Origin of the sequence: Collimonas humicola (assembly GCF_018304945.1) — a bacterium.
Classification (GTDB): domain Bacteria; phylum Pseudomonadota; class Gammaproteobacteria; order Burkholderiales; family Burkholderiaceae_D; genus Collimonas; species Collimonas humicola.
This window is the reverse complement of record NZ_JAGQEE010000001.1, coordinates 115344-172284: the sequence shown is the minus strand read 5'-3', so window position 1 is coordinate 172284 and position 56941 is coordinate 115344. Positions and strand designations below refer to the sequence as shown.

55 protein-coding genes (2 of these 55 only partly in view) are annotated in these 56941 nt (G+C 59.9%); 20 read left to right on the top strand and 35 right to left on the bottom strand.

Annotation, left to right across the window (positions count from 1 at the left end):
- Positions 1-107: the end of a hypothetical protein gene (locus tag KHU30_RS00825; RefSeq protein ID WP_211440762.1), read on the top strand. Its footprint begins 877 nt before the window's first position; 107 of the gene's 984 nt are visible here — the last part of the coding sequence; its start codon lies beyond the left edge, outside the window; the stop codon is at positions 105-107.
- Between the two features lie 337 nt (positions 108-444).
- Here the strand turns inward: KHU30_RS00825 and KHU30_RS00820 are convergent, their stop codons facing one another.
- Entirely contained in the window at positions 445-987 is a 543-nt protein-coding gene (locus KHU30_RS00820; RefSeq protein WP_061946072.1) for an FKBP-type peptidyl-prolyl cis-trans isomerase, read from the bottom strand.
- A gap of 155 nt (positions 988-1142) precedes the next feature.
- On the opposite strand from KHU30_RS00820, the gene KHU30_RS00815 reads away from it, so the two are divergent.
- Complete coding sequence (locus KHU30_RS00815) at positions 1143-2264, top strand: cupin domain-containing protein (RefSeq protein ID WP_211440761.1); 1122 nt, start codon at positions 1143-1145, stop codon at positions 2262-2264.
- Between the two features lie 603 nt (positions 2265-2867).
- Positions 2868-3191 (top strand): hypothetical protein, encoded by a 324-nt coding sequence (locus KHU30_RS00810; protein WP_211440760.1) that lies wholly within the window; start codon positions 2868-2870, stop codon positions 3189-3191.
- A gap of 104 nt (positions 3192-3295) precedes the next feature.
- Here KHU30_RS00810 and KHU30_RS00805 read toward each other — a convergent pair whose 3' ends face one another.
- The 9 genes from KHU30_RS00805 to KHU30_RS00765 form a co-directional block, all read right to left on the bottom strand.
- On the bottom strand, positions 3296-4069 hold the full coding sequence (locus tag KHU30_RS00805; protein ID WP_211440759.1) for an MBL fold metallo-hydrolase: 774 nt from the start codon (positions 4067-4069) through the stop codon (positions 3296-3298).
- Positions 4070-4130: 61 nt separating this feature from the next.
- Positions 4131-5306 (bottom strand): outer membrane protein assembly factor BamC, encoded by a 1176-nt coding sequence (bamC, locus tag KHU30_RS00800; RefSeq protein WP_211440758.1) that lies wholly within the window; start codon positions 5304-5306, stop codon positions 4131-4133.
- A 93-nt stretch (positions 5307-5399) separates the two neighbouring features.
- Positions 5400-6278: a 4-hydroxy-tetrahydrodipicolinate synthase gene (gene dapA / locus KHU30_RS00795; RefSeq protein WP_211440757.1), complete on the bottom strand. Its 879-nt coding sequence runs from the start codon at positions 6276-6278 to the stop codon at positions 5400-5402.
- Positions 6279-6408: 130 nt separating this feature from the next.
- Positions 6409-6999: a class I SAM-dependent methyltransferase gene (locus tag KHU30_RS00790; RefSeq protein WP_211440756.1), complete on the bottom strand. Its 591-nt coding sequence runs from the start codon at positions 6997-6999 to the stop codon at positions 6409-6411.
- A 7-nt stretch (positions 7000-7006) separates the two neighbouring features.
- The gene (locus KHU30_RS00785; RefSeq protein ID WP_211440755.1) at positions 7007-8209 is read right to left on the bottom strand and encodes a tryptophan--tRNA ligase; all 1203 of its coding nucleotides are present in this window, start codon (positions 8207-8209) and stop codon (positions 7007-7009) included.
- An 11-nt stretch (positions 8210-8220) separates the two neighbouring features.
- On the bottom strand, positions 8221-8895 hold the full coding sequence (locus KHU30_RS00780; protein ID WP_211442144.1) for a site-2 protease family protein: 675 nt from the start codon (positions 8893-8895) through the stop codon (positions 8221-8223).
- A gap of 135 nt (positions 8896-9030) precedes the next feature.
- Complete coding sequence (locus KHU30_RS00775) at positions 9031-9654, bottom strand: L-threonylcarbamoyladenylate synthase (RefSeq protein ID WP_211440754.1); 624 nt, start codon at positions 9652-9654, stop codon at positions 9031-9033.
- A gap of 67 nt (positions 9655-9721) precedes the next feature.
- Entirely contained in the window at positions 9722-10606 is an 885-nt protein-coding gene (gene htpX, locus KHU30_RS00770) for a protease HtpX (protein ID WP_098497892.1), read from the bottom strand.
- Positions 10607-10873: 267 nt separating this feature from the next.
- Entirely contained in the window at positions 10874-11473 is a 600-nt protein-coding gene (locus KHU30_RS00765) for a glutathione S-transferase (protein WP_230427140.1), read from the bottom strand.
- 177 nt (positions 11474-11650) lie between these two features.
- On the opposite strand from KHU30_RS00765, the gene KHU30_RS00760 reads away from it, so the two are divergent.
- A complete protein-coding gene (locus tag KHU30_RS00760; RefSeq protein ID WP_211440753.1) occupies positions 11651-12715 on the top strand; it encodes an acyltransferase family protein in 1065 nt (354 codons plus the stop codon).
- A 3-nt stretch (positions 12716-12718) separates the two neighbouring features.
- On the opposite strand, the gene KHU30_RS00755 is transcribed toward KHU30_RS00760, so the two are convergent.
- The 10 genes from KHU30_RS00755 to KHU30_RS00710 form a co-directional block, all read right to left on the bottom strand.
- Complete coding sequence (locus KHU30_RS00755) at positions 12719-13033, bottom strand: cytochrome C oxidase subunit IV family protein (RefSeq protein ID WP_211440752.1); 315 nt, start codon at positions 13031-13033, stop codon at positions 12719-12721.
- A gap of 8 nt (positions 13034-13041) precedes the next feature.
- Positions 13042-13758, bottom strand: a complete 717-nt coding sequence (locus KHU30_RS00750) for a heme-copper oxidase subunit III family protein (protein WP_211440751.1) — start codon at positions 13756-13758, stop codon at positions 13042-13044.
- Between the two features lie 10 nt (positions 13759-13768).
- On the bottom strand, positions 13769-14410 hold the full coding sequence (locus KHU30_RS00745; RefSeq protein ID WP_211440750.1) for a cytochrome c oxidase subunit 3: 642 nt from the start codon (positions 14408-14410) through the stop codon (positions 13769-13771).
- Complete coding sequence (locus KHU30_RS00740) at positions 14407-16206, bottom strand: cytochrome c oxidase subunit I (protein WP_230427139.1); 1800 nt, start codon at positions 16204-16206, stop codon at positions 14407-14409. Before KHU30_RS00740 ends, KHU30_RS00745 begins: the two co-directional genes overlap by 4 nt.
- 26 nt (positions 16207-16232) lie before the next feature.
- The gene (locus KHU30_RS00735; protein ID WP_211440749.1) at positions 16233-17402 is read right to left on the bottom strand and encodes a cytochrome c oxidase subunit II; all 1170 of its coding nucleotides are present in this window, start codon (positions 17400-17402) and stop codon (positions 16233-16235) included.
- 203 nt (positions 17403-17605) lie between these two features.
- A complete protein-coding gene (locus tag KHU30_RS00730) occupies positions 17606-18106 on the bottom strand; it encodes a hypothetical protein (RefSeq protein WP_211440748.1) in 501 nt (166 codons plus the stop codon).
- 182 nt (positions 18107-18288) lie between these two features.
- The gene (locus KHU30_RS00725) at positions 18289-19119 is read right to left on the bottom strand and encodes a 3',5'-nucleoside bisphosphate phosphatase (protein WP_211442141.1); all 831 of its coding nucleotides are present in this window, start codon (positions 19117-19119) and stop codon (positions 18289-18291) included.
- A 127-nt stretch (positions 19120-19246) separates the two neighbouring features.
- Positions 19247-20143, bottom strand: coding sequence for an alpha/beta fold hydrolase (locus KHU30_RS00720; protein WP_230427138.1), 897 nt, complete (start codon positions 20141-20143; stop codon positions 19247-19249).
- A gap of 43 nt (positions 20144-20186) precedes the next feature.
- A complete protein-coding gene (locus tag KHU30_RS00715; RefSeq protein ID WP_211440747.1) occupies positions 20187-21212 on the bottom strand; it encodes a patatin-like phospholipase family protein in 1026 nt (341 codons plus the stop codon).
- 70 nt (positions 21213-21282) lie between these two features.
- Positions 21283-21447: a hypothetical protein gene (locus KHU30_RS00710; RefSeq protein WP_211440746.1), complete on the bottom strand. Its 165-nt coding sequence runs from the start codon at positions 21445-21447 to the stop codon at positions 21283-21285.
- 149 nt (positions 21448-21596) lie between these two features.
- Here KHU30_RS00710 and eat point away from each other — a divergent pair, with 149 nt between their 5' ends.
- From eat to KHU30_RS00680, 6 genes are all read left to right on the top strand, one after another.
- On the top strand, positions 21597-22967 hold the full coding sequence (eat, locus tag KHU30_RS00705) for an ethanolamine permease (protein ID WP_211440745.1): 1371 nt from the start codon (positions 21597-21599) through the stop codon (positions 22965-22967).
- A gap of 63 nt (positions 22968-23030) precedes the next feature.
- Positions 23031-24404: an ethanolamine ammonia-lyase subunit EutB gene (locus tag KHU30_RS00700; RefSeq protein ID WP_211442139.1), complete on the top strand. Its 1374-nt coding sequence runs from the start codon at positions 23031-23033 to the stop codon at positions 24402-24404.
- Between the two features lie 9 nt (positions 24405-24413).
- Complete coding sequence (eutC, locus tag KHU30_RS00695; protein WP_211440744.1) at positions 24414-25241, top strand: ethanolamine ammonia-lyase subunit EutC; 828 nt, start codon at positions 24414-24416, stop codon at positions 25239-25241.
- A gap of 275 nt (positions 25242-25516) precedes the next feature.
- Positions 25517-27751, top strand: a complete 2235-nt coding sequence (locus tag KHU30_RS00690) for a TonB-dependent receptor (protein WP_211440743.1) — start codon at positions 25517-25519, stop codon at positions 27749-27751.
- Between the two features lie 25 nt (positions 27752-27776).
- Positions 27777-28463 carry a Fe2+-dependent dioxygenase gene (locus tag KHU30_RS00685; protein WP_211440742.1) on the top strand — a complete coding sequence of 229 codons (687 nt, stop codon included), beginning with the start codon at positions 27777-27779 and terminating at the stop codon, positions 28461-28463.
- Positions 28464-28650: 187 nt separating this feature from the next.
- The gene (locus KHU30_RS00680; RefSeq protein WP_211440741.1) at positions 28651-29277 is read left to right on the top strand and encodes a 2OG-Fe(II) oxygenase; all 627 of its coding nucleotides are present in this window, start codon (positions 28651-28653) and stop codon (positions 29275-29277) included.
- 11 nt (positions 29278-29288) lie between these two features.
- On the opposite strand, the gene KHU30_RS00675 is transcribed toward KHU30_RS00680, so the two are convergent.
- Together KHU30_RS00675 and KHU30_RS00670 are read right to left on the bottom strand one after the other, a co-directional pair.
- The gene (locus tag KHU30_RS00675) at positions 29289-29654 is read right to left on the bottom strand and encodes a glyoxalase superfamily protein (RefSeq protein ID WP_211440740.1); all 366 of its coding nucleotides are present in this window, start codon (positions 29652-29654) and stop codon (positions 29289-29291) included.
- A gap of 65 nt (positions 29655-29719) precedes the next feature.
- Positions 29720-30517: a DUF5829 family protein gene (locus tag KHU30_RS00670; protein ID WP_211440739.1), complete on the bottom strand. Its 798-nt coding sequence runs from the start codon at positions 30515-30517 to the stop codon at positions 29720-29722.
- Between the two features lie 566 nt (positions 30518-31083).
- Between KHU30_RS00670 and KHU30_RS00665 the strand changes: the two genes are divergently transcribed.
- Positions 31084-31827 carry a slipin family protein gene (locus tag KHU30_RS00665; protein WP_230411279.1) on the top strand — a complete coding sequence of 248 codons (744 nt, stop codon included), beginning with the start codon at positions 31084-31086 and terminating at the stop codon, positions 31825-31827.
- A 118-nt stretch (positions 31828-31945) separates the two neighbouring features.
- Positions 31946-32440 carry a DinB family protein gene (locus tag KHU30_RS00660; protein ID WP_211440737.1) on the top strand — a complete coding sequence of 165 codons (495 nt, stop codon included), beginning with the start codon at positions 31946-31948 and terminating at the stop codon, positions 32438-32440.
- Positions 32441-32459: 19 nt separating this feature from the next.
- Here the strand turns inward: KHU30_RS00660 and KHU30_RS00655 are convergent, their stop codons facing one another.
- Positions 32460-33341, bottom strand: coding sequence for an alpha/beta fold hydrolase (locus KHU30_RS00655; RefSeq protein WP_211440736.1), 882 nt, complete (start codon positions 33339-33341; stop codon positions 32460-32462).
- A 346-nt stretch (positions 33342-33687) separates the two neighbouring features.
- On the opposite strand from KHU30_RS00655, the gene KHU30_RS00650 reads away from it, so the two are divergent.
- From KHU30_RS00650 to KHU30_RS00640, 3 genes are all read left to right on the top strand, one after another.
- Positions 33688-35418, top strand: a complete 1731-nt coding sequence (locus KHU30_RS00650) for a CocE/NonD family hydrolase (RefSeq protein WP_211440735.1) — start codon at positions 33688-33690, stop codon at positions 35416-35418.
- A gap of 205 nt (positions 35419-35623) precedes the next feature.
- Positions 35624-36151: a Csu type fimbrial protein gene (locus KHU30_RS00645; RefSeq protein WP_211440734.1), complete on the top strand. Its 528-nt coding sequence runs from the start codon at positions 35624-35626 to the stop codon at positions 36149-36151.
- A gap of 40 nt (positions 36152-36191) precedes the next feature.
- The gene (locus KHU30_RS00640; RefSeq protein WP_211440733.1) at positions 36192-36623 is read left to right on the top strand and encodes a hypothetical protein; all 432 of its coding nucleotides are present in this window, start codon (positions 36192-36194) and stop codon (positions 36621-36623) included.
- A 60-nt stretch (positions 36624-36683) separates the two neighbouring features.
- Here KHU30_RS00640 and KHU30_RS00635 read toward each other — a convergent pair whose 3' ends face one another.
- Positions 36684-38063, bottom strand: a complete 1380-nt coding sequence (locus tag KHU30_RS00635; protein ID WP_211440732.1) for an alpha/beta hydrolase family protein — start codon at positions 38061-38063, stop codon at positions 36684-36686.
- An 83-nt stretch (positions 38064-38146) separates the two neighbouring features.
- On the bottom strand, positions 38147-38824 hold the full coding sequence (locus KHU30_RS00630) for an FMN-dependent NADH-azoreductase (RefSeq protein ID WP_211440731.1): 678 nt from the start codon (positions 38822-38824) through the stop codon (positions 38147-38149).
- 125 nt (positions 38825-38949) lie between these two features.
- Here KHU30_RS00630 and gcvA point away from each other — a divergent pair, with 125 nt between their 5' ends.
- Positions 38950-39861 carry a transcriptional regulator GcvA gene (gene gcvA, locus KHU30_RS00625; protein ID WP_211440730.1) on the top strand — a complete coding sequence of 304 codons (912 nt, stop codon included), beginning with the start codon at positions 38950-38952 and terminating at the stop codon, positions 39859-39861.
- A 23-nt stretch (positions 39862-39884) separates the two neighbouring features.
- Here gcvA and KHU30_RS00620 read toward each other — a convergent pair whose 3' ends face one another.
- The 3 genes from KHU30_RS00620 to KHU30_RS00610 all read right to left on the bottom strand — a co-directional run bounded on the left by KHU30_RS00620 (position 39885) and on the right by KHU30_RS00610 (position 42980).
- Entirely contained in the window at positions 39885-41087 is a 1203-nt protein-coding gene (locus tag KHU30_RS00620; RefSeq protein WP_211440729.1) for an MFS transporter, read from the bottom strand.
- A gap of 51 nt (positions 41088-41138) precedes the next feature.
- A complete protein-coding gene (locus KHU30_RS00615; protein WP_211440728.1) occupies positions 41139-41780 on the bottom strand; it encodes a TetR/AcrR family transcriptional regulator in 642 nt (213 codons plus the stop codon).
- 126 nt (positions 41781-41906) lie between these two features.
- Positions 41907-42980, bottom strand: a complete 1074-nt coding sequence (locus KHU30_RS00610; protein WP_211440727.1) for a serine hydrolase domain-containing protein — start codon at positions 42978-42980, stop codon at positions 41907-41909.
- A gap of 249 nt (positions 42981-43229) precedes the next feature.
- Between KHU30_RS00610 and KHU30_RS00605 the strand changes: the two genes are divergently transcribed.
- The 3 genes from KHU30_RS00605 to KHU30_RS00595 all read left to right on the top strand — a co-directional run bounded on the left by KHU30_RS00605 (position 43230) and on the right by KHU30_RS00595 (position 46111).
- Positions 43230-43835: a pyridoxamine 5'-phosphate oxidase family protein gene (locus KHU30_RS00605; RefSeq protein ID WP_211440726.1), complete on the top strand. Its 606-nt coding sequence runs from the start codon at positions 43230-43232 to the stop codon at positions 43833-43835.
- A 42-nt stretch (positions 43836-43877) separates the two neighbouring features.
- Positions 43878-45371 carry a S41 family peptidase gene (locus tag KHU30_RS00600; protein WP_230427137.1) on the top strand — a complete coding sequence of 498 codons (1494 nt, stop codon included), beginning with the start codon at positions 43878-43880 and terminating at the stop codon, positions 45369-45371.
- Positions 45372-45433: 62 nt separating this feature from the next.
- Positions 45434-46111, top strand: coding sequence for an HAD-IA family hydrolase (locus tag KHU30_RS00595; RefSeq protein WP_211440724.1), 678 nt, complete (start codon positions 45434-45436; stop codon positions 46109-46111).
- 133 nt (positions 46112-46244) lie between these two features.
- On the opposite strand, the gene KHU30_RS00590 is transcribed toward KHU30_RS00595, so the two are convergent.
- The 3 genes from KHU30_RS00590 to KHU30_RS00580 all read right to left on the bottom strand — a co-directional run bounded on the left by KHU30_RS00590 (position 46245) and on the right by KHU30_RS00580 (position 47800).
- Entirely contained in the window at positions 46245-46673 is a 429-nt protein-coding gene (locus KHU30_RS00590) for a hypothetical protein (RefSeq protein ID WP_211440723.1), read from the bottom strand.
- Between the two features lie 57 nt (positions 46674-46730).
- On the bottom strand, positions 46731-47408 hold the full coding sequence (locus tag KHU30_RS00585; protein WP_211440722.1) for an alanyl-tRNA editing protein: 678 nt from the start codon (positions 47406-47408) through the stop codon (positions 46731-46733).
- Between the two features lie 200 nt (positions 47409-47608).
- Positions 47609-47800: a hypothetical protein gene (locus KHU30_RS00580; RefSeq protein WP_211440721.1), complete on the bottom strand. Its 192-nt coding sequence runs from the start codon at positions 47798-47800 to the stop codon at positions 47609-47611.
- A 301-nt stretch (positions 47801-48101) separates the two neighbouring features.
- Between KHU30_RS00580 and KHU30_RS00575 the strand changes: the two genes are divergently transcribed.
- Positions 48102-51113: a transglycosylase domain-containing protein gene (locus tag KHU30_RS00575; protein ID WP_211440720.1), complete on the top strand. Its 3012-nt coding sequence runs from the start codon at positions 48102-48104 to the stop codon at positions 51111-51113.
- Positions 51114-51306: 193 nt separating this feature from the next.
- Here the strand turns inward: KHU30_RS00575 and KHU30_RS00570 are convergent, their stop codons facing one another.
- From KHU30_RS00570 to KHU30_RS25615, 4 genes are all read right to left on the bottom strand, one after another.
- On the bottom strand, positions 51307-51621 hold the full coding sequence (locus KHU30_RS00570; protein WP_211440719.1) for a hypothetical protein: 315 nt from the start codon (positions 51619-51621) through the stop codon (positions 51307-51309).
- A gap of 606 nt (positions 51622-52227) precedes the next feature.
- Positions 52228-52668 carry a four-helix bundle copper-binding protein gene (locus tag KHU30_RS00565; RefSeq protein WP_211440718.1) on the bottom strand — a complete coding sequence of 147 codons (441 nt, stop codon included), beginning with the start codon at positions 52666-52668 and terminating at the stop codon, positions 52228-52230.
- Between the two features lie 128 nt (positions 52669-52796).
- Positions 52797-53276, bottom strand: a complete 480-nt coding sequence (locus tag KHU30_RS00560; protein ID WP_211440717.1) for a transposase — start codon at positions 53274-53276, stop codon at positions 52797-52799.
- A gap of 329 nt (positions 53277-53605) precedes the next feature.
- Positions 53606-56941, bottom strand: partial view of a YadA-like family protein gene (locus KHU30_RS25615; protein WP_407928030.1) — the 3' portion only. 573 nt of this gene lie beyond the right edge of the window; 3336 of the gene's 3909 nt are visible here — the last part of the coding sequence; its start codon lies off the right edge, out of view; its stop codon occupies positions 53606-53608.

Sequence of the window (56941 nt, the reverse complement as noted above, 5' to 3'; positions counted from 1 at the left end):
ACCTGGAAGTCAGCGGCAGCTGGCTGAAAGTCAATTTCGACCCGGCCAACCCCAAGCTGTTCGATCTTGGCAAGAACGCCGATCAGGCAAGGCTGACGCGCCGCTAAGTACTCCCCCGCCCGAGCAGCTGCGCTCTAAGGACGCGCCTGAGTTTCGCATTGGTTAATAGAATAGCTATTTTGGGGACGCGCTCTTTTGCGGAGATGGCTGTTTGGCATCTGGCCGATGTCTTTACATGGCTGGCATGGAAAGGCGGCTATCAATTGGAAAAGAATGGTTGCGGTGGCAAAGGCGGCCAAGCAGATCAATCTGGCCAGGGAGGCTGGCCAGCTGACTCTGGAAATGCGGCGCGAAGTGCAAGCCTTGTTCGCCTAGGCCCCGGATAACAGGCCCCGGCATTTCCTGGGAAGGGCATCGCATGGGCGGCAGCAACCGCCCTGCGATTTAGTGGATAGGATGACTGCGGAAATGATCGTCCGCGCCATCTTCGTCCTGGTCGTCGTGATGATGGCCGTGTGCGCCGTGGACATGCTGATGCGCGATTTCTTCTTCTGTCGCGGCGCGGACTTCCGTCACGTTCAGATCGAAACGCAAGGCGATGCCGGCCAGCGGGTGATTACCGTCGAGCACGACCTTGTCGTCGGCAATATCCGTCACCGTGAAAATCAGGGCTTGCTCTTCCTCATCTTCATTGTCTGGCGTGCCTTCAAATTGCATGCCGACTTCGAGCGGTGTCGGCAAACGGTTGCGCGGCTCTATCTTGACCAGGTTCGAATCGTATTCGCCAAAGGCGTCGTCCGGCTCGACCTGCAGCTCGGTGTGATAGCCGGTTTCCTTGCCATCCAGTGCTTCTTCGATTTTCGGCAACGTGTTTTCATAGCCGCCGTGCAAATACACCATCGGCTCGCTGCTTTCTTCGATCAGATTGCCTTGGGCATCTGACAATTTGTAGCGTACAGTCACTACCGTATTTTTGGCAATCTTCATGATCATTCCTTTCATTTAACATGCGTTGGGATTATACCCGCCGGAATGGCTCAGCCTTGCCGGGAACGCAAAATTTACTCGCTCAAAATGCCGGTAATGCACGGAATCCATAGTCCTGCCTAATTTTACGGCATGCAACCCGATATAATACGCGCATGAAAAATTCCACACTCCTGGGCGGAATGACGCCCGCACAATTCCTGCGCGACTACTGGCATAAAAAGCCGCTGCTGATTCGTCAAGCCTTGCCCGGCTTCAAACCGCTGCTGTCGCCGGAGGCGCTGTTTGAACTGGCCCGGCGCGATGACGTCGAATCGCGGCTGGTCACGCATTTCAAACAGCAATGGCAAGTCAGCAACGGCCCGGTCACCGATTTGCCGACGGCCGCGCAGAACGACTGGACCTTGCTGGTGCAAGGCGTCAACCTGCATGACGACAACGCCGACGCCCTGCTGCGCCAGTTCCGCTTCATTCCCGACGCCCGCCTGGACGATCTGATGATCAGCTACGCCACCGACACCGGCGGCGTCGGTCCGCACTTCGATTCTTACGACGTCTTCCTGCTGCAGGCGCATGGCCAGCGCCGTTGGAAAATCGGCGCCACCCAGGACCTGACCCTGGTGGAAGGCAGCGCCTTGAAGATCCTCAAGAATTTCAAGCCCGAAGACGAGTTCGTGCTCGAACCCGGCGACATGCTCTACTTGCCGCCGCAATATGCGCACGACGGCGTCGCCATCGGCGAATGCATGACCTATTCGATCGGCTTCCGCGCACCGCCGTTCCAGGAACTGGGCGAAGCCTTCCTGCAGTTCATGGCCGACTCGATCGACCTGCCCGGCCGCTATGCCGATCCGCAGCTGGAAGCCAGCAAGCATCCGGCGGAAATCAGCGTCAGCATGCTGACGCAGATTGCGGACGAGCTGAATAAAGTGCGCTTCACCGATGACGACATCGCCATCTTCGTCGGCCAGTACCTGTCGGAGCCAAAGGCCAGCGTATTCTTCGACTCGCCGGCCAAACCCTTGACGCTGGCGCGCTTTACCGCCTCACTCGGCAAGCGCGGCGTAGCGCTGTCGCGCAAGACCCAGATGCTGTACCGCGGCAAGCACGTATTCATCAATGGCGAATCGTTTTCCATCGGCCGTGCCGACAAGGCGTCACTGACGTTGCTGGCCGATGAGCGCCGCCTGGATAGCGCAGCAGCCGCAAAAGTATCGACCGACGTGCTGGAAGCGCTGTATACCTGGTACGAAGACGGTTGGGTTACGCTGGGCTGATTGTGGCGGGATGTTTTTGGAATAGTGAATTTTCCGGGAACATCCGCTTTCCGTCCCGAAAAAGTAAGGTGGCGATTTTATTATCTGCTTACGATATTTGAATATCTGCCAAAGGCTGAAACACGTGCTGCATAAAAACCGCGCATAAAGCAAATAGAAATTCGTTAAATGTAATTAATAATAAAACAAACCTCGAATTAATATTTACCACCGGTTTGCTTAAATATTATTCACGATTGACAGTATTTAACAAATTCGAAGCCAATCCGACAGTCAACAGCACCTGCCATCGCACTGCTCCAACGGCAATTGTTTTGCACTTTTTAACAGTAATTCTGATGGCCGTCAGTACTCCCGCATCGTTCATAAAATTGAAGCGGCTTCCATAAGATAGAAAAGCGCTGTTGCGTTGATACAAATTCTTACCAAATAGCAAACCGTCAATGTCATATTTAACAAATTCCGGCTATAATCCTGAGCTGGAAAGTTTTTGTTGCATCGCGATGCGCAGTCCCGGCAAAGCACTGCGAAAACATCCTGTAGAGCGATAATTACCGGTAATTATTCATCGCAAAAATTTTGATTACTACTGAAGGAACATTCATGAAAAAAACACTGTTGATCGCATCCCTGTTGGCTCTGACTCTGGCTGCTTGCGGCAAAAAAGACGAAGCTCCTGCTGCTGACGCTTCGGCTCCAGCACCAATGGCTGCTCCAGCACCTGCTGCTGCTGACGCTGCTGCTTCCGCTGCATCCGACGCTGCTGCTGCTGCAACTGCCGCTGGTTCCGCTGCTGCTGACGCTGCAACTGCTGCCGGTACTGCCGCTGCTGCTGCTGGCTCCGCTGCTGCTGATGCTGCTCACACAGCTGTTGACGCTGCTGCTGACGCTGCTAAAGCTGCTGCCGCACCTGCTGCTTCCAAGTAATCATTGGTTGCGTAGAAAAAGCCGACCTCTGGTCGGCTTTTTTATTGCCTGCGCTTCTGCGCCAGGCCACCCTTCTCACCTTCTCCTCCCGCATCTGCGGCAGCTCAAATCTCGATCCAGTTGAAACCTTCCTCCTGGCAGGCGATCGTGATCTCCACCAGTTCATTGTGACGCGCGTCGGACAACGCCGCGTAGGCCAGCTCCGGCAAATTATTGCGAGCACTCAGATGCGCACCCACCACCTTGCGCAATCTCGACTGGTCCAAAGCCTTCAGAATCTCACACGCCGCCTGGTTCGACAAATGGCCGTACTCGCCGCCGATACGACGCTTGAGCGACGGCGGATAGGCCGAGTTGCGCAGCATCTCCCGATCATGGTTACACTCCAGCACCAGCGCATCGCTGCCGCCCAAGGCTTGCACCAGGTGATCGGTCAGCTTGCCGGCATCGGTCAGCACGCCCAGCTTATGCTTGCCGTCGGTGGCGACGTACTGCACCGGCTCGCGTGCGTCATGCGGGACTGTATAGGGAGTTAATTGCAGATCGCCGATGGCGAGGATTTCGCCGTCGCGGCAAAAGCCGACCGTCACGCCGGAGCAGTCCTGGCGCAGCGCCTGGAAGGTGCCGTAGGTAAGCCAGACCGGCAAGCGATGACGGCGGGCGAACTTAAAAACGCCGCCGATGTGGTCCTGATGTTCGTGGGTGACGACAATTGCAGAGAGGGAGGCGCCATCCAGGCCCAGGCGGGCCAGACGCCTTTCGGTTTCGCGTATGCCGAAACCGCAGTCGAGCATCACATTGGTCGTGCCGCTAGCGGAAGCGGCCGATATCAGCAGCGCGTTGCCTTCACTACCACTACCCAAGCTTGCGAATTTCAAGGATAGATCCCATAGCTCAAGAAACGCACTGCAGCCTTACTGCAGTGCCAGACGAACGAATTTATTTCAGCTGCTCATTCAGCAATGCCAGGATCTTGTCGGAAGTTTTCGACAGTTCAGGCTTGCCATCCTTGTTCAGCACAGTGACTTGGCTGCCGGTGTCCGAACCCTTGACTGCGATGCGGTAGCTGGCTGCATTTTTCGCCTTGTCGCTGTCGGAGCTGCTGAATATCTTGGCGAAGAAACCCTTGTCCGATTTCTTGTCCTTGGCATCCGCATCCTGATCAACATAGCGCACGAAGTACACGCCTTGCGTACGGTCACGGTCTTCCACGGTAAAGCCGACACGGTCCAGCGCCAGGCCGACGCGGCGCCATGCGCGGTCGAAGCCTTCATCTACCTGGACGAAGTCGCCGGCGGCATTCTTGACCAGCTTGGAACGCGCCTGCAGCGACGGCGTATTGGCCACGGCAGCCTTGGCCTTCACTTCATCGGCGCCCAGGCGGCCCATCAGGCGCGACAGGAATTCTGCTTCCAGCTGCGGATCGGCGGGACGCGCGGTCCAGATGCTGGATTCTTTTTGCGCACCGGACAAGACTTCTTCGGCGCCGCGGTGGCTGATGTAGATTTCGGTGGTGCCGTTCGGACCACGCTCCAGACGGGTGCGGAACTTGTCGCGCTCACCTGTCGAATACAGCGAATCGAATACCTTGCCCAGGGTGTTGCGGACGAAATCCTGCGGGATCTTGGCGCGGTTTTCAGCCCAGTCGGTTTCCATCACGCCGGTTTCCGGATTTTCGATATTGATCAGGAAACCTGAATCCTGCCAGAAATCCTTGACCTTGGGCCACAGGTTTTCAGGCGTTGAACTGACCACCAGCCAGCGCTGCGAACCATCGCGCTCGATGTGCATGTCGGGCGCTGCATTCGGCGCGACCGCCGCTGCCGCTGCCGCCGGACGCGCACCTTGCTCCAGGTTGTAGCCGGAGGCAGTGGCTGTACCTGCATTCGTCTCGGGAATGGCATAACGATTTTCACGCTGCAGCTGGGTCAGGTCGGGCGGGATGTCCAGCTTCGGCGCCGTTACCTTGCCTGCGCTTTTGTAATCGATGCGATCCGGCTCAAGCACCGAATTGATCGAAGAGCATCCTGCCAGACCGGCCAGCGCCAAAGCGATAACAATGCCACGTTGTGGGAGACTGAATTGAGTCGATGGAATGTTCTTGCGAATAGTCATGTGGATACAGGATCAAAAAGACGAAGGAAATTTTAGGGTAGCGTTTCGCACATCATGAAACTCTACCCTAGGGAAAACGCCTGTCAGCGCCGCTTATTGTAATACACCCGCTTCACGCAACGCCGCGCGGACGGTTTCATGATACTCGGCTGCCAGCGGCACCAGCGGCAGACGGATGCCGTCCGCCATCATGCCCATCTCGGTGAGCGCCCATTTCACGGGCAAGGGATTCGGCTCCACAAACAGCTTGTTATGCAAAGGCAAAAGCTTGTTGTTCAATTTGACCGCTTTCGCCACGTTTCCGTTCATTGCCGCCACGCACAGCAGGTGCATGTCGCGCGGCGCGACGTTCGCGGTCACGGAAATATTGCCCTTGCCGCCGCAGAACATGAGCGCCATCGCGGTGGCGTCGTCGCCGGAATAGACGGCAAATTCAGGCGGCGCCAGGCGAATCAGGTCGGAGCCGCGGCCGATATTGCCGGTAGCGTCCTTGACGCCGATGATTCCCGGCACCTGCGCCAGGCGCAAGATGGTTTCGTTGCTCATATCGGCAACGGTGCGGCCAGGGACGTTGTACAGGATGACAGGCAGATCGACCGACTCCGCGATCTTCTTGAAATGCTGGTACATGCCCTCTTGGGTCGGCCGGTTGTAGTAAGGCACGACCTGCAGCGATGCATCGGCGCCGGCTTCCTTGGCGAAGCGGGTCAGCTGGATCGCTTCCGCAGTGGAATTGCCGCCGCTGCCGGCGATGATGGGAATACGCTTGGCGGCGTGATCGACCGCCAGCTTGATCAGGGCGCAATGCTCTTCAACCGTGACGGTCGGCGACTCGCCTGAAGTGCCGACGATGACGATCGCATCGGTGCCTTCGGCAATGTGCCAGTCAATCAGTTTGCGCAAACCCGGCAAGTCGAGACTGCCGTCGGTATGCATGGGAGTAACGATTGCAACAATGCTGCCCTTGATCATGATCGTGAATGCGAAAAAATAAAAGACTGATTGTAGCGGATCGCAGTGGCTGTGGGGCATTTCCGCTTGTAAAACAAGGTACAAATACAATTACCTTGAAGCAACTCTGCCAGCGACGCCAACCATGTTTTCAGGCGATGCGCCGCGCAGACGCTACGCCGCCAGGCTGCTTGATGGCGCACAGCCGCTGCACCATGGCCGCCTTCGGCTGCTCCACGTAGCCGTCCTCGAAGGCCAGCACATGCCAGCGGCTGGCGCTGTCAGCCGCCAGCAAGGCCAGCAATTCGCCCGGCTGCAGCAGGAAATCGGGATTGGAAGGCTTGCCAAAGTGTTCATTACCGGCTGCAAATGTTTCGTAGAGCAAAACACCTTGGGCCGCGATGCTGTCCAGGATCAGTGGGAACAAGGGGCGATGCAGGTAATTGGTGACCACGACGCCGCTAAACCGATGAGGCCGGAACAGCTGCGCCAGCGCCTCGGCATCGCCGTTTTCCAGCTCGACCTGACGGGTGGCGACGCCAACCGCATCTATTTCAGCCAGCGCAGCCGGATCGCGGTCGACCGCCAGCACGCTGAGGTTCTGACTCAAGCTGGCCAGCCACAAGGCGTGGCGGCCCCTGCCGCAAGCCAGGTCCAATACTGCGCCGGCCGGTATCAGGCGGCCGAAGCGGCTGATCCAGGGCGAGACAGGATTCGATGCAGGACTGGTCGCAGCGGTCATAGGAGAATTAGCTATAGCCCAGGCCCATGGCTTCGCGCACGTCGCGCATCGTGTCCTGCGCCAGCTTGCGTGCGTGGTCGCAGCCATCCGCCACGATCGCCCGCACCAGCGACGGATCGTCAAGATATTGCTGGGCCCGCTCGTGCATCGGCTCCTGCTCGCGGATGATGGCGTCGATCACCGGCTGCTTGCATTCAAGGCAGCCAATGCCGGCGCTGCGGCAGCCCTTGGCGGCCCATTCGCGGGTGGCGTCGTCGGAATAGACGACGTGGAACTGCCATACCGGGCATTTGTCCGGGTCGCCAGGATCGGTGCGGCGTACCCGCGCCGGGTCGGTCGGCATGGTGCGCACTTTCTTGCTGACCACGTCCTTGTCCTCGCGCAAGGCGATGGCGTTGCCATAACTCTTGGACATCTTCTGCCCATCCAGCCCCGGCAGGCGCGACGCCTCGGTCAACAGCGCCTGCGGCTCCGACAGGATCAGCTTGCGGCTGCCTTCAAGGAAACCGAACAGGCGCTCGCGGTCTATCATGGACAGGTTCTGGGCATCGTCCAGCATGGCCTTGGCCTGTTCCAGCGCGTTCTCGCTGCCTTGCTGCTGGAACTGGGTGCGCAGCTCGTTGTACAGCTTGGCGCGCTTGCTGCCGAGCTTCTTGACCGCTTCCTGGGCCTTTTCCTCAAAGCCCTTTTCCTTGCCGTACAGATGATTGAAGCGGCGCGCGATTTCGCGCATCATTTCGATGTGCGGCACCTGGTCGTCGCCCACCGGCACCTGGCTGGCGCGATAGATCAGGACGTCGGCCGCCTGCAGCAGCGGATAGCCGAGGAAACCGTAGGTGGCCAAATCGCGGTCGGCCAGTTTTTCCTGCTGGTCCTTGTAGGTCGGCACCCGCTCCAGCCAGCCCAGCGGCGTGGCCATCGACAGCAGCAGATGCAACTCGGCGTGTTCCGGCACCTTGGACTGGATGAACAAGGTCGCCTGCGACGGGTCGACGCCGGCGGCGAGCCAGTCGATCAGCATGTCCCAGACGCTGGTTTCGATCACGCTAGGGTCGTCGTAATGCGTGGTCAGCGCATGCCAGTCGGCGACGAAAAACAGGCAGGGCAATTCGGATTGCAGCCTTACCCAGTTTTTCAGCGCGCCGTGATAATGGCCAAGATGCAAGGCGCCGGTCGGGCGCATGCCAGAGACAACACGATCAGGATACATGGTTGATTTAGTTATCGTAATAAAAAGGAAAGTGGCAAGGTAATGAATTGCAGCACGTCCAGCGCAAATGAGCGAACCGGACTGACCCAAAAGTACAGCAACGGCACACCGCCAATTTTAATGAAAAGGAATGCCAGCACAACAAAGAAACCGTAGGGTTCGATTTTCGCAAACTGATAGGCATACTTGGTCGGCAGCAAACTCGTCAGGATGCGGCCGCCATCCAGCGGTGGAATCGGAAACAGATTAAAGGCAAACAACGCCAGATTAACCAGGATACCGGCCCTGGCCATCAGCACAAAAAATTCTTGCGCTCCGAAAGATTGCCCCAGCACCTGGTACAGCACAAGCCAGATCAGCGCCATGAACAGATTCGCCGCAGGCCCGGCCAGCGCCACCCAAGCCGAATCGCGTCTGGGCTTGCGCAACTGGCCGAAATTGATCGGTACCGGCTTGGCGTAACCGAACAGGAAGGCGCCACCGGTCGACAAATACAACGCTATTGGAATCAGTATGGTCCCGAACGGATCGATGTGCTTGATCGGATTGAGGCTCATGCGGCCCAGCATGTAGGCGGTGGGATCGCCGAAATACTTGGCGGCGTAGGCATGCGCGGCTTCGTGCAGCGTAATGGCGAACAACATGGGCAGCGCATACACTGCGACGGTTTGGATTAGATCATTCATGGGCGGGATTCTATCAGAGCAGCGTTGCCATCCGGTGCGGGGAACCGTAAAAGATCGGCGCTCGGGATGGCTTGGATCATAGGGAATTACAAAAAGACAATATGGACGCCGCAAGCGGCGCCCTCGCGGCCGGGGTCAGAATCCAAACAAGCCGGCGTCGCCGCGTCCCTGGCGTATCAGTTGCGGCTCGTCGCCGCTGAGGTCGATCACGGTGGTCGGCTCCAGGCTGCAGGCGCCGCCGTCGATCACCAGTTCGATCTGCTTCTCCAGCTGGTCGCGCACTTCTTCCGGATCGGTCAAAGCCTGGTCCGCTCCCGGCAAGATCAAAGTAGCGCCGATCAGCGGCTGGCCCAGCTCTTCCAGCACCGCGCTGACGATACTGTGCTGCGGCACGCGCAGGCCGATGGTCTTGCGCGCCGGATGGCTGAGGCGGCGCGGCACTTCCTTGGTGGCTTCGAGAATGAAGGTATAAGCGCCAGGCGTCGCGCTTTTCAGCAGCCGGAACTGGCGGTTGTCGACCTTGGCGTACAGCGAGATTTCGCTCAGGTCGCGGCACAGCATGGTCAGGTGGTGCTTGTCGTCGACGCCGCGGATGCGCCTGACCCGGTCCACCGCGTCCTTGTTGTCCAGCTGGCAGACCAGCGCATAGCAGCAATCGGTAGGCAAGGCGACGATGCCGCCGGCCTGGATGATTTGCACTGCCTGCTTGATCAGGCGCAGTTGCGGATTGTCCGGGTGGATCTGGAAAAACTGGCTCATGGCTGTTCGGCTCTAAAAATGAAAAACGGCGCTAACCCGAAGGTCAGCGCCGTCGAATCAAGAAAAATTACAGGGCAGTGACTTGCGGATTACGCAAGGCTGCAATGCGTTGTTCGATCGGCGGATGGCTGGAAAACAGCGCCATGAAACCGGGCTTGTCGTTGATGCCCAGGGCCGCCATCGATTCCGGCAGGGTCGCGGGCTCAATCCCGCCCAGGCGCGCCAGCGCATTCTGCATCGGCAAGGCGCTGCCCAGCAGCTTGGCGGAGCCGGCGTCGGCGCGGAATTCGCGATGGCGCGAGAACCAGGCCACGATCAGCGACGCGCCTATGCCCAGCACAATCTGCGATACCAGCACAGTCGCCATATAGCCGATGCCGGGACCATCATTATTGCCACGCGACAAGGCGCGGTCGACAGCATAACCGATGACGCGCGACAGGAACACCACAAAAGTGTTCACCACGCCTTGGATCAGGGTCATGGTCACCATGTCGCCATTGGCGATGTGGGCGATTTCATGCCCCAAAACCGCTTCAACTTCTTCCTTGGTCATGCTTTCCAGCAGACCGGTCGATACCGCAACCAGCGCCGAATTCTTGAACGCGCCGGTAGCGAAGGCATTGGCGTCGCCCTGATACACTGCCACTTCAGGCATGCCGATGCCGGCGCGCTGCGCCAGCTTGCCGACCGTATCCACCAGCCACATCTCGGTCGAATTCGAAGGCGAGGCAATCACGCGGGCGCCGGTCGACCATTTCGCCATCTGCTTGCTGATCAGCAGCGAGAAAATCGATCCGGTGAAACCGACCACCAGCGAAAACACCATCAGCATCGGCAGGTTGAGGCCGGCGCGAGTCAGGAAACGGTCCACGCCCAACAGCGACAGCACGACGCTCATGACAAGCATCACTGCGATATTGGTGGCAAGGAACAAGAAAATACGTTTCATGTGGAAAACTCCAAAATGGGGAAAGAAGTGTCTTTAAGATAAGGTCGCCGACCCAGATTTCAAGAGTGCGGCGGCCAATTATGCCAGACTGCCCTCGGCAGAAAACAAAGCAATTAAACAATATTCACACCTGACGCCGCCGAACTCGGTTATCCCCTCCCATTCTTCCACAAAATCTGCCCGCCGTTCCTGTACGGCTGCTTGACGCAACTGCTGTTGCCTGCAGCAATCCTGTCCTCGTTCGTATCGCCCATTCCGCCCGCAAAATCACTTTTGCATCACGGACTGGAATAGCGGCGACGCAAGCAGTCCGTCCAGCCAGCCGGCCAGGCTCTGGTAGCGGCTGGCATAAAACCACGCCGGGTCGACCGCCACGAATTGCCGCACGAACGGGACAATCGCCATGTCGGCCAAGCCCCTCTTGTTCCCCGTCAGGAAACCGTGGGCGGCAATGCGCGCATCCAGCCGCGCCAGGATAGCTTCTCCCTGCACGCGGTAATAGACGGCCGGATGTTCCGGAAAGCGCTCCGCATATTTGTAGCGATCCAGCAAACCCTTGAAAGCGCCATCGTTTTGCGCGATCAGTTCCCGCACCTGCCGCACCACTTCCGGATTCGTGCTCAGCCATTGCTCCGGGTCGTTCTGCGCCAGCGCCCAGTGCATGATGTCGAGGCTTTGCTCAAGCACGGCGCCGCCAGGCAACGCCAGCACCGGCACCGTGCCCTTGGGAGAACAGTCCAGCATGGCTTGCGGTTTGTTCCTCAGACTGACCTCATGCATCACCACGTCGACGCCGCTGATCTTGACAGCAAGGCGCGCGCGGATGGCGTACGGGCAGCGACGAAAAGTAAATAAAATGGGCTTCAAGTCAATCAACCTGCAAAAAATAATGCCAACAAAATAACACAGGTGCGTCCGCACCGTTACTCGCGCGGCGGCCGCGTGAAGATACGCTGAATTCTGCTATCTTTGCTGCACGGAAATTATTGGAGCACCTATGCATTGTTCAACACCGCCGCCTGCCATGCATGCGGCCGACCATCCATGACGCGGCGCCTGGCGTCGGTCGATGCCTTGCGCGGCTGTACCGTCGCAGCGATGCTGCTGGTGAACGACCCGGGCGACTGGGGCCATGTCTACGCCCCGCTGGAGCATTCTGCCTGGCACGGCTGCACGCCGACCGACCTGGTGTTTCCGTTTTTCCTGTTCGTGGTCGGCCTCTCCACCGCCCTCGGCATCGAAGCGCGCGCGGCGCAAGGCGGCGACCGCGCAGCGCTGACGCGGGCCGCCTTGCTGCGGGCCTTGCGGATCGTGGCGCTGGGCCTGGCGATCAATCTGCTGGCCTGGCTGATCATGCCTGGCGCGCATTTGCGCGCGCCGGGGGTGCTGCAGCGGATCGGGCTGTGCTTTGCCGCCACCGCACTGTTTGCGATCCACACCCGGCCGCGCACGCAATGGGGCGCGATCATCGCCATCCTGCTCGGTTACTGGGGCTTGCTGGCGCTCGGCGGTTCGCTGGAGCCTTGGGTCAACCTGGTCAGCCGCAGCGACAGCGCCATCTTCGGCAAACTGGTGTATCAAACCGATCCGCTCAGCGGCCGCGGCCACGATCCGGAAGGCTTGCTTGCCACGCTGCCGTCCCTGGCCACCTGCCTGCTCGGCCTGTGCGCCGGCCGCTGGCTGCGCGCAGACCGGCTGAAAGCGCTGCTCATCGCCGCCATCGGCGCGCTGGCCTTGGGTGCGCTGTGGTCGCTGGCGCTGCCGTTCAACAAGAATCTGTGGACGCCATCGTTCGTGCTCTGGTGCGCCGGCTTGGCCACGCTGGCGATGCTGCTGTTGCATTGGCTGATCGACCGGCGCGGCTGGCCGGCGCTGGGGCGCCGCTTCGGCGTCAATGCCATTGCCGCCTATGCAGGGTCGGAACTGATGCAGATCCTGCTTCCCGGCCTGGGTTGGCAAGAGCCGCTTTATCAGCACTTGTTCGCCGGATGGATCGCGCCGCTGGCCGGAGCGCAGCTCGCTTCGCTGGCGTTTGCCGCAGCCTTCGTGTTCCTGTGGTGGCTGATCGTCTTCGTGATGGACAGCCGGCGCTGGCATATCAAACTATAGCCCTCAGCGGAAGAACAGCAGCCTGGTCAGGAACGTATAGTCGGCCTCGGTCGCCATCAAGCCCACCAGCACCAGCAAGCAAAGCGGCGGCACCAGGATGGCGAACACCAGCGCCAGCCGTTCCCACGCCATGTGCATGAAAAAGGCGATGATCAGTCCTGCCTTCATCAGCATCAGGACGATGATCAGGGTCCAGCGCAGATAGCTGTGGAAATTGAAGTAATCGACCAGGTAAGACAGCGTGCTGAGCACAAACAGCAGGCCCCAGATCTTGAGGTAGAGGCTGATCGGATGTTGTTGTCCTGTGGCGGAAGTCATGAGCGCACCTACCAGAGATAGAACAAGGCAAAAATGAAAACCCAGACCAGGTCGACGAAGTGCCAGTACAGGCCGGCGATTTCAACGATCTGGTAATTGCCGCCCGTGCCTCCCTTGCCGCCGGGACCGTCATAACGGCCTTTCAGCAAGCGCACCGCGACGGTAATCAGGTAAATCACGCCGGCGCTCACATGCAAGCCGTGGAAGCCGGTGATCATGAAAAAAGTCGAGCCGAACTGCGGGGCGCCCATCGGGTTGCCCCAGGGCCGCACCCCCTCCTGCAAAATCAGCTTGCTCCATTCGAACACCTGCATGCTGACGAAACAGACGCCAAAAGCGGCGGTGACAAACATCAGGACCGCCGCCCGCACGCGCTCGCGGCGATAGGCGAAATTGACCGCCATCGCCATGGTGCCGCTGCTGCTGATGAGGACGAAAGTCATGATGGCGATCAGCAGCAGCGGCACCTCGGCGGCGCCTATCTTCAGGCCGAACACCACGCTCGGATTGGGCCAGGGAATGGTGCTGGAAATGCGCACCGTCATGTACCCGGTCAGGAAGCAGCTGAAGATGAAGGTGTCGGACAGCAGGAAAATCCACATCATCGCCTTGCCCCAGGATACCTGGAACGCGCGCTGGTCGGACGACCAGTCAGCCACCAGCTGGCGCCAGCGGCCGTGGCCGGATGCTTCTGCCGAGCTTGCCGGCGGAGTTGCGACGCTCATATATCCCCCTTCAACGGGTACCGCACACCATGCGCACAAAGTCCGGCGTCAGCCAGCCCAGCGCGGCAAACAGCAACAGCCAGACCGCCAGCAGGAAGTGCCAGTAACGCGCGCACAGTCGGATACGCCAGGCCAGCCGGCGCGGCTGCTGGCGCCAGGAGCCGGCGGCAGCCATGCCCCAGCCAACCAGGCCGCCCATCACATGCAGGGCGTGCATGGCGGTCAGCAAGTAAAAGAAACTGCCGGCCGGATTGCCGGTGGCCGTCACGTGGATCGCCCGCAACGCCTGCCATCCCCAGAGCTGGGCGGCCAGGAAGGCCATGCTGCAGACGCCCGCCAGCAGCAGCAGGTTGTGGGCGCGCTCCATTTGATGGTTGTTGGCGGTAGCGGCCGCAAGCTGCAAAACAACGCTGGCGATCGCCAGTATCGAGGTGCTCAGCCAGAGCTGCCAAGGCATCGCCAGCGGCGACCAGTCGGCGGCATCCATGCGCATGATGCAGGCCGCGATGAACAGCAGGAACAAGGCGCTGGCGACCGCCATGAACAGCCACAGGGCGACGCTGATGGCGGCATAGCGGCGCTCAAGCGGGTTGTCCGCGGCCGGCTTGCCGTAGCCGCTGCCCGTTGATTTCAAGATGGCAGCGTAGCTCATGCCAGCACCTCCTTATCGACCGCCAGGCGCGACTCGGCGTCGCCGGGAACCGGCGGCGCGTTCTGGGCGATAAAATCTTCCTGCGCCCCGGGTACGCTATACGTGTAGGCGCCGCGGTACACCACCGGCAGATGCGGCCCCCAGTTGCCATGGCCGGGCGGCGTTTGCGGCGTCTGCCATTCCAGCGATGCCGCGCGCCAAGGATTGGCGCTGGCGCGCTTGCCGTGAAAAACGCTCCACACCATATTGAAAATGAAGATCAGCTGCGCCGTCGCCACGATCAGGGCGACTACGGTAATGAAGGCGTTCATGGTCTGCGCCGAATCGGGAATGAACTTATAGCCTTCGAAAACATAGTAGCGGCGCGGCATGCCGAGGATGCCGAGATAATGCATGGGAAAAAAGATGGCATACGTGCCGAGGAAAGTTACCCAGAAATGCAGCTTCCCGAGGCCGTCGTGCAGCATGCGGCCGCTGATCTTGGGATACCAGTGATAGATGGCGCCGAAAATCACCAGCAGCGGCGACACTCCCATCACCATGTGAAAATGCGCCACCACGAAATAGGTGTTGGAGAGCGGAATATCGACGCTGACATTGCCGAGGAACAGGCCGGTCAGGCCGCCGATCAGGAAGGTGCTGACAAAGGCCAGCGCAAACAGCATCGGCACCGACAGGTGAATATCGCCCTTCCACAATGTCAGCACCCAGTTATATACCTTGAGGGCGGTCGGAACGGCGATGACCAGGGTAGTGGTGGCGAAGAAAAAGCCGAAATACGGATTCATGCCGCTGACGAACATATGATGCGCCCACACCACCACGCTGAGCACGCCAATCGCAATGATCGCCCACACCATGGTGCGGTAGCCGAAGATGCTCTTGCGCGCGTGCACGCTGATCAGGTCGGAGACGATGCCGAACGCCGGCAAGGCCACGATATACACTTCGGGATGGCCGAAAAACCAGAACAGGTGCTGGAACAGCAAGGGACTTCCGCCCTTGTAGCCGCTGATCTGCCCCATCGACACCAGCGCCGGCATGAAGAAGCTGGTGCCCAGGGTGCGGTCCAGCAGCATCATGACGCCGCTCACGAACAGCGCCGGAAACGCCATCAAGGCCAGGATGGTGGCGACGAAAATGCCCCACACCGTCAGCGGCATGCGCAGCAGGGTCATGCCCTCGGTGCGCGCCTGCAGCACCGTGGTGACATAGTTCAAGCCGCCCATGGTGGCGGCGACGATGAAGATCAGCAGCGACACCAGCATCAGGATGATGCCCCACTCGTAGCCAGGCGTTCCCGGCAGGATCGCCTGCGGCGGGTACAGCGTCCAGCCGGCGCCGGTCGGCCCGCCCGGCACGAAGAAACTTGCCATCAGCACGATCACCGACAGCAGGTAGACCCAGAAACTCAGCATGTTCAGGTAAGGAAACACCATGTCGCGCGCGCCCACCATCAGCGGAATCAGGTAATTGCCGAAGCCGCCAAGGAACAGCGCTGTCAAGAGATAGATCACCATGATCATGCCGTGCATGGTCATGAACTGGTAATAGTGCGCCGCATCGATGAAGGCGAACTTGCCGGGAAATCCCAGCTGCAGGCGCATCAGGTTCGACAGCCCTACCCCCACCAGCCCGGCCAGGATGGCGACGCTGGCATACTGGATCGCAATCACCTTGTGATCCTGGCTCCAGACGTATTTGCGGAAGAAACCTTGCGGTAAATGATCCTGATGCGGGTCTTGATGCAGGTCTTGGTGCAGGTCTTGATTCGTACGGTCGTCAGTGTAGGCCATGGCTTTCCTTGCTTAGCGGGTGACGGTTATTGCTGCGCCTGCTGCTTCGGTGCGGCCGCCGGCGCCGCGCCTACCGATTTGATGTAAGCCACCAAGGCTGCCAGCTCGGCGTCGCTCATGTCGATTTTCGGCATCATCGGCGCGAAGCCTTTCACCACGCGCGCCTGCGGATCGCGGATGAACGCTTTCAGATAAGCCTCGTCCACCAGCGCCGTGGCGCCGTTTTCCATGGTTTCGGTTTTGCCGTACAAGCCTTTCCAGGTCGGACCGACGCGCGGCGTGCCGTCCACCGTATGGCAGGCCACGCAAGCCTTGGATTCCGCCAGCGCCTTGCCCTGCGCAGCCAGCACATCGCCGGCTGCTGCCACCGCGGCGCCGGCAGCAGCGCTGGCGGTCGCCGCCGGGGGCGCCATGCTCTGGGCGAAGGTCGGCTGCGCCTTCAGCCACTTCTGGTAGCTGGCGGCGTCTTCCACTACCACATAGCCGCGCATGCCGGCATGGCCGACGCCGCACAGCTGCGCGCACAAGACTTCATAGCGGCCGACCTTGTCCGGCGTGAACCAGAACGAGGTCACCATGCCGGGCACCATGTTCATGCGGGCACGGAACGGCGGCACGTAGAAATCGTGCAGCACATCCATCGAACGCAGCAGCATCCGCACCGGCTGGCCAAGCTGCAGATGCAGTTCATTGTTGTTGATAAGGATATTGTCCTGGCCGGCCGGATCGGCTGGATCCAGCCCGAAAGGATTAGAGGCGCTGATCAGCGCCACGCTGGAACGCCCCAGTTTGCCGCTCGGGCCCGGATAGCGGAAACGCCATTGCCATTGCTGGCCGACCACTTCGACATCGCGCACATTCGCCGGCACGGTGACGTAGGCGGCATACACGAACAGCCCCGGCGCCAGCAAGCCCATGATGGCAATGCTGGTGCCGACGATCAGCCAGCGTTCCAGCTTGAGGTTCTCCGGCCGATAGGCGGCCTGGCGGCCTTCGCGGTGGCGAAAACGCAGCAAGGTATACACGATGAACAGATTGATGACGACGAAGAAGATGCCGGTGATGATCAGGGTGATGGTCAGCGTATCGTCCATTTGCCGCCAGTTCGATGCCAGCGGGGTTGCCCACCACGGGCTGAAGAAATGAAACAGCACCGAAGCGACGACGATCAGGATGAGTGCGACTGCCATGGCCATAGCTACCCTCTTTCCTGCGGAGCGCTCCGCGGAAGTGATGCAAATGCAATGAAGTACTCTCTGAATGCTTGCAACGGCAGCCGCAGCCATGCTCCGGCATACCGTGTTAATGCGGATCGGTACGCGAACGGATCAGGACTGAAGTCCTGATCCGTCGGCACTCGCGGCAAATGATGGTCAAGCGGAAAACGAAGCGCGCGCCGCTATTGTCCCAAAGGCCGTTCCAGCTTCCAGTAGATGATCGCCGCCGACATACCGAATACCAGGTGGGCGGCCAGCGTCGCCCAGCCGCGCATATCAGCAAACCACGAGAAGAAGCGGACCATGCCATAAAAATTGAACAGATAGACAACCAGGCCGAACACAGCGCCGGTCAGCAAGACCATGCCGACGCTGGAGTCAAAGTGGAAAGGCGCAATGATGGCAGCCAGGATCAGGGCCAGTACAATTCCCAGCACATAATGGGTGCCCAGGGCCACGGCGACCACGCCGATGTCGAAGGTAGTTGATTGCAAGGTATCCGGTCCCATCACGATGGCGGCAATCATGTGCGATGTAGCCCAAGGGCTGGTGTCCTGGAAGATGGACGACCACAGCAGTTCCAGCACCATCACGACCGCACCGGCGGCAAAACCGGAGACAGCTGCCGCCGGCCAGTCCGGCAGGCGACGCTCCAAGTGATGCGAATGCATGTGAAGTTCCATGATGATCTCCTGAAAGCGATGACAAGCAGCTACGCCGCCGCAACAATAGCAGCGGCGCCGGCCCGCCGCGCAGACGCCGCGCCGGACTCTCTTTCAGAGTAGTACAGAATCATAGACATGCAAAGGCAGTAACTATGCTGCGACGCAGCAGCGATACCGGCCTGCAGCCGGCTGACATAGCGTTACCAGTTATGCCAGACCGGGGTAACGCTATCAGGCAAAGGCGGCAAGGCGCCGAGGTCGACCCGCGATTCGGCCGGACTGTGGAAATCGGAACCGCGCGAAGCCAGGAAACCGTACCTGGCGGCAACCTTGGCGTAATAGTCATACTGATCCGGCGTGTGGCTGCCGGTCATGACTTCGATCGCGGCGCCGCCCAGCTGCTTGAACTCGCTGAAGAAGGCGTCAAAGGCCAGGTCGCTCAGCTTGTAGCGCCCCGGATGCGCCACCACGGCGATGCCGCCGGCGTCGCGTATCCATTGCACCGATTGCGCCAGCGTGGCCCAGCGGTGCGGCACATAGCCCGGATTGCCTTCGGTAAGGTAGTTGCGGAATACTTCGCTGGTGTCGGCGCAACGGCCGATCTCCACCAGGTAGCGGGCGAAATGGGTGCGCGAAATCAGGTCGGGATTGCCGACATGCTTCAAGGCGCCTTCGAAAGCGTCGGGAATGCCCACCGTCGCCAGCTGCGCCGCCATTTCATGCGCGCGCCGCTCGCGGCCGCCACGGGTTGCCGCCAGGCCCTGCACCAGCTGCGGATTGGTTTCGTCGATTTGCAAACCGACGATATGAATGGTGTGGTTAGCCCAGGTAATCGAAATTTCCACGCCCGCGACGTACGGCAGGTCCAGCGCCGCAGCCGCCGCCCGGGCTTCAGCGATACCGTCGATTTCGTCGTGATCGGTCAGCGCCCACATGTCCACCCCATTCGCCTTGGCGCGCGCCGCCACCGCCATCGGCGTCAGCGTACCGTCGGAAACATTGGAGTGGCAATGGAGATCAACATTCAACATCATTAGTCCTACAGGGGGAGTGCGGTAAAAATCCGGCTAGCCGCCTGGCAGCGGCCTCATGTCAGGATTGTACGCCTCTTGGCCGGCATATGCTGCAAGCGCACATTTCCCCCGCTGCAGCGCTGCCTCACGCTGCGCCCTGCTCCTGCAGGAATTCCTCGATCAGTTGCGCCAGCGCCTGCGGCTGGTCGTGATGCAGCATGTGGCCAGCTTCCGCAATGAACGCCATCCTGGCGTGCGGCAAAACCGCGATGCGGCGGTCGACTTCCTCGCGCATGGTTTCCTGGCCGCCCATCCATTGCCACATATTGGTTTGCGCCGCTTCCACGCACAGCACCGGCGCCGTGGTGCTGCGCCAGCAGGCCAGCATTTCCTCCACCCGCGGCAATACCGGATTGATGATCTTGTGCGCCGGATCGGCCAGGATTTCCCAGCGGCCGAGATCGTTCTGGCGCGCCCAGTGCTGCGCCAGGAAGGCCGCCCGGCTGTCGCTCAGGCGCGGATTGGTTTTCTGCAGGCGGGCTGCGACCGCCGCCAGGTCCGGATAGCTTTGCAGGGACGCCGATTCGATCAGCTGATCCAGCCATTTGGCGTAGCGTGTCGGCGCCAGGTCAGCTGCCAGATGGGCGCCGCCGAAACCCTCCAGGTTGATCAGCGCCTTGATCCGCCGCGGCCGCGCGCCCGCATACAAGCCGACGGCATAGCCGCCCATGCTGTGGCCGAGCAGGTTGACCGCCTCATCCGCTGCATAGTGCTGCAGGATGGCGTCGAGGTCGGCCAGGTAATCGGGAAACCAGTAGCTGTCCACCGGCGGCCCCTCGGTCAAGCCGAAACCGCGCCAGTCCGGGGCAATCACATGCCAGTCGCGCTGCAGGCAGTCCACCACGAACTGGAACGAGGCGGAGACATCCATCCAGCCGTGCATCATGAAGATTTTCGGGGTGCCGGCGCGGCCCCAGTGGCGCACGTGATAGCGCAAGCCGCGCAAGGGAATGAATTCTGAACGGGATAGTTTCATCGACATAGGACTTGATAGGACTTGTAGAGTTTGCGTAATTAGATGCGTGCTATGCCAGGAACTGGCCGAGATCGAAATTGGATTTCAGCTCGCCGCCGGAAAATTCTTCCTGCAGCCAGTGCTCCGCGCGCGTCCGTCCGGCATCGCGCAAGGCATGGATGAAGGACGCTTTGGTGTTGAGCTTGCTGGCCACGCTCAGCTGGCTCATCAGGGCGTCGGAATCGATCACGTGGATCTGCAGTTCCATCAGGCGGTCATGCATTTTCCCGCGTGCTTCGGGATCGGCCTCGGTTTCGCGCTTGGCCAGCGCCAGCCCGCCCAGCTCGGTGAAAAAAGTCGAACTGAAACTGATTTCGCTCAGGCGCTGGCCGATCTCTTCTGTGCTGGTCGGCGTCAGCGGCCGCCGGAACGGATGCAGCAGCACCGCCAGCACATCCGGCGAGGTGCACAGGTGCAGCAAGGGAAAAATCGGCGGGTTGGCGGTCAGGCCGCCATCCCAGTAGGCTTCGCCGTCGATCTCGACCGCATGGTGCATCGACGGCAGGCAGGCCGAGGCCAGCAAGGCGTCTTGCGTCAGGTCCTCATTGCGGAAGATGCGCAGGCGGCCGGTGCTGACCTGGGTAGCGGCAATGAACAGCTTGATCTTGCCCTCTGCCCGCAGGCGCTCGAAATCGATCTGCTTTTCAAGGATGTCGCGCAATGGATTCAGGTCGAAGGGATTGAGCTGGTATGGCGAGAACATGCGGGTCACCGAAAACATATGCTTGAGCAGCGCCGAAGAAGTCGCCTGCGAGGCAATGCCCGCTTCGCTCAAGGCATCCGGCCGCATGAAGCTGTACAGGTCGCGGGTGCTGACGCTGTCCCAGAAATCCGCCAGCGCCTGGCGTGCGCCGTCGCGGCCGCCGGTCGCCATGCCGTAGCTCATCACCACTGCATTCATGGCGCCGGCGCTGGCGCCGCTGATGCCTTCGATATCGATGCGCGGTTCTTCCAGCAGGCGGTCCAGCGCACCCCAGGTAAACGCGCCGTGCGAACCGCCGCCCTGCAGGGCCAGCGTGATTATCTTGTTTTGCATGAATAGTTCCTGAAGATGGTTATCTGCGGCATGTCGTCATGCACCGAAATTCGGTCGCATGGAGCACAGCCTATTGCAGCGTCTGCCCATACCCTCCCACATATTTCAGTAATTTACCAATCTTTCGCGTAAAGCGTTTTCCTGGAATCAGTTTCATGCCATCTTGTCGACTTGCTTTCCGGGCAGCCGCCAACGCATTGCGCATCGCAACGGCACGCATTTTGCTTTTCAGCATTCAAGATCGGGCTAGCGGACGCATCGCTCGCGCCATTGCACCGCTTTCTTGCGCCGGCGAACCAAAGCGGCGCAGCGCCGCGCTGCAATCGGGCAATAGATTTTTCTTTGTATTTCCGTGCAGCTGAAACCATTTCGTGGAGAAGAATCATGAATGCAAATACCGGCGCCCCAGCCTTGAAGCAGACCCTGGGCACGATACAGCTGTGGGGCATTGCGGTCGGCCTGGTCATATCGGGCGAGTATTTCGGCTGGAGCTACGGCTGGGCCTCGGCCGGCACGCTGGGGTTTACCGTGACGGCGCTGTTTATCGCCGCCATGTACACCGCCTTCATCTTCAGCTTCACGGAATTGACTACCTCGATCCCGCATGCCGGCGGCCCTTTCGCCTACAGCAAGAAAGCCTTCGGGCCGCTGGGCGGCTACATCGCCGGCGCCGCCACCCTGATCGAATTCGTGTTTGCACCGCCGGCGATTGCGCTGGCGATCGGCGCCTATCTGAACGTCCAGTTTCCCTCGCTCGATCCTAAAGCCGCCGCAGTCGGCGCCTACCTGGTGTTCATGACGCTCAATATCGTCGGCGTGCAGATCGCCGCCACGTTTGAGCTGTGCGTGACCTTGCTGGCGATTTTCGAGCTGCTGGTGTTCATGGGCGTGGTCTCGCCGGGCTTTTCGATTGCGCATTTCGTCAAGGGTGGCTGGTCCGGCCAAGACCATTTCAGCCTGGCCTCGATTCCCGGCATGTTTGCGGCCATTCCCTTCGCCATCTGGTTTTTCCTGGCCATCGAAGGCGTGGCGATGGCGGCCGAGGAAGCCAGGAATCCGCAGCGCTCCATCCCGATCGCCTACATCACCGGCATCATCACGCTGGTGCTGCTGGCGATCGGCGTCATGGTGTTTGCCGGCGGCGCCGGCGACTGGACCAAGCTGGCCAACATCAACGATCCGCTGCCGCAAGCCATGAAACTGATCGTCGGCGAACACAGCGGCTGGCTGCACATGCTGGTGTGGCTCGGCCTGTTCGGCCTGATCGCCTCCTTCCACGGCATCATCCTCGGCTATTCACGGCAGATTTTCGCACTGGCGCGGGATGGCTACCTGCCCGGCTATTTCGCCAAGATCCATGCGCGCTTCAACACCCCGCACCGGGCGATCCTGGCCGGCGGCGCGATCGGCATCGCCGCCATCTACAGCGACGAACTGATCACGCTCGGCGGCCAGACCCTGACCGCCAACATCGTCACCATGTCGGTCTTCGGCGCCATCACCATGTACATCATCAGCATGCTCGCTCTGTTCCGCCTGCGCCGCAGCGCGCCCGACATGCTGCGGCCGTTCCGCGCGCCGCTGTATCCGTGGCTGCCGGCGTTTGCGCTCGTTGGCGCCTGCGTCTGCATGGCCACCATGATTTATTACAACCTGCTGATCTTCAGCGTGTTCGCGGCCTTCCTGGCCTGCGGCTATGTGGTGTTCCTGATGACCAAGAATAGTCGTACACTGGAGCCTAGTGCCCTGACGTAAGCCAATCAGAAAACCGCATGGAGGACCGCATCAGTGGGCAATAGCAAGCATCCGTTCAGCCATATGGTCGGCGCCAGGACTTACATTTTCCGCGACCTGAAAGACTTGATGGCCAAGGCCACGCCGCTGCGCTCCGGCGATTGCCTGGCGGGCCTGGCCGCCGCCAGCGCGGAGGAACGGGTGGCGGCGCAGATGACCCTGGCCGCCGTGCCGCTGGCCACCTTCCTCAGCAATTTGCTGATCCCTTACGAACAGGATGAAATCAGCCGCCTGATCGTCGACGATCACGACGCCGCCGCCTTTTCCCGCATCAGCCATCTGACCGTGGGCGACTTTCGCAACTGGCTGCTGAGCGATGCGGTGGACGAACAGATGCTGACTGCCGTGGCGCCCGGCATCACGCCGGAAATGGCGGCCGCCGTATCCAAGATCATGCGGGTGCAGGACCTGATCCTGGCCGCAAAAAAATGCCGGGCGGTGACCCGTTTCCGCAACACCATCGGCCTGGCCGGCAGCCTCTCGACCCGCCTGCAGCCCAACCATCCGACCGACGACGCCAGCGGCATCGCCGCCAGCATCCTCGATGGCCTTTTGTACGGCAGCGGCGATGCGGTGATCGGCATCAATCCGGCCACCGACAACGTACCGCAGGTGATCAAGATCGTCAGCATGCTCGACGACATCATCCAACGCTACCAGATTCCGACCCAGTCCTGCGTGCTGACCCACGTCACCAATACGATAGAAGCCATCAACCGCGGCGCGCCGGTGGACCTGGTGTTCCAGTCGATTGCCGGCACCGAAGCCGCCAACCTCAGCTTCGGCATCGACCTGGCGCTGCTGGCGGAAGCGCGCGACGCCGCCCTCTCGCTGCAGCGCGGCACGGTCGGCGACAATGTCATGTATTTCGAAACCGGCCAGGGCAGCGCGCTGTCGGCCAATGCCCATCATGGCATCGACCAGCAGACCTGCGAAGCGCGGGCCTATGCGGTGGCGCGCAAGTTCCAGCCGCTGCTGGTCAATTCGGTGGTCGGCTTCATTGGCCCCGAGTATCTGTACGACGGCAAGCAGATCATCCGCGCCGGGCTAGAGGACCATTTCTGCGCCAAGCTGCTGGGCCTGCCGATGGGCTGCGATGTCTGCTACACCAACCACGCCGAAGCCGACCAGGACGACATGGACGTATTGCTGACCCTGCTCGGCGCCGCAGGCTGCACCTTTGTCATGGGGATTCCAGGCTCGGACGACATCATGCTCAACTACCAGACCACCTCCTTCCACGATGCCTTGTATGTGCGGCGCTTGCTGGGATCGAAGCCGGCGCCGGAATTCGACGCCTGGCTGAAGAACATGCGGATCTTCAGCGAAGGCGAGCAGGTCAAGCTGGGCACGGCCCTGCCGGCGGTATTTCAACAAGCGCTGCTGCGCATATTCTGAGGCCCCTGCATGAACAAGCCAAATCCCACCGTAGTCAGCAATCCCTGGCAGGCGTTGCGGCGATTTACCGCCGCCCGCATCGCACTGGGCCGCAGCGGCGTCAGCCTGCCGACCTCGGCCCAGCTGGAGTTCCAACTGGCGCATGCGCGGGCGCGCGATGCAGTGCACCTGGCGCTGGACGCCAAGGCGCTGAGCAGCCGCCTGAGCGAGTCCTTTGCCGGCAGCACGCGCTGCGTCACGGTATCGAGCGCAGCCGGAAACCGCGACACCTACCTGCAGCGCCCCGACCTCGGACGGCGGCTGGACGCCGCCTCGCGCACTGTCTTGCAGGAACTGCGGCAAAGCCATGAGCCGGCGGCCAGCTACGATCTCGCCATTGTCATTGCCGACGGCTTGTCGGCGCTTGCCATCGAGCAGAATGCCCAGCCTTTCCTGGAGGCGCTGATGAAGCGCCTGGCGCCTGAGAACTGGACGCTGGCGCCGGTCGCCATCGTGCGCCAGGGACGGGTCGCGATAGGCGATGAAGTCGGCGAAATATTCGGCGCCAAGCTGGCGCTGATACTGATCGGCGAACGCCCCGGCCTGAGTTCGCCCGACAGCATGGGACTGTACCTGACCTGGGCGCCGCGCATCGGCCTGACCGATGAAAGCCGCAATTGCATTTCCAATGTGCGGCCCGCCGGCCTGTCGTATGAAGAAGCGGCGTTCAAGCTGCATTACCTGCTGACGCAAGCGCGCCAGCGGCAGCTCTCCGGCATCCGGTTAAAGGATGAAACCGGCGCCGCCGGCGGACAGTTGCCGCAGCCTTCGCGCAATTTCCTGCTGGACGAACGCTAGGACCTGCTGCCGGCGATTCGCGGAAAGCCGGCAATGAGCAGTTTGACAAGCTGTTGTTTTTTTGCGCGATTTCACAATTCCCAGCTATAGGCGCAACAGAATTCTCATCTATAATTGCAGCGCAAATTAACAGTAAATAAGAATCGATTACATAATCACTCTCGTTTACATGCGACACCATCAGCCAGCCAAACGAGATCATCCGCCGTACTAGCCAGCCAAAAAATCCGCGCGCCGCACAAGCCGGCCTGCCAAACCTTTTGCTGACGATAAAAATGAACCGCCTCAACCCGATTGCCGCTGCCCTGGTCGCAGTGTTCGCCGCCCCCCTGTCCGCGCAAGCGCAACAAGCTCCCAACCCGAAAACAAATGCCAGCCCTGCCGTGTTGCAGGAAGTCGTGGTGGAAGGCAGCCGCGGCGATTTCAACGCCAACGGCACTTCCCTCACCAAATTGCCGGCCGACCTGCATGACGTGCCGCAATCGGTCGTCGTCGTCAACAAGGCGCTGATACAATCGCAAGGCGCGAGCTCGCTGGCCGATGCCCTGCGCAACGTCGCCGGCATCACGCTGGGCGGCGCGGAAGGCGGCCAGATCGGCAACAATATCAACTTGAACGGCTTTTCGGCGCGCACCGACATCTACCTGGACGGCTTCCGCGACCGCGGCCAGTATTATCGCGACACTTTCGCCATCGATGAAGTCGAAGTGCTGATGGGACCGTCGTCGATGCTGTTCGGGCGCGGCTCCACCGGCGGCGTGATCAACCAGGTGACCAAGAAAGCCAACCTGCATGCCTCGACCGAAGTGTCGGCGTCGGCCACCACCAACGGCCTGGTGCGTACTACCGCGGACTACAATCGCCCGTTGTCGGACACTTCGGCTTTGCGCCTGTCGGCCATGGCGCAAAGCGGCAAGGCCACTACGCGCGACCAGACCGACGTCCAGGATTTCGGCTTGGCCGGCTCCTATGTGTTCGGCATCGGCACCCCGACTGAAATCACCCTGTCGGCCCTGATCCAGCACAACCACGACATGCCCGACTACGGCCTGCCGCCGCTCAACGGCCATCCGGCCAATGTCGGCCGCGATACCGCCTACGGCCTCAACAGCGACCACACCAACCAGGACGTGGCGTCGCTCAACACGACCATCCGCCACAAGATCACGCCCGACATCGTGCTGCGCAACCAGACCCAGTTCAACTATGTGCGCACCAGCGCGGTAGAAACCGCGCCGAACACCATCGGCACGGTGTCCGCCGCCGGCTTCACGCCATTGCCGACTTCGGCAATCAGCTCGCTGCCGTTGAGCAGCCTGTATGTGCGCGGCCAGAGCCATGACCGCGACATCCGCGACTATTCGATTTTCAACCAGACCGAACTGTCGGCCACGCTCAGCACCGGCAGCGTCAAGCATGAGCTGCTGGCGGGCTTCGAGCTCGGCCATGACGGCTACGACAACCAGGGTTACTATCGCAACGGCAGCTGCAACGGCGTGGCCTTGAATGCGCCTTCAACGGTGGCCGGCTACAACGACTGCGTGCCATTGCTCAATCCGAGCTACAGCACGGCCGGCAGCAATGTCGTCAGCCAGGCCGGCAACCGCGCCGGCGGCTCCGCCAATACGATCGCCGCCTATCTCAACGACACCGCGACGCTCACCGATCAGTTCAAGCTGGTCGGCGGCCTGCGCTTCGACCGCTACGTCGCCAGCATCACCAACTCGCTGAACTCGACCAATGCCCCGGCCGCCGCCAAGAACACCACGCTCGCCTCGGCCCAGCAGACCGTCAATTTCACCAGCGTGCGCCTGGGCGGCATCTGGCAGCCAAGCAGCGAACAGTCTTACTACCTGTCCTACGGCACCTCGTTCAACCCCTCGCTGGAACAGCTGACCGGCACCACCGGCCAGCAAAACCTCGATCCGGAAAAGAACCGCTCCTACGAACTGGGCGGCAAATGGGATCTGCTGGGCGACAAGCTGTCGCTCAACGCCGCCATCTTCCAGATCAAGAAGGAAAATGCGCGCAGCCTGGTCAGCACCGGCGTCTATGTGCTGGACGGCACGGTAAGGGTCAACGGCGCGCGCGCGGGCGCCATCGGCCACATCACCAAGGATTGGCAGGTCGCGCTCGGCTACACCTACCTGGACGCCAAGGTGATCCAGTCTTCCAGCCTCGACGGCACGCTGGGCAAGATTCCGGTCAACACGCCCAAGAATACGCTGACCAGCTGGACCACCTACAAGGTCGCGCCGCACTGGGAAGTCGGCGGCGGCGCCAGCTACATGTCGGCGCGCTACGCCAACCCGGCCAACACGGTGCAGGCCGGCGGCTATACGCGCTGGGATGCCACGGTGGCGTATACGCAACCGAAATACGATATCCGCCTGAATCTGTTCAACCTGACCAACAAGATGTATTACGATGCCTTGATCCAGTCAGACGGCGGCCGCTCGGTGCCGGGCACCGGCCGTACCGCCATGCTGTCGCTCAACTATCGTATGTAACTTAGAAAAAAATAGAGAGACGTTCATGCTGATCGCCATTCCCAAGGTACTAGATGCACAGCAGCTGGAAGCGGTGCGCCAATTGCTGGACCACGCCGGCGCGGCGTGGGTAGACGGCCGCGTCACCGCCGGCTACCAGGGAGCGGCAGTCAAGTTCAACCAGCAGATCGATGAGCGTTCTGAAACGGCGCGGCAATGCCAGCAGGTCATCCTGGCAGCATTGGAGCGCCACCCGCGCTTCATCAGCGCGGCGCTGCCGAATACCGTCTATCCGCCGATGTTCAACCGCTACGGCGAGGGCATGACTTTCGGCGCCCACGTCGACGGCAGCGTGCGCATCGATCCGCACAGCGGCCGCAAGCTGCGCACCGACATCTCCGCCACCTTGTTCCTGTCCGATCCCGAGTCCTACGACGGCGGCGAACTGCAGATCGACGACACCTACGGGACGCATGCCGTCAAGCTGCAGGCCGGCGACATGGTGCTATACCCTGCCACCAGCCTGCACCAGGTCACGCCGATCACGCGCGGGATGCGTACCGCCTGTTTTTTCTGGGTGCAAAGCCTGGTGCGCGACGACGGCCAGCGCAGCATGCTGTTCGAAATGGATAATGCCATCCAGAAGCTCAACCAGACCAATGCCGACGAACAGGCGCGGCGCAGCCTGATCGGCTGCTACCACAACCTGATGCGGCAATGGAGCGAGACCTGAACCAGGTTTCCTGCGCACTATCCCTCCCCTCTGCCCGACGTTCGCCGGGCGCAAGTGTTACACTGGTCCGCCAGCCATGCATCCCGGGTCCGCGGACTTGATGCATGCATGGCGGCATCGTTGAAACAACGTTTCTGGAATATTGACGATTCGCAGCGAATGCACGTTTCCAGGAAGAGTTGCAGCGATGTTTTCAGAATCCTCCGAGTGCCTCAGCAAAGCGCTGCTGCTGCACATGACCGATAGCCTGACCGAGCATGGCTGGTCGCAGCAAAACATTTTCCTGCCGGCAGACCTGACCCTGGAACTGGCCGCGGAATGCCGCGCGCTGGCGCTTGGCGGCGCCTTGCATCGTGCCGCCGTCGGCCGCAGCGAGGCGCAAGCGGTGCGCAGCGATATCCGCGGCGACCGGATTCTTTGGCTCAAGGCCGGACAATCGCCGGCATGCGACCGCTATCTGCTGATCATGGAAACCTTGCGCGTGATGCTGAACCGCACCCTGTTCCTGGGACTGGACGAGTACGAAAGCCACTTCGCCTGTTACGCACCGGGCGCGTCCTACCAACCTCATCTGGACCGCTTCCGCGACGACGACAGCCGCACCGTCTCGGTGGTCATCTACCTGAACCAAGACTGGCTGCCGGAACAAGGCGGCGCCCTGCGCCTGCATCCGGCAGGACAGTCCAGCGCAGACATTGCCCCGCTGGGCAGCCGGCTGGTGCTGTTCCTGTCCGCCGACATGCTGCACGAAGTACTGCCCGCGACCCGCGAGCGCATCTCGCTTGCCGGCTGGTTCAGGCAACGGCCGGCCTGACGCAGATCAGCTTACTGCTTTGACAGCTCGCAAAAACGAATGCGGTTGCCGAACGGATCCGCGACTTCCATGTTGCGTCCCCAGGGAAAATCTTCGACGCCTGGTTTTGCATACGCGTAGTTCCTGGCCAGCAGCTCGCGCTGCAAGGCATCGATATCGCGCACCGGCACAAACATGGTCGAGCCCGGCGTCGCATCGCCATGGTGCTCGCTCAGATGAATGGTCAGGTCGTCGCGTTTTATCTGGGCATACAGCGGAAAATTTTCCTCGAAGCGGTGTTCCCAATCCAGCGTGAAGCCGAGGAAGTCGAGATAAAACTCTTTGGCCTTGGCTTCCGAAAATATGCGGATGATGGGGATGGCGTGGGATAGGTGCATGAATTTTTCTCTCCTGATCGCGGCAAACCTGGTTTAGATTAAAAGCAGATACGAATCGTGCAAACTTATGCAGAGGCCGGCCCGAAAGTCCAGGTGGCGCTGAACTCGGCATCGAAGTGCAATGCCGATCCAGCGCCAAAGCAGTAAATTTTCTCACCTTCTTTTTTCTTTAACAGATTCAGCTTGAGCGCAATCACGCCGCAAACCGAGGCGTAGCTTTGCACCAGATGGAATTTGAGTTCTTGCCCGCAAAAAGTCCTGGCCCCGCCTGCCGACGTTTCCACATATCCCAGTGCTGCCAGCTGACTGCCAAACAGTGCGAGGTCAAGCGGCGCAAGAGCCAGGGTCACCTCGCTGATATCCTTGAGATAGCGCTCCGGCCGGAAGCGTGCGGCGTTATATTGTTTGCGGCTGATGCCGTCTTGGCCGGCATTCATCCCCGGCCGGCTGAGCCTCAGGAAATCCTTGTCGTATTCCATGATGCAGGACGTAAAGGAGGCGCCGGAATCGACAAGATCCACATAGCGGAACCACGGAATTTCCTGACCGTCGAACTGACGTTTGACCAAATCGGGGCTGGGCATGTGGCCAGACTCTTGCAGGGCCGTGCAGGCGTCCTCCAAGCCGCCCGCCTGATCCACGCCAAGGCAGACGCCGGCAGCACCGCCGGACGCGTCGTCCGGCAACGGACCGAATATCTCGATGTAGGTCTGCTCGCCGTCGATATACAGGCCGCTCCAGCCGCCGCCGTCCTCAATGACGACGGTACCCGCCTCAAATGCCGCAAATTCATTTTTCAGGAAAGCCGATTGCGCGATAGCCGATCTGGTCGGCCCGTCGACATGGACGATGACGTGATTCAAATGCACTTGCGAATAAGTCATAAGTAAAGAGTCAGCAACAATGGCGGGCCAGGTTTCGCCTGGAGGCAAAATCATCGCCTTTGACAAACGTGCCGCTACGTAGAAAGAGTCATCTGGGGTCAGAGTCGACTTTCGCGGTGCTTTATCGCGAAAATCGACTCTGACCCCACATGACGAATTCGAAGAAAGACAGAGCGCATTCGTGGTTTTGTTTTCTGCCGACGATGTATGCGCTCCGTAGCCCGCTAAGTGGGGTCGGAGTGAAGTTTCTGCAAAAAGCGCGCAGAAAGTTCACTCCGACCCCAGTTAGCTACGTGCCTCAGGCGCGGCGAAAAACCAGGTTACGGTTTTGTCGCGTTTTTATGAAATTCTCAATAAGAAACAGCAATTTAGCATACCCGCCCGCCCCCGGAAGGATGTCTAAGTACAGTCCGGTCGCCTATACTGGTTAAATGACCTGCACAATGCTTGCTCAAGCCGGCTTGCCGCCCGCTTCCGCAACCCGCGCAGGCCATCCTCGACAAGGAAGGAGGCACAAAATGCCCTGGAATTTCGCCTGGTTCGGAATGGTCGCATTGATTTTCGTGGCGATCATCCTGCTGAATGCATCGATTTACATCTTCCGCGAGTATGAACGCGGCGTCGTCTTCACCCTGGGACGTTTTTCCGGCGTCAGGGGGCCGGGGCTGGTGCTGCTGATTCCGGCGATCCAGCAGCTGGTCAGGGTCGATCTGCGCACCGTGGTGCTGGAAGTGCCGACGCAGGATGTCATCTCGCGCGACAACGTCTCCGTCAGAGTCAACGCAGTGGTCTATTTCCGCGTGATCGATCCGCGCAAAGCGATCGTGGAAGTCGCCAATTTCTTCAACGCCACCAGCCAGCTGTCGCAGACCATGCTGCGCTCGGTGCTGGGCAAGCACCAGCTGGACGACATGCTGGCGGAACGGGAAAGGCTCAACCTGGATATCCAGCAAGCGCTCGACGCCCAAACCGACTCCTGGGGCATCAAGGTATCGAACGTCGAAATCAAGCAGGTCGACCTCACTGAGTCGATGATACGCGCCATCGCCAGGCAGGCCGAGGCGGAACGCGAACGGCGCGCCAAGGTGATCCATGCGGAAGGCGAGCTGCAAGCCTCGGAAAAGCTGTACCAGGCCGCCCACGTGCTGGCGCAGGAGCCGCAGGCCATCCTCTTGCGCTACCTGGAAACGCTGACAGTGATCGGCGCCGACAAAAACACCACGGTGGTGTTCCCCTTGCCGATGGACTTGCTGTCCAGATTCTTAGGCGACAAAGGAAAGACGCCCTGAGCATGGACTGAGGTTGCAGTAGACGGATGAATGCGGACAAGCGGCAAGCCGCGCACCGGATTGCACGGCTTGCCATATAATTGCCAGATTGCAATCAACACCCTCCAACTACCCTGCCATGAATCCGATCACCCTGAATACGCTGGCGGCCTTTCCGCAGCAGCTGGAGCAGCACTATGCCGCCATCCCGAACGCCTGCACGCATTGGAAACCAGCCTCCTGGGAAGGCGTGCCGAGCGAGCCGTTCAGCGCCATCGAACAGATCTGCCACGTGCGCGATATCGAGATCGACGGCTATCATCTGCGTTTCCGGCGCACCCTCGATGAACACAATCCGCTGCTGCCCTCCATCGACAGCGACCTCCTCGCCAGCGAACGCCATTACGCCAGCGCCGATCCGATAGAAGTCTTCACGTCGTTCCGCGCCGCCCGCGCCAAGACCGTCGCGCTCATCTCCAGCCTGGCGCCGGAGCAATTCGACCGCCAGGCAGAATTCGAAGGCTACGGCGCCCTGACCCTGCGCAGCCTGGTGCACTATCTGTGCAGCCACGACCAGCAGCATCTGGCCGGCCTGCAGTGGCTGCTGGGGAAAATAGAGGCGGAATCCCGCTAGCCGTAGCGCAGCCGGCCGCTCAGATCAACGCCAGGATCGCCGCCGCGAAATCGGCAGGCGCTTCCTGCGGCAGATTGTGCCCCGCTACAGGAATCACCCGGCGCTGATATGGCCCGCTGAAAAAGCGCGCATGCTGCTCCGACCCGCCGCTCAGGCTGACGCCGTCGCCGCCGCCGTCCAGTGCGATGGCCGGCACGCCTATCCTCGGCTGCGCGGCCAGCAGCAGTTCCGTGCCCTCGACCGCAGGATCGCCCGGCGCAAGCCCGAAACGATGACGATAGGAATGAATCACCACTTCGACAAAATCGGGATTGTCGAAAGCGGCGGCGCTGCGCCGGTAAGTCTCTTCATCAAACTGCCAGTTGGGCGACCACAGCCGCCACAGCAATTTGCAGAATTCGTAGCGATTCTGCGCCAGCCCCGCGCGGCCGCGCTCGCCATGGAAATAGTACTGGTACCAGTAGCGCAATTCATTTTCCGGCGACCGCGGCCTGGCGGCGCCGGCAATATCCTGGATGTTATAGCCGCCGGCCGACACCAGGCCGCGCACCCGCTGGGGCCACAAGGCGGCAACGATGCAGGCGGCGCGGCCGCCCCAGTCGTAGCCGGCCAGCAGCGCCTGCGGAATCGCCAGCGCATCCATCAGCGCCAGCAGGTCGTGAGCGAGCGCCGCCTGCTGGCCGGAGCGCGGCGTGTCCGCCGACAAGAAGCGCGTCGGTCCGTAACCGCGCAGATAGGGAACAATCACGCGGCAACCCTGCGCTGCCAGCAGCGCGGCCACTTCGTCGTAGGCATGGATATCGTAGGGAAAGCCGTGCAGCAGAAAAACCGGGAGACCGGCGGCGTCGCCGCCATCGTCATAGGTAACATTGAGAACACCTGCATCGACCTGTTTTAACACGGTACCTCCCTGTTAATTTTCCCAGTCCAAAGTGCACATCGCTAGTTAGGCGCGGGCGTCTAAAATTTTTATTGATGCTGCAACGCGATGCGTGGGTTAATAAATCCAGAATAAAAGAACGATCGTTCACTTATAAATCAGTTCGTCAGACTGGCGGCAACCCATGTGCAGCTGCAGGCGCCCAGCCAGAGACTGACCGATCACTACCATCCGCTGTTCCGCAATCCGCAGTTTCATTTAATGCAGCAATCATCATCCCGGCAACATGGTTTTCCGCGCCAGCAAGCATGCCAAACCCATGCTTACTTTGGCACAAAATAATCAACAATGTTTAGGAGAACGTCGCATGCGCATCCCGTCTTTCTTATCCCTGCCCGGCATTGCCCTGACGCTGGGCTTGAGCCTGGCGTCGGCAGCCGCCAACGCCGAACTGTGCCGCAGCGCCACCGCGGCTGAAGCGGCAAACTATTCCAGCCCCATGCAGTCGCCCGGCATCGTCTCGCCGATAGACGGCACCTGCTGGATTCCCGCCATGACCATCACCAGCTTCGACGGCACCAAGCTGGCCGCCAACCTGTTCCTGCCGAAACGCAGCAGCAGCGACCAGAAATTCCCGGCGATCGTCATGATCGCCAGCTGGGCCGCGCCCGGCCGTGTCGAATACATCGGCCAGCAGCAAAAACTGGCGCAGGACGGCTATGTGGTGGCGAGCTATACAGCGCGCGGCTTCTACCTGTCCGGCGGCCAGGTCGACGTCGCCGCGCCGGAAGACGTGCGCGATGTCTCCTCGGTGCTGGACTGGCTGCAGGCCAATGCGCCGATCGACATCAACAACGTCGCCGCCAGCGGCATCTCCTACGGCGCCGGCCTGTCGCTGATCGCGCTCGGGCAGGACGCGCGCTTCAAGACTGCCGTGGCGCTGTCCGGCTGGGCCACCCTGGCCGACCAGCTTTACACCGCAGGCTCGCCCAACCTGACCTGGGCCACCGTGCTCGGCCTGGCCGGCAGCGTCACCGGCCGTCCGGCGCCCGAGGTGAACCAGAACATACTTGCCCTGCTCGATCCGAACAGCAGCGCGGCGACCATCGCCGGCATCACGGCCTGGGCCAAGCCGCGCTCGCCATCAAGCTACGTCGCCGCCATCAACAAGCGCAACGCGCCGGTATTCCTGAGCAAGAACTACCAGGACGACATGTTCACGCCGAATTCATCGCTGGCGATGTTCTCCGCGCTCACCGGACCGAAGAAGATAGTACTCAATGCCGGCATCCATGCTTCCGCGGAACTCACCGGCGCCCTGCTGGGCGCGCCCAACTATCCCTACGACCAGGCGCATCGCTGGTTCAACCGCTGGCTGAAGGGCGAGCAGAACGGCGTCGATACCGAACCCAAGGTGACCATGCAGATCAAGTTCACCGACCGCCGCGAATCGTTTTCCAACTGGCCGGCGCCGGAGCTGACCAACCGGACTTACTACCTCGGCCCGCGCGGCCCGGTGCGCTTCGATCTCAGCTGCTTCTGCGGCAAGGGCGACAAAGGGACCATCTCCGCCGCGCTCAACCAGACCGCCGATTCCGACCTGATCCAGAATTTCTTCGACACCACCGCCACCAGCGGCCTGATCCCGATTCTCTCGACCCTGGGCGAGACCATGAACCTGCCCGTGGTCAATTCGCTGCTGACGGTCAGCCTGGCAGCCGGCGTGCGCTACGAAGCGCCAGCCTTGTCGGCGACGCAAAAGATCAGAGGGATTCCGAAACTGAATTTGCGCGTGACGCCTTCGCAGGCGCGGGCACAGGTGGTCGCCTATCTGTATGACGTCGACGCCATCGGCACCGGCATCCTGGTTACCCATGGCGCCACCACCCTGCACTGGGCAACGCCTGGCCAGACCGTCGATTTCCCTATCGAATTCTCGGCCATCGCCTATGACGTGCCGGCCGGCCATCATATCGGCGTCGTGCTGGACACTGCCGATAGCCTGTACGCCTCGCCGGTGAATCCGGGCGAGCGTTTCGGCGTGCGCTTTGAATTCAACCCGGGTCAGCAATCGACTTTGACATTGCCAACCTTATAAGTCCAATGCGGCAGCTTGCGCAATTTGCCGCGCAAGCTGTCTGCCGATACGCCTCTTGCCGCCAGCGATTACCGGCAATCACCAACAGCCACCAACAATCACGAACAAAAATAGCATTTCCATGAGGAAATTTTTGTGCTATAGATATAAGCATCGACAGGGAAACGGACTTGAATAACAAGAAGTGGCAATCGGGAGATTCGTCATGCAAAAGTCTACGCAACATGGCATTTTGATCACTGCCGTCCTCGCAGGCATGATCGCGGCAGGCAACGCCTGGGCCGGGACCGCGACGGCCACCATGACCAATACGGTCACCATCGGCAACGATTGCATCATCTCCACCACCGGCTTTACCACCACCTACGATCCGGTCGTGGTCAACGCCACTACCAACCAGGACGTCACCGCCAGCGTCACCACCACTTGCACGCCCGGCGCGACGCCCGTGATCACGCTGGGGCAAGGCGCCAACGCCAACACCGGCTCCACCGACAGCGTCCCGCTGCGCCGCCTGTCCAGCGGCGGCGGCTCGCCGACCTATCTCAACTATGCGCTGTTCTCGGATTCCGGCCGCACCACCACCTGGGGCAATACCGCGGGCACCGCGCCGGCCAGCATCACCGCCACCGGCACGGCGACGCCGCTGACCGTGTATGCGCGCGTGCCGTCCGGACAGTCAGGCCTGGCTACCACGTTTACCGATACCGTGGTCGCTACCGTCACCTTTTAAGGTCGTCTCATCCGCCGGCATTTGGTGTATCCTGCCGGCTATGAACAGCGAAACCGACATCCAACTCAGCGGCCCGTTCAGCGTCACCGACGCGGCAGGCCGCAAGCATGACATCCAAGCTATCCGCATCTTCGACGAAGGCTACGGGATTATCGACGTCTACGTCGATTTTGCCGCGGCGATCGGGAAGGAGCGCCTGTTCGAGGATACGCGGCTGATAGGCCAGATCCTCGCACGGCTGCGCCAGATCGGCTACGTCGGCCCCGACTTCGGCCACGGCGACCTTGGCCTGCAGGACGACAAGCTGATCGTGCTGGAAGCGCCGGAAGAATTCAATGCCTTCGCAGCGAGCAAAGGCTGGAAAAACCTGGCGGAAGAATTCGCCGAGGATGAACCGGAAGACTGGCACGGCGGCGGCAGTGCGCCCTCCAGTTCGAAGCTGGACGCACTCAAGAATAAATTCAAAGCCTGATCCTTGGCGCGATCGGCGTCATCAACGACGACGGCCGCGCGCATTAAGGCAAGCAAAAATTCACGGCCTGGCCGGCCGCGCCAGCATCCCGTCCTGCGCCTCCGGCGGCAAAGGTTTCTGCCCCATCCAATTGGCCAAGAGCTGATCGTAACCGGCCGCGTACGCGAGGTATTTACGGCTGCCGTCAGGCATCACGGAAAAGGAACGGATGCCGTGATCCGACTGCGGGAAAACCGCAATCTCGATATCCTTGCCGCTGCCGCGCAAAGCTTCCAGGCGGGCGATGGTCGGCGCGCTGGGCGCCACCGAATCGTCTTGCGCAAACACCCACAGTTGCGGAATGGCCAGTTGCCGCAGCACCGCCAGCGCATCGTAATGCCAGATCACTTGCGGGCTTTCGCTGCGCGCCCGCTCTACCTCGCCGCGTAGCAGTTCGCCGCTATACTGGCCGTCGATTTTCGCCAGCCAAGGCTCGCTCGCATATTTATCCCTGGCCCGCAGCAGCTGCGGCATGCCGCGCTGGAAATCCGACGCCGCGACTTTGCCGGCCAGCGCAGTCAGCGTACGCGCTTTGCCGATCACGTCTTCGCCATAACCGAGCTGGCGCAACTGGTATTCTACCTGCCACTGGTCCTGCTCGATCGGCGTGCCGATCACGCCGTACCCGACCACCAGGAAATCCACCCGCGCCTTGACCGCCGCCAGCGGCGCAACCCAGCCGCCCTGGCTGAAGCCGGCGAGCCCGATGCGGCCGACACGGCCAGCGCTCAACCTGCGGGCCTCTCCTACCGCGGCGGCAACATCATCGGCCAACAGCTCGAAATCCTGGGTATAGACGCCTCCCGAGGCGCCGGTGCCGCGTTTGTCGAACACGAATGAGGCAATGCCCTGGCTCGCCATCAGGAAGGCGTGGTTGCTGGAATCGACCGCGGCGGTCGATTCGGAGCCGTGCACCAGCACGAACAGCGGCGGCTTGTCGCCATCGGCCATCGACTCGATCGGCTCGATCAGTTCGCCGTTCAGCTGCACCGCGCCGGACATGAAACGGGTGCGGGTAATCCGCAGCGGCAAGCGCAGCCACTGTTGCGCATCGGCGCCGGAAAACTGCAAACCGACCGAACCGGCCTGACATCCCGCATAAGTCAAACGCCCAGCCAGCCTGGCCGGATTATCGGCATCCAGCGCCGCGTTCAACACGCCGTCGCCGGCCATCTCAAAGATGCCGCTGCGGCCGCTGAAATTGGTCGCCAGCAATGTCTGCGGAAATCCCGGACGCTGGGTCAGGGTGACGATCTCGCCGGTCGGCGAGCGATAGGCTCCGGTAAGGCAGGCCGGCGCCGCGGTCAGCGCGGGCGCGGCAAAAGCCGTGGCTGAAAAGCAGGCAAGCGCAAAAACGAAGCAGCGAAGATTGGCAGAGGGTCGGGTTTTGGTGGATGGCATCTGAATTCCTTGACGTAGAGGGCAAATCCTATCCGACATACTTACCCTAAGGCAACCCTATTGCATGGGCCGAGCCGGCGACGCTAGCGCAAGCCGGCGATCAAACTGCTCACCAAAGCACTGACTTCTGCCTCCGCCGCCGCAATCGATTCATCCAGGCGCGCATCGCCGAACTCGTCGTATTCGATCGCGACGCTGTGCAGGCGCTCGATGCCGATGTAGCCAAGCGCGCTGCGAATGCCCGGTTCGACATGGTTCATGGACGCCATTCTTTGGCCGGCAGCGTAGCCATAATCGCCCCTGGACGACAGCACCACCGCAAGCTTGCCGGCATCTTTCAGCATCGGCCAGTAAGGCTCGCCTTCGCGCCGGCGGTCGAAGCCGAAGGTGCGCCCTACCCTGACGATATTGTCGATCCAAGACTTGAATTGCGCCGGCACGTTGAAGTTATACATCGGCACGCCGAGCAGCAGGATATCGGCGGCCAGTATTTCATCGATCAAGCCATCGCTTTCGGCCAGCACCTCGGCCATCCACGGTTCGCGCGACCCCGGTGCGGTAAACGCGGCATGTATCCAGGCGCCGCTAACCGGCGACGGCGGGTTCAGGCCGACATCGCGCACTACGACACGGTCGCCGGGGCGCTGCTGCAACCACTGCTCGACGAAGCGGTGCGACAGCCGGCGCGTATGCGAACCGTGCTGTTGCTGGTCAGAGCGCCCGCTACGCGCGCTGGCGTCCAGATGCAATAAAGTGGTCATTTTCAGCTATCCTTCATTCATGTGAATTAATTTCATGCATCAACTTCAAGAGCCACTGTAATTCCCCCTACCGATCGAGACAAACGACAATTTTTACTGAAAATCAGAAAATAAAACTCATCTATATGGATAATGCGAAAGCGCGCCGGCTGCCGCCGCTGGCAGCCTTGAGGGCGTTCGAAGCAGCAGCGCGGCATGTGAGTATCAAGTCCGCGGCGGCGGAACTCTCGGTGACGCCGACGGCGGTAAGCCACCAGGTCCGGCGCCTGGAAGATACGCTCGGCATTGCGTTGTTCCAGCGCCAGCCGCGGCAACTGCATCTGACTGCCGCCGGCGCCGAGCTGTATGCCGCATTGCGTGACGGCTTCGACGCGTTCGCCGCTGTCATCGGCCGCATCCAGGACCGCGAGGCGCCGCGAGCGCTCACCATTTCGACCACGCCGGCATTTGCCGCACGCTGGCTGCTGCCCAGGCTGGGCGCCTTTCGCGCTGCCTATCCCAGACAGGATCTGCGGATTCACACTTCGGTGGAAATCTCGCCGCTGGACGGCCATACGGCAGACATCGCCATCCGCTACGGCCTGGGAAATTGGCCCGGGCTGGTCGCCAGAAAACTTTTCGACGACCGCATCGCGCCGGTCTGCAGCCCGCGCCTAAAGGTAAAAAAACCCGCGGATCTGTTCAAGCAAACCCTGATTCATTGCGAATGGCAAAACACGCTGCGCAAACCGTCGACCTGGCGCGCATGGGCCCGGCACGCCGGCTTGGACAAGCTCGACAGCCGCGCCGGCATGGTGTTTTCCGATGAAAGCCACGCCATCTCGGCCGCCATCGCGGGGCAAGGCGTGGCGTTGCTGAGCACTTCGCTGATCGAGCCGGAGTTGCGTGGCGGGGTCTTGCTGCAACCGTTCGGCCCCATGCTCAATACTTATGCTTTCTATCTGGTGTATCCGGAAACCAGGGAGAGCGACCCGCATGTGCAAGATGCCTGCGCCTGGATCAGCGCGCAGGCGCACGCCTCGGCCCTGCTGTGTTAAAAGCGGGCCTGGCGCATCCTGGCTTAGGGCTCAGTCGCGTAGTAAAGCAAGGCCAGGATCGGCAACGCGAAACCAACCCACGACGTGAGACTCCAGCCGCCTTGCGCGTAAGTCCAGCCGCCGACTGCGGAGCCGATGGCGCCGCCGGCGAAGAAGGTCGTCATGTACAGGCCGTTCAGGCGCGCGCGGAATTTCGCGCCATGCATGAAGATCGCTCGCTGCCCTATCGTCATGTTGGCGGCGACGCCAAAGTCCAGCAAGATCGCGGCCGCCACCAGCAAGCCAAGGGACAGCGCCGTACCCTGCTGGCCGACGTGCGTCATCAGGAAAGCGAGCGCCACCGCCAGCATCGCCATTCCGGTCGCCGGGCGGCTCCAGCCGCGGTCGGCGACCCTGCCGGCAATCGGCGCGGCGACTGAGCCGGCCACGCCCGCCAGCGCAAACAGCGCGATGCCGCCCTGCGACAGATGGAATACCGGCCCTGCCAGCAGCAGCGGCGTGGCGGTCCAGAACAGGCTGAAGGCAGCGAACAGAAAAGCGTGATACAGCGCCCGCCGGCGCAGCACGGGCGTGCGCAGCAGCAGCTGCCACATCGAAGCGAGCAGCGCGCCATAGGCCAGCTTGGCTGGCGGCATCCGCTGCGGCAAGGTGCGCGACAGCAGCAACGCCAGCAGCACCATCAGCCCGGCGGACAGGAAAAACACCACGTGCCAGGACGACATTTGCGTGATGAAACTGGATGCCGGCCGCGCCAGCATGATGCCCAGCATCAAGCCGCTCATGACATTTCCCACCATGCGCCCGCGCACCGCTTCCGGCGCCATGTGCGAAGCGTATGGCACCAGCACCTGCACCGCCACCGAACCGAGGCCGATGAACAAAGCGGCGGCCAGGAATTGCGCCGGATGAGAGGCCAGTCCCGCTCCCAGCAAAGCCAGCGTGGCCAGCCCGATCAAAACCAGGACCAGCCGCCGGTTTTCGAACAGGTCGCCAAGCGGAGTAATCAGCAGCAGGCCGGCGCCATAGCCAAGCTGCGTCAAGGTTACGATCAGGCCCGCCGCTGACGGCGGCAGCCCAAGCGTAACGGCAATCAGGCCGGCCAGCGGCTGGGCATAGTAGATATTGGCCGCGATCAAGCCGCAGGCGGTTGCCAGCAGCAAGGTGATCCACGACGAAACCGCCGGCTCTTCAGTCGCCGTACCGGCGGCAGTTGCAGTCAAATCCATTTACTTCCCCCTTATAATGGAAACGATCATTTCCTAAATTGATAAAAAAATTTACGACAGTATTTTCATGGCAGCATCGACTACCGCCAGCATTTCCTTGCGCGTCTTGCCGGTCTTGCCCACCACGCGCAGTCCTTGCAACAGGCAAAGCAACAGGCGGCCGGTGGCGGCGCTATCGATATGCGGCGGAATCGAACCGTCGCCCTTGCCTTGCCGGATCAGCTGGTTCAGCAGCGCTTCGCGCCCCTGCATCGCCAGGGCGGCGCGCACGCCGATCTCAGCATCAAGCGCCGCCAGCTCAACTGCCGTGCTGACGACCAGGCAACCTTCCCTGCCCCTGCTGCCGTGCGATAGTTCGGCGTAGAACACAAGCGCAGCCTGTACCTTGTCGCGCCCCGACTGCGCCGCTGCCAGCACCTGGGCCAGCTCGGCGCCGCGCTGCGAAGACTGGCGGTCCAGCACCGCCAGGAACACCCCGCGCTTGTCCTTGAACGCCTTGTAGATGCTGCCGACCGTCAGCTGCATGCCTTCGGCAAGGTCGTTGATCGACGTGCCGTGATAGCCGCGGCTGCAGAACACGGGGATAGCCTTATCCAGAATTTCATCCATGTCGAACTCGCGCGGGCGTCCGCGCGGAGTTGATAATTTTGCATGCGACGATTTTGCATGCGATGAAACGGTTTCGGTTTTCATGCATTGATTATGGAAGCAATCGTTTCCATAATCAAGTTTTTTTACACGCGGCAATGCCGGAAAACCCCTTGACGATTGGCGGTCATGAATTCCTGGGATACCGAGGTTTCTGCCGCGGCAGCGCTCTTATTGTATCTGCCCGCGCAGGTAGCGCAGGAAAACGGGGCTGCTGTCGAGGCGTTCCAGCACCGGCAGCACGATCTTGTAGCCGTTGTCGCTATTGGTCAGGATGACCGCGCCGTCGCGGCTGGTCCGGTTCAGATAGGCAAAGGTGAACACGCCTTCGTCCTTCCCGGTATGCATCAGCAGCGTTTCATCCTTGAATGCCAGTATCTGCCAGCCCAGTCCAAAGCCGGCGTTGGGCGGACAGTTCTCGGCCAGCTTGCCCTGACACATTTCATCCATCATGCTGACCTGGATCTTGCTCCGCTCGCGCGCGATGGCCGGACTCAGGCCCTGATCGGCCAGCACGCCGGCCATGAACAAGCCGTAGTCATAGGCGGTGGTGTACAGCAGGTCGGCTGCATTAAAACGGCTGGCAAGCTGCGGTTGCAAGGCCTTGCCGGCAGCGTTGGCGGGGACCGCGATGCGGCCCTTGAACCAGTCACGGCCGCTATAGGCGGTTTCGGTCATGGCCATCGGCTTGAACAGATAAGCCTGGGCCAGGCTTTCGAAATCCCGGCCGGTCTTGTTTTCGGCAAAATGCGCGAGATATTGATAGCCCTCGCCGGAATAGCTCCACTTGAGCCCGGGTTCGCGCAGGATCTTCAATCCCTCCTTGCTGTCGCGCCAGTTGGGGAAACCGGTGCGATGGCTGAGCGCCAGGCGCGGCGTCAGCAAGGCGTGGCGGGGGTCGGCAGCGATGTCTGGATCCAGCCAGTAGCGGTCCATCGGCTCATCCAGCGAAATTTCGCCTTTCGAGGCCAGCCGCAAGATGATTTCAGCGGTCAGCGGCTTGGTCAGCGAGGCCGCGTTGTAAAGCGTGGCAGGCGTGGCAGGCACGCCGTCGCCCTGCTCGCCATAGGCGGCGATCAGCACCACCGCGCCGCCTCTGATCTGAGCGATAGAAACGCTGGGAATCGCATTCTGCTCCAGCAGCTGCGGAATGTCCTGGTCGAGCCGCGCCTGCTGCTCGAACTCTCCCGCCGGCGGCGCCGGCGCTGCCAGCGTCAGGCTGGCAGCCAGGTTTGATAGAAGCATTAATGCCAAACGACGCATGGTGTCCCCTTGCCTTTCCAATGCCAGCCTACGCCGTTTTGCCCGAGCCTGCGATTCTCTTTGCGCAGGATGCTGTCGGGCACCGAATTGCCAAAAGTCGAGATAGTGTAATTGCGAGCTCCGCCTGGTGTCCATCGCCCGACCGGGGAGCGCATGCCGCCGCTCCCCGGCAGCGGCGGGCGGCGGGGTTTCCCGGTAAAATTGCTGCAAATTTAACATCGGAGGACCGCAATGCTGACCGATATCGCGCAACTGGAGCAAATTTACGGCACGCCTCACGAGCGTTCATTGTGGAAGGAAATCGACCACCTGAACCAGGATTACCAGGCTTTCGTCAACGCTTCGCCATTTGTGGTGCTTGCCTCTTCCGGACCGGAAGGCATGGATTGCTCGCCCAAGGGAGACCTGCCCGGTTTCGTCCAGATCCTGGATGAACGCACACTGGCGATCCCTGACCGTCCGGGCAACAACCGCATCGACACCTTGCGCAATATCCTCAGGGATGCCCGGGTCGGACTGCTGTTTATCGTACCGGGCATCGGCGAAACCTTGCGCGTCAACGGCCGCGCCGAAATCTCTGCGGAACCGGCCATGCTGGAAAAATTCGCCATCGACGGCAAGCTGCCGCGCACAGTGATCATCGTCAAGATAGAGGCGGTCTACTTCCATTGCTCAAAGGCGCTGGTGCGCTCGAAGCTGTGGGATCCCGGACAGCAGGCCGAACCCGCCGGCTTCCCTAGTCCCGGCGCCATGCTCAAGCGCCTCAGCAGCGGCGGTTTTGACGCCGACACCTATGACCGCGAGCTGCCGGCGCGGGTGCAGGCCAGTCTCTATTAAGTGAAGAATGCACATCCGATGACAGTATTTCCTGGACGGACCATGGGCCGCAAGATTGGCGACAGCGGCATCTCAGGCAGACATCGGCCCGCACTCGCCGCTGTGCTCATCGCGCTGGCATTTTCCACGCCGGCCCATGCCGCCGAGCCATCGCCCTGCCCTCCTGACTGGGAACCGCAGATCTGCGAACTGAAGTCGGTGGTGGAAATACTCAAGAAAGATCACCTGACAGAGATCGACGTCCCCGCCTTTCTCGACGAAACCATCCGCCTGGGCGTCAAAACCCTGCCCTACGCCAAATTCATGAATGCCGAGGAACAGCAGGAGCAAGCAAAGAAGGACGAGCGCACCCGCAATGGCACGCCCGGCATCGGCATCATCTTCGAGACCCTGGCGGACGGCCTGCATATCATCGACGTGGTGCCGGACGCTCCCGCGGCCCAGGCCGGCGTGCGCACGGGCGACATCGTGGTAGCGATGGACGGCAACAGCATGGCCGGCATCAACACTACCGACATCGCAAAATATGCCGGCGGCGATGTCGGCACGCCGCTCAAGCTAACGCTGCTGCGCGGCGCAAAGCAGCAGCGGCTTGAATTCACGCTGCTGCGCGCCATCGTCAAGCAACGGCCGGCGAGCGCTAAACGGTTGCCGGGCGACGTACTGTACACGCGCATGAACGGCTTTCCGGAACCTGCCATCGGCGACTACATCGATACAGTGCAGACGGCACGGAAAAATGGCGCGCCGGTCAAGGCCGTGATCCTCGATCTGCGCCTCAACGGCGGCGGCGCCCTGAACGCCTCCATCGGCATCATCGGCCTCTTCGCCGGCCGCAACAAGACCGCAATGGTCACGCTGCTACGCGACGACAAAATCCAGCACCGCATCAGCACTAACTGGCCGGACTACGATCTGCCGGTGCTGAAAGGCCGGGATCCGCTGGCGCCGCTGGAGGCAGACGACTGGTGGCGCAGCGTGCCGCTGATCGTGCTGGTCGACGGCCAGAGCGCCTCGGCCGCCGAAGCCACGGCGGCAGCCCTGAAGGACCTCGGCCGCGCCAAGCTGCTGGGCACGCCGACCTATGGCAAAGGCATGGCGCAAACCGGCATCGGCACGCGCGACGGCACCTACCTGAACTGGACCAACGCCCGCAACCTGCGGCCGAACGGCTGTCCGATGGAAGGCTACGGCGTGGTGCCGGACTGGATCGTCGGACCGCACAAGGATGCCGACATGGAGGGCGTCCTGCTCATTTACCGCGAAGTCGACATTCCGCGCGCGCCCTATGCCAGCAAGCCCAACCCCGATCCCTTCGCCGATGTGCGCAAAGAACGCCAGCGCCAGCGCGACCAGCGCGCAAAAGCCAAGCCGGACCCGAACAAAAGCGCGCTGCCGCAAAAGGAATTCGGCGGCGCCAAGGATTGGCAGCTGCAGCAAGCCTTGAATGCACTGGCCGGCAAACCGGTGCAGGTGGCGAGCGTCAATCCGCGCTTCATGCCGGCGCAACCGGCGTGCATCAAACTGGATCAATAAATTCCGGTTCTAGCGATATCGGTGATAATGACAGCCCCATTTGCGCCTCAAGGAAACAAGAAATGTCTGGCAGTAATTCATCGGCAGCCAAAGGCCGTTACAGCGCGTTCCTGTTCGATATGGACGGCACCATCCTCAACTCCATCGCTGCGGCAGAACGCATCTGGGGCGCATGGGCGGTGCGTCACGGTCTCGATGTCGCTTCCTTTCTGCCGACCATACACGGCGCGCGGGCAGTTGACACGGTCGCCCGCCTGGCATTGCCTGGCGTTGATCCGGAACTGGAAGCGATTGGCATTACGCAGGCCGAAATTGCCGATGTAGAAGGGATTGTCGAAGTGCCCGGCGCCGCAAATTTTCTGAAATCGCTGTCAGCGGACAAGTGGGCCGTGGTGACGTCAGCCCCCAGGGATCTGGCGGCGCGCCGCATGAAAGCGGCTGGCATTCCCGTGCCGGCCGTCCTGGTGACGGCCGAGGACGTCGCGGCCGGCAAACCGCATCCTGATTGCTACCTGCTGGCGGCCAGCAGGCTGGGCGTCGATGCCGGCGACTGCCTGATATTCGAAGATGCCCCTGTCGGCATTGCTGCCGGCGAAGCGGCAGGCGCCACGGTGATGGTCGTTACGGCGACGCATCTCCATCCGATGGATACGCCTCACTCGTCTATCAAAGGCTACGAAACGATGTTCGCCAAAACGGACGGAGATGGCTTCATGCTGCTTGAAGAAAGAGGCGCCTGATCAAGGATCAGGATCTGCCAGATCCGTGCATCAGATTTTCCGGCCGCGGCAACACGGCATGTCCTTATACGGAAAACCCTTTGTTTGAGCCATAGTCATTTCTTCTCTAGGGATACGTTGCGTCCAGCACACCCTATTTTTTGTCCGGCACGGTCAGCTCCCGGCTGATGCCGCCTTCCAGCGCGCTACCGCTGGTCGTGCCTTCGCCATTCATGCGGCGCTGGCACGCATCGCGGTCGTCCACCGGAAGAGCATTGCAGCGCAACAGGGCATTTGACTGATCCGCCGCCTTGTCGTCAGTCAGGCGCCCCTTTCGCGATTCTTGCAATGCCGCTCCAGCTTCTTTCAGGCATGTCGCGCGGTCCTGGTTGGACTGGCCGCTGATGCAACGGGCGCGATCCGCCTGATAGCGTGCGTTGGCGTCTGTGGAATCGCTTGCAGCTCCTGCCGTCGCGGCGGAAAGCGACATGCTCAGGACAAGCAGCGTCAAGGCAGACAGGCAAGCGCTCTTGCAAACGGGAATATTGGGTGCTGGAGAAACGTGAATCTGGCGATTTAACATGATAGCCTCCGATTGGAGATTTAAATCTACCGTAGTGCATCGTCCGCTGTATGTACGCTAGCGCACATCGTTCGAGTCAAAATCCGCCTCCGCCCGGGAAGACAAAGTGATTTCGATGCGCTCTTTGCCCTTGCCAAGCCGCTTACGTTTTAACGTGAGCTTGCCGATTTCTGCGGTGGACCTGGGGTGGGTGCCTCCGCAACCCATGCGGGCAAAGCCCTTGACTTCCCAGTACCGGCGTTGAGACTGTTGATCGGTGAAGTCTGTTTCTATCGGCTTGCCGGCGGCGACCAGAACGCCGGCTTCCTGCTCAAGCAAGGGGAACAGCACGGCGATGCTGTCATCGCGGGCGAAGTCGATGCGCGCCTTGTCCTCGGAAATGTGGGCGCCGATGCGCTCGATGCCCGGACAATGCTGGTACACCAGCTGAAGAATCATTTCAGCCGCGAAATGCAGGCGCATCAGGCGATAGCGCCGGTCCCAGTCAATCCGCAATTCGACCGGGTCGCCTGCTTTCAAGGTGTGTTCGGGCGGCAGCGTGTAGGCGATATCCAATCCATCCTTCGCCGCGGCCAGGACCGGATAGCCGCCCAAGGTGCCGGCATCGCTTTCCTGGCCGCCCGAGAAAGCGAAGAAAATCGTTGACTGCAGATACACCTGATCGCCGCGTACAGCGGCGACAGCGGTTTTCAGCTCGGTCAGATAAGGATCTTGCCAAAAGATTTTCTGTGTCATGGTTCACATTCGTCGATTGATCTGCTGTCTTGCTCAGCTAAACAGGCGCGATGCATGCTTCGCATCGCGCTTGCCTGCATCGCGATTCCGTTCGACAACCCGGAATCTGTCAGCGTAGCTGCCACTGCCTGTATGTCAAGATCCTCTGATCATAATGGTTTTGAAACGCAGGCATGATGTTTTGGTAGAAATTCCGGTTGTTATTGAGATCCACCAAATCCTGAAAGCGATATGGCGCGGGAGCAAAGGCGGTCCGATTTCCAGCGGGGGTCGTTCCAGCGGACGGACGCGCCATTCCACGCCAGGAAATTATCGACATTGCTTCCATCGGCGACGACGATTCCCTCGGTGAAATAGACCTTGTTGCGGAATGCCGGATTGGAATACATCATCCAGAACTCCTGCCCCGTATAGCTGACGCGATTGATGCCTTCGTATGGATAACCCAAATTAAAACTGATGTCGTTGAAGCCTTGGGCGTTGTTCCGGCACTCGAGCAGAACGCACCGCACTCATCGCGACAAGCGCGAGCAGCCGTGTGATGAGCTGCGGACGGATATTGACGAACGAATGTGCGGCTATAATGAAAAGCAGGCACATTCTGGCAAAAATGCAGTTGGCATCCATCAAGCCTAGGTTAGGATACATGAAGATTTAACCGTTTCCATCGCGCAGAGTCTACCGGACCAAGCCATGCTGAGAAAGCGTCCACGTTTTGTGAAGCTCGTTATTCTCCTCGCGATCTTGCTGTTGATCGCGGTGATGATGTATTTCGTCGCCGACGAGCTACGCACCTCGAGGCTGCAAGCCAGCTATCTGGCGCGCCTGGGAAATGAGCTAAATTTTCACGCAGGACCCGGCCCGAGCCGATCGATCCTGTTCCCGAATGCGGGCCCCTATGATCAACGTCTGGGCTACACCCAATTGCAGACCTACCAGGAACGGCTGGATGGGCTTGAATATGCCGTGACTGAACAAGCTCGCCTGTCGCCGCGAATGGGCGAACTGATCAAACGCGGCTTGTACGCTCCTTATCCGGAAAAGGATCAGGCTGGCCTGACAATCTTGGACTGCAACGGACTGCCTATTTACGCCCCGGTCTTCCCGGAACGGATCTACTCAAGTTTCGCCGCCATCCCGCCCTTGCTAACCAGTTCTCTCCTGTATATTGAAAACCGGACCCTGCTCGACGCCAGCCAGCCGCAGCGTAACCCTGCTGTCGAATGGGGGCGCTTTTCCCACGCAATATGGGATCGCGCCGTGCATTTGTTCCACCCCAATTCTGAATCGCCCGGCGGCAGTACATTGGCCACCCAGATCGAGAAATATCGACATTCTCCCGACGGACGCACTGGATCCGCCACGGAAAAACTGCGCCAGATGATCTCCGCCTCAGTGCGCGCCTATCTCTATGGCGAAGACACAACCGAAGTACGCCGCCAATTGGTGACCCATTATGTGAACACCGTCCCATTAGGAGCGCGCGCCGGCTTCGGCGAAATCAACGGTGTGGGTGACGGCTTATGGGCGTGGTATGGCCGCGATTTCAAACAAGTCAATTTGTTGCTGGCCGATCATTCCCAAGCCCCTCTTTCGATGCGCGCGCTAGCCTACAAGGAAGTGCTCAGCCTGTTTATTTCGCAGCGCAGCCCGTCCTACTATCAGGCTCACATCGATGAACTGGAAACGCTCACCGACTCTCACCTGCGCCTGTTGGCCAATGCGGGAGTGATCACCACTGCGCTGCGCGACGCGGCGTTGGCGCAATCACTCAAGCCGCACAGTAAAGACCCGCGGCCATCCTGGCGGCCCGCTGAACGCAAAGGGGTCAACGCCGTACGGGGAAATCTGGCATCGCTGCTAAGCGTGCCGCGCATGTATGACCTCGATCGCCTGGATCTCGTTGTCGACAGCGCGCTAGACTCCCGATTACAACAGGACGTAACTGCTGAGCTGTATAAATTGCGCGACCCGGCAAACGCCAGGACAGCAGGCTTGATCGAACCTCAATTGCTCCAGCAAGGCGATCCGCGCGGCGTGACTTACAGTTTTACGCTGTTCGAACGCACCCCGGGGGGAAATCGCGTACGTGTGCAGACAGACAATTTCGACCAGCCGCTTGACATCAACAAAGGTATCAAGCTCGATCTCGGCTCTACAGCCAAGCTGCGCACGCTAATCACCTACCTTGAAATCGTCGCCGACCTGCACCACCGGTACGCCGCCCTCGACCGGCAAGAGCTGAAAAAAATAAGCGTGGCGCAGCAGGACCCCATCCGACGCTGGGCGCTCGATTATCTTGCACAAACACCAGAGCGCAGCCTGGCCGCAATGCTGGAAGCCTCTCTGGAGCGCAAGTACTCTGGCAATCCGGGCGAATGGTTCTCCACCGGCGGCGGCATGCAGCATTTCGAAAATTTCGAGAAATTCGAAAATGGCCAGAACTTCACTGTGCGCGAAGGGTTCCGGCATTCGGTTAATCTGGTGTTTGTACGACTGATGCGCGATATCGTGCATTTTTACATGTACCAGGTGCCGGGTTCGAGCGCACAGCTGCTGGAGAACATTGATACACCCGACCGCAAAGGATACCTGCAGCGCTTTGCCGATACCGAGGGGCGCACATTCATATCGCACTTCTACAGCAAATACCGCAACAAAAGCATTGAAGAGCAGGAACGCATCCTGATCCAGGGCATACATCCAACCCTCAAACGCCTGGCAATGATTTTCAGGACCATAGCGCCGCAGGACAGCCCTGCCCGATTCACTCAATTCGCCAACACCTACCTGCCTGCGGTCGGCCTCAGCGACGAGATGCTGAGCAAGCTCTACGATGAATCCGCTCCGCAGCGATTCGATCTCTCTGATCGCGGTTATCTGGCCGGCGTACACCCGCTGGAATTATGGATGGTCGGCTACCTGCGAAAATATCCGGACGCCACGCTCACGCAAGCTTTCGCAGCAAGCGCCGGCGAGCGGCAAGAAGTCTATAAATGGCTGTTCAAGACCCGTCATAAGAATGCGCAGGACAAACGCATAAAGCAATTGCTTGAAGTAGAAGGCTTCCAGGAAATCCACAAGGCGTGGGCACGCCTGGGGTATCCGTTCGAATCGCTGGTCCCGTCATATGGGACGGCCATCGGCGCCTCTGCGGATCGCCCGGACGCGTTGGCGGAATTGATGGGAATTATCGAGAATCAAGGCTTGCGCCTGCCAACGGTGCGCATCGAGCGCCTGCAGTTCGGCAACGGCACGCCATATGAAACAACACTGGCCCGTACCGCCAGCAGCGGCGAACGCGTCTTGACACCGGAAATCCCGCTGCTGCTGCGTCCGGTCCTGGCCGAAGTAGTCCAGATGGGAACAGCCAAGAGGCTGGCTGGAGCCTTCAAGTCAGCGAATGGAACGCAAATAACGGTAGGCGGGAAGACCGGTACAGGCGATAACCGTTATAAGACTTTCGCCAAGGGCGGCGGGCTGATTTCCGAACGAGTGGTTAGTCGTTCGGGGGTATTGGTGTTCTACATTGGCGATCAATATTTCGGCACGGTGATGGCATATGTGGCGGGGCCCAAGGCGGGGGAATACAAATTCACCAGCGCCCTGACGGTGCAGATTCTCAAAGTGCTGGCCCCGACACTGATGCATGGCCTTGGCTATAACGAGGCTGGCCGCCAGCCGCACGAATGTGCCCGGCCATAGGGGTAATCCCCCCATTTTCAGAACAGATCATTTGGCGGGGGATAATATAGTCCTGCCAAGCCAATTCTCTATGCCTATTGACAGCTTATTACAGCAGCAATTGCTCCTTACAACCAGAGAAAGAAAAAGCCCCGGGCCGACAGGGAGGCGCGAGGCTTCGATACACTTTTCATCCGGGCGTCTGGCCGTCAGACTAGCCTGTCACCTCACTCAAAGCTACTTTACGCGTATTCTGTCCGGCAGCTTTGGTATGGAAGAAATCGATCGTTTGACCCTCGGCACAGGCAAAATAACGATCAACGGAGTCAAGAGTCACCGTCGCGCCGAAGTGCTTCCCGTTTCCAAAGGATGGATCTCCACCCATGGTTGTGTTGTTGATGGTCACAATCCCTTGGTTTCGATTTATGGCCGCTTGTAGTACTTCCTGCACATTTACAACCTGACTTTGGTCTTGATTCCCACCATTGAGGGCACCATACACAGCAAATTTTACGGTAAGAACAGTCATCGCAATTTCCTCCCAGTTATTTGTCAAGTGCAGCCGCATAAAATAAATTGTCGCCGTAGCGACAGTACGAGGTCTAGCCGTTGCACCGTGATCCGATAGTCCCCGCACGACTTGAGATCGCGATTATTCGATCACGGTGGGAGATTGCAATGCGCGATGCAACCAATACAGAGTAGTTCAATAAATTGGAAAAACACCTGTTAAATATGATAGGCCGACCACACCCGCAATCTCTCCAGACTGCTGATATGTCTCGGACACAAAAACACAAAGCCTCGAACCAATGAAGGAGCGAGGCTTTGAAAACGTCTGATGCTTGAGGAGATTCACGCGTTCCAGTGCTATCTGCAAAGTGACCGCGGCGTAACAGAATCGACTCAAATATCCGCCATCAATTTTTCTAGATACAGCAATGGCGTGCATATGAAAATGGATCTTACCGCACAGTTTTGCGCGAGGGAGGTTTTTTCGATCGTGTTCGAATGATCAGCACCCATCGTCGCCCAACTCTTACCCATCGGCGTGCGCTTCATCTGCGGCTTCATCTGCAGTAAGGCCGAGGACTGCACTACCTCGGCCCGCATACCGAAAATATTCAGGAAATATTCAGGTGGAGAATGCTTTGCATTGCTTGACGCAGTTGACGCAGGAATCGGCGCAAGCCTTGCAGACAGCATGCTTCATCTCGTGCTTGCGGCATTCCGTCTCACATGCCTGACAGGCATCCATGGTCAGCGCAGCCAATGCGGCAACATGCTTGGACTGCTGATTCGCCAGGCTTTCAAGTGCTCCGCACAGCGCTAGCATCTGATTGACAGACTTGGCGCATGCGGCCATCTCCTTTTCCCCCAGACCGAGGAGGTCGAAGCAGTGGCTAATGCAAGCCTGCCCCTTAGCGACACAGTCGGCAGTCGTGTCCACCAAGGGCTGGTACAGGCCGCCTTGCATATGGTGATGATCATGAGCCATATCGTCGGCCATCGCGGCACTACTCAATCCAGCCAGCGCAATCGCGCCAGCTTTCGTAATCACGTCACGTCTGTTCATGATTGCCCCCAGGAAATTGAGGATTTGATCATATCAGAGAATTTCTCCAATCGGTTTTAGACGAAAATCAACAGCAAGCCTGCCCTCCCCCAAGGATTCATTCCACGCGGAAGTCAGTCTTCTAATAACTATTTCGTACTAACTTCTATCAACGAAAGCCAATGGGATGTCGAACCCTCCGTCAAGGAAGTAGACTCTTTCGCGTTAATTCGCGGCATTGCATGAGATATGCGATTGGTTTCTCGCTTCGCTTTCCTGGTATTTCTTTCTTCACGCATTTTTTTTTGATGATCGCAATGGGCAATAATTTTTTTCACTAACTTGCACAAGTCTTGATCGTCACGTAAATTTTCAGCCAGTTGCTGCCAGTGCCCACTTACGTACCACCGTCTAACACGCATGTAGATAGCGTTCCATTTTCCAAATTTTGGCGGCAAATCCGCCCAAACATTCGTATCAGAGACAAACCACAATACGGCTTCAATAAACAATCTGTTGTCACGAGCATGGCTCCCAGGATCTCCGATTTTTCCTAACATCAGGAGCCTCAGTTTTTCCCATTGATCGTCTCTAAGTTTGGCGCCTGATTCACATTTAGAATTAATCATTAACAATCTCATTTCCACATTTTCAAACCCACCCACCTCTTGCAATCCACTAGCCAGGAATTAACTGGCATCACAGCGCAATAATCAAAAGTCAGATTCAACAAATCGCGCTAAATTTCTGCAGTTCTTAAATGAGAAGAAATTTTTCCGGTGAAGAGGGTATAAATATGCACATAAAAGGTGGGCCCCAAAATGAAGCCCACCTTTATCATCCGCAGAAATTGATCTTTTTCAAATTACAGAATAAATTTTGCCAGGCTAGATAATTCTCAAATTCACCCTGGCTTTACCGATCCTCCAACCTGCATCTGATCAATTTAGGTCTCGCCCTACCAGGAATACCCCACACCTGCATTAATCAGTGTACGAGTACCGGAGGTTGTACTGACACCGAATTTTATGACGGTGCTTGGATTGACACGAGCACTAGCCCCGATAGCAAGCGCCGTATAACCAGCATAACTACCGATTCCTGCACCTAATGCAAATGTCTTACCATAGTCAACTTGCGGAAGACCAGCCAAAGCCCCAGCCATTGCGACTCCGCTATATGCGATGCGCTGAACGTCACCAACTTGATTTTGCACGGCATTCAATTGAGAGACATTCACGGCGTCAGTTGGATTGACACCAGCCGCCACGTTGGTGATACGACGCTCACTTCCAGGGGATCCAACAGATACTGTATTGGCTTGATCCGCTATAGAACCTGCACCCAGCGCCACCGAATTGCCCCCTGTGGCTTGGGCTCCCGCGCCGGTGGCAACAGAATTGTCCCCGGTGGCTTGAGCGCCCGCGCCGGTCGCGACAGAATTATTACCTGAAGCCAGTGAATTTTGACCTATCGCGACAGTAGGATCGCCAGTTGCCTGGGCGTTATTTCCGATCGCCACCGATCCAGCCTGCGAAGCTAAAGCGCGGAACCCTACGGCAGTGGTATTGGCATCAGTTGCCTGTGCGTTCGAACCAAATGCCGTTGCGCCGTCCTTGGTAGCCTGCGCGCACAAACCAGAACCAGTCGCATCCACCCCCTTCACCGTGCTGCAGGTCGCCGGCGTCACGTTTTTAACTACAGTCCCGTTTGCGCCACGAGTCTGTACTGTACCGTCGCTATTCGCACCGCCGATTGTCGTAGCGCCTATCGTCGCACCATTCGCTGCGGCGGCAGTTGACGCATCTGCGAGTGGCTTCAATGTTGTCGACAATGAAACGACGCCGGTCATGCTTGTTGAGAGCAAAGTCAGCTGCCCCAGCCCGGTTGATATTGATGCAACACCAGTTGACAACGAATTGATGCCACTCGTCGCCGAGCTCAAGCCGGTTGACGTTGACGTCGACAAGGATGATACGCTGCTGTTGGTGGAACTCAGGCCGGTTGACAGCGAAGTAATACCACTTGCTGCTGTGCTCAATCCCGTCGAAGTCGATGTCGATAAGGACGACACATTGCTGTTAGTCGTACTCAAACCCGTTGACAGCGAATTTACGCCGCTTTGCGCCGTACTGATCCCTGTCGATGTCGAGGTCGATAACGATGTCACGTTGCTGTTCGTCGTACTTAAACCGGTTGACAGTGAAGTGATGCCCGTCGACGCCGAAGTAGACAAAGACGATAACTGGCTGTAGTTCACGGCATCGGTTGGGTTCACGCCAGCAGCTACATTGGTGAGAGTCACGGGTGTTGTCGCACCAACCCCTCCTAACGTAACGCTAGTGTGACCAGGGTTATCATACTGAACAGAGTTGGCAACTCCAGTCGACAAAGAGGAAATACCCGTCGACAGCGAACCGATGTTGCTGGTGTTCGTGCTGATGCCAGTCGAGGTCGAAGTCGACAGCGACGATACGCTGCTGTTGGTGGTGCTCAGGCCACTGGACAGCGAAGTGACGTTACTGTTCATCGTGCTCATGCCGGTCGAAGTCGAAGTCGACAGCGAAGACACGCTGCTGTTAGTCGTGCTGAGGCCACTGGACAGCGAAGTGACGTTGCTGTTCGTCGTACTCAGGCCGGTCGAGGTCGAAGTCGACAACGACGATACGTTGCTGTTGGTGGTGCTAAGGCCGCTGGACAGCGAAGTGACGTTGCTGTTCGTCGTACTCAGGCCGGTCGAAGTCGAAGTCGACAACGAAGACACGCTGCTGTTGGTGGTGCTCAGGCCGCTGGACAGCGAAGTGACGTTGCTGTTGGTCGTGCTCAGCCCCGTCGAAGTCGAAGTCGACAACGAAGACACGCTGCTGTTGGTGGTGCTCAGGCCACTGGACAACGAAGTCACGTTGCTGTTGGTGCTGCTCAAGCCGGTCGAGGTCGACGTCGACAGTGACGATACGCTGCTGTTGGTGGTGCTCAGGCCACTGGACAGCGAAGTGACGTTGCTGTTGGTCGTGCTCAGTCCCGTCGAAGTCGAAGTCGACAACGAAGACACGCTGCTGTTGGTGGTGCTCAGGCCACTGGACAACGAAGTGACGTTGCTGTTGGTCGTACTCAGGCCGGTCGAAGTCGAAGTCGACAGCGACGATACGCTGCTGTTGGTGGTGCTCAAGCCGCTGGACAGCGAAGTGACGTTGCTGTTGGTCGTGCTCAGTCCCGTCGAAGTCGAAGTTGACAACGACGACACGCTGCTGTTGGTGGTGCTCAGGCCGCTGGACAGCGAAGTGACGTTACTGTTGGTCGTGCTCAGCCCCGTCGAAGTCGAAGTCGACAACGAAGACACGCTGCTGTTGGTGGTGCTCAGGCCGCTGGACAGCGAAGTGACGTTGCTGTTGGTCGTACTCAGACCGGTCGAAGTCGAAGTCGACAGCGACGATACGCTGCTGTTGGTGGTGCTCAAGCCGCTGGACAGCGAAGTCACGTTGCTGTTGGTGCTGCTGAGGCCACTGGACAACGAAGTGACGTTGCTGTTCGTCGAACTCAGCCCCGTCGAGGTCGAAGTCGACAGCGACGATACGCTGCTGTTGGTGGTGCTAAGGCCACTGGACAACGAAGTGACGTTGCTGTTCGTCGAACTCAGACCGGTCGAAGTCGAAGTCGACAACGACGACACGCTGCTGTTGGTGGTGCTCAGGCCGCTGGACAGCGAAGTGACGTTGCTGTTGGTCGTGCTCAAGCCGGTCGATGTCGATGTTGACAGTGACGATACGCTGCTGTTGGTCGTGCTCAGTCCGCTGGACAACGAAGTGACGTTGCTGTTGGTCGTACTCAGGCCGGTCGAAGTCGACGTTGACAGCGAAGACACGCTGCTGTTGGTAGTGCTCAGGCCGCTGGACAGCGAAGTGACGTTACTGTTCGTCGTGCTCAGGCCTGTCGAGGTCGAAGTCGACAACGACGATACGCTGCTGTTGGTGGTGCTGAGGCCACTGGACAGCGAAGCGACGTTGCTGTTGGTCGTGCTCAAGCCGGTCGATGTCGATGTTGACAGTGACGATACGCTGCTGTTGGTCGTGCTCAGACCGCTGGACAACGACGTGACGTTGCTGTTGGTCGTGCTCAAGCCGGTCGATGTCGAAGTCGACAGTGACGACACGTTGCTATTGGTGGTGCTGAGACCGCTAGACAACGACGTGACGTTGCTATTGGTCGTGCTCAGCCCCGTCGAGGTCGAAGTCGACAACGACGATACGTTGCTGTTGGTGGTGCTGAGGCCACTGGACAACGAAGTGACGTTGCT

Bases quoted from the DNA above. Each gene is read 5' to 3' on its own strand.
- KHU30_RS00820 (WP_061946072.1), bottom strand. From the start codon at position 987: ATGAAGATTGCCAAAAATACGGTAGTGACTGTACGCTACAAATTGTCA.
- KHU30_RS00815 (WP_211440761.1), top strand. From the start codon at position 1,143: ATGAAAAATTCCACACTCCTGGGCGGAATGACGCCCGCACAATTCCTG.
- KHU30_RS00810 (WP_211440760.1), top strand. From the start codon at position 2,868: ATGAAAAAAACACTGTTGATCGCATCCCTGTTGGCTCTGACTCTGGCT.
- bamC (WP_211440758.1), bottom strand. From the start codon at position 5,306: ATGACTATTCGCAAGAACATTCCATCGACTCAATTCAGTCTCCCACAA.
- dapA (WP_211440757.1), bottom strand. From the start codon at position 6,278: ATGATCAAGGGCAGCATTGTTGCAATCGTTACTCCCATGCATACCGAC.
- KHU30_RS00790 (WP_211440756.1), bottom strand. From the start codon at position 6,999: ATGACCGCTGCGACCAGTCCTGCATCGAATCCTGTCTCGCCCTGGATC.
- KHU30_RS00785 (WP_211440755.1), bottom strand. From the start codon at position 8,209: ATGTATCCTGATCGTGTTGTCTCTGGCATGCGCCCGACCGGCGCCTTG.
- KHU30_RS00780 (WP_211442144.1), bottom strand. From the start codon at position 8,895: ATGAATGATCTAATCCAAACCGTCGCAGTGTATGCGCTGCCCATGTTG.
- KHU30_RS00775 (WP_211440754.1), bottom strand. From the start codon at position 9,654: ATGAGCCAGTTTTTCCAGATCCACCCGGACAATCCGCAACTGCGCCTG.
- htpX (WP_098497892.1), bottom strand. From the start codon at position 10,606: ATGAAACGTATTTTCTTGTTCCTTGCCACCAATATCGCAGTGATGCTT.
- KHU30_RS00760 (WP_211440753.1), top strand. From the start codon at position 11,651: ATGACGCGGCGCCTGGCGTCGGTCGATGCCTTGCGCGGCTGTACCGTC.
- KHU30_RS00755 (WP_211440752.1), bottom strand. From the start codon at position 13,033: ATGACTTCCGCCACAGGACAACAACATCCGATCAGCCTCTACCTCAAG.
- KHU30_RS00750 (WP_211440751.1), bottom strand. From the start codon at position 13,758: ATGAGCGTCGCAACTCCGCCGGCAAGCTCGGCAGAAGCATCCGGCCAC.
- KHU30_RS00745 (WP_211440750.1), bottom strand. From the start codon at position 14,410: ATGAGCTACGCTGCCATCTTGAAATCAACGGGCAGCGGCTACGGCAAG.
- KHU30_RS00740 (WP_230427139.1), bottom strand. From the start codon at position 16,206: ATGGCCTACACTGACGACCGTACGAATCAAGACCTGCACCAAGACCTG.
- KHU30_RS00735 (WP_211440749.1), bottom strand. From the start codon at position 17,402: ATGGCCATGGCAGTCGCACTCATCCTGATCGTCGTCGCTTCGGTGCTG.
- KHU30_RS00730 (WP_211440748.1), bottom strand. From the start codon at position 18,106: ATGGAACTTCACATGCATTCGCATCACTTGGAGCGTCGCCTGCCGGAC.
- KHU30_RS00725 (WP_211442141.1), bottom strand. From the start codon at position 19,119: ATGTTGAATGTTGATCTCCATTGCCACTCCAATGTTTCCGACGGTACG.
- KHU30_RS00720 (WP_230427138.1), bottom strand. From the start codon at position 20,143: ATGTCGATGAAACTATCCCGTTCAGAATTCATTCCCTTGCGCGGCTTG.
- KHU30_RS00715 (WP_211440747.1), bottom strand. From the start codon at position 21,212: ATGCAAAACAAGATAATCACGCTGGCCCTGCAGGGCGGCGGTTCGCAC.
- KHU30_RS00710 (WP_211440746.1), bottom strand. From the start codon at position 21,447: ATGCTGAAAAGCAAAATGCGTGCCGTTGCGATGCGCAATGCGTTGGCG.
- eat (WP_211440745.1), top strand. From the start codon at position 21,597: ATGAATGCAAATACCGGCGCCCCAGCCTTGAAGCAGACCCTGGGCACG.
- KHU30_RS00700 (WP_211442139.1), top strand. From the start codon at position 23,031: ATGGTCGGCGCCAGGACTTACATTTTCCGCGACCTGAAAGACTTGATG.
- eutC (WP_211440744.1), top strand. From the start codon at position 24,414: ATGAACAAGCCAAATCCCACCGTAGTCAGCAATCCCTGGCAGGCGTTG.
- KHU30_RS00690 (WP_211440743.1), top strand. From the start codon at position 25,517: ATGAACCGCCTCAACCCGATTGCCGCTGCCCTGGTCGCAGTGTTCGCC.
- KHU30_RS00685 (WP_211440742.1), top strand. From the start codon at position 27,777: ATGCTGATCGCCATTCCCAAGGTACTAGATGCACAGCAGCTGGAAGCG.
- KHU30_RS00680 (WP_211440741.1), top strand. From the start codon at position 28,651: ATGTTTTCAGAATCCTCCGAGTGCCTCAGCAAAGCGCTGCTGCTGCAC.
- KHU30_RS00675 (WP_211440740.1), bottom strand. From the start codon at position 29,654: ATGCACCTATCCCACGCCATCCCCATCATCCGCATATTTTCGGAAGCC.
- KHU30_RS00665 (WP_230411279.1), top strand. From the start codon at position 31,084: ATGGTCGCATTGATTTTCGTGGCGATCATCCTGCTGAATGCATCGATT.
- KHU30_RS00660 (WP_211440737.1), top strand. From the start codon at position 31,946: ATGAATCCGATCACCCTGAATACGCTGGCGGCCTTTCCGCAGCAGCTG.
- KHU30_RS00650 (WP_211440735.1), top strand. From the start codon at position 33,688: ATGCGCATCCCGTCTTTCTTATCCCTGCCCGGCATTGCCCTGACGCTG.
- KHU30_RS00645 (WP_211440734.1), top strand. From the start codon at position 35,624: ATGCAAAAGTCTACGCAACATGGCATTTTGATCACTGCCGTCCTCGCA.
- KHU30_RS00640 (WP_211440733.1), top strand. From the start codon at position 36,192: ATGAACAGCGAAACCGACATCCAACTCAGCGGCCCGTTCAGCGTCACC.
- KHU30_RS00635 (WP_211440732.1), bottom strand. From the start codon at position 38,063: ATGCCATCCACCAAAACCCGACCCTCTGCCAATCTTCGCTGCTTCGTT.
- KHU30_RS00630 (WP_211440731.1), bottom strand. From the start codon at position 38,824: ATGACCACTTTATTGCATCTGGACGCCAGCGCGCGTAGCGGGCGCTCT.
- gcvA (WP_211440730.1), top strand. From the start codon at position 38,950: ATGGATAATGCGAAAGCGCGCCGGCTGCCGCCGCTGGCAGCCTTGAGG.
- KHU30_RS00620 (WP_211440729.1), bottom strand. From the start codon at position 41,087: ATGGATTTGACTGCAACTGCCGCCGGTACGGCGACTGAAGAGCCGGCG.
- KHU30_RS00615 (WP_211440728.1), bottom strand. From the start codon at position 41,780: ATGAAAACCGAAACCGTTTCATCGCATGCAAAATCGTCGCATGCAAAA.
- KHU30_RS00610 (WP_211440727.1), bottom strand. From the start codon at position 42,980: ATGCTTCTATCAAACCTGGCTGCCAGCCTGACGCTGGCAGCGCCGGCG.
- KHU30_RS00605 (WP_211440726.1), top strand. From the start codon at position 43,230: ATGCTGACCGATATCGCGCAACTGGAGCAAATTTACGGCACGCCTCAC.
- KHU30_RS00600 (WP_230427137.1), top strand. From the start codon at position 43,878: ATGGGCCGCAAGATTGGCGACAGCGGCATCTCAGGCAGACATCGGCCC.
- KHU30_RS00595 (WP_211440724.1), top strand. From the start codon at position 45,434: ATGTCTGGCAGTAATTCATCGGCAGCCAAAGGCCGTTACAGCGCGTTC.
- KHU30_RS00590 (WP_211440723.1), bottom strand. From the start codon at position 46,673: ATGTTAAATCGCCAGATTCACGTTTCTCCAGCACCCAATATTCCCGTT.
- KHU30_RS00585 (WP_211440722.1), bottom strand. From the start codon at position 47,408: ATGACACAGAAAATCTTTTGGCAAGATCCTTATCTGACCGAGCTGAAA.
- KHU30_RS00580 (WP_211440721.1), bottom strand. From the start codon at position 47,800: ATGATGTATTCCAATCCGGCATTCCGCAACAAGGTCTATTTCACCGAG.
- KHU30_RS00575 (WP_211440720.1), top strand. From the start codon at position 48,102: ATGCTGAGAAAGCGTCCACGTTTTGTGAAGCTCGTTATTCTCCTCGCG.
- KHU30_RS00570 (WP_211440719.1), bottom strand. From the start codon at position 51,621: ATGACTGTTCTTACCGTAAAATTTGCTGTGTATGGTGCCCTCAATGGT.
- KHU30_RS00565 (WP_211440718.1), bottom strand. From the start codon at position 52,668: ATGAACAGACGTGACGTGATTACGAAAGCTGGCGCGATTGCGCTGGCT.
- KHU30_RS00560 (WP_211440717.1), bottom strand. From the start codon at position 53,276: ATGATTAATTCTAAATGTGAATCAGGCGCCAAACTTAGAGACGATCAA.